Origin of the sequence: Nocardia paucivorans NBRC 100373 (assembly GCF_000308675.1) — a bacterium.
In the GTDB taxonomy this organism is placed as follows: Bacteria; Actinomycetota; Actinomycetes; order Mycobacteriales; family Mycobacteriaceae; genus Nocardia; species Nocardia paucivorans.
The window spans coordinates 1-57,671 of the sequence record NZ_BAGE01000057.1; the positions used below are offsets into that span (position 1 = coordinate 1).

Below are 57,671 nucleotides of genomic sequence, written 5' to 3' on the forward strand. Positions count from 1 at the left end.
CCCATCGGCCTCCGCAACCACCATCCGCGCCCCAACAGCCAACGGCGCGAACAACTCCCACACCGACACATCGAACGTCGCCGGCGTCTTGAACAACACCACATCATCGACACCGACACCGAACTCACCCACAACCCAAGCGACCTGATTCACCACCGCCGCCTGCGACACCGCCACACCCTTCGGCCGACCCGTCGAACCCGACGTGAAAATCACATACGCCGTGTTCTCCGGCCGCAACGAAGCAACCCGCTCCACATCGACGATCGGAGCATCCGAATACCCGGACAGATCCACCGTGTCGATCTCGACCACGGCGTGGCCACGGGTATCGAAATCGTCACCGGCCGTGGTCAACACACACACCGGACGGGCGGTATCGAGGATGTAGTCGATGCGCTCGGCCGGGTGATCCGGGTCCAGCGGCACATAGGCGCCACCGGCGGCCAGCACCGCGTACATGCCGACCACCAGGTCGAGAGACCGCCGCATACCCAGGGCCACGGTCGAATCCGGTCCCACACCCACCGTGATCAGGTGACGGGCCAGTCGATGCACCCGCGCCGCGAACTCGACGTAGGACAGACCTGTCCCCTCGAACGTGATCGCGGGTGCGTCCGGGGTGCGCTCGACCTGCGCTTCGAACAGCTCGATCAGGGCCCTGACCTCGGGCACCGCGTGGGCGGTTTCGTTCCACCGCCGCAGCGCCAGCTCGGTTTCGGCGGGGTCCAGCAGGTCGATATCACCAACCGGACGGTTCGGCTCGTCGACGATGGCACGCAGCAGGCGGGTGAACCGCTGCGCGAACTCCGCCATGGTGGACGGATCGAACAGATCGGTGGCGTAGACGAGCTCGGCCGCGATCCCGGAGTTGTCCGGGTTCTCCGACAGCACCAGCTGTAGATCGAACTTGGCGGTCTCGATGGGCAGTTCCACCCCGGCGGCCGTGAGACCGGACAGTTCGAGGCTGCTCTGGCCCTGGTTCTGGAAGGCCAGCATCACCTGGAACAGCGGATGCCGCGCGGTGGAGCGGGCCGGGTTGAGGATTTCCACCAATCGCTCGAACGGCAGATCGGCATGACCGAAAGCGGCGATATCGGTGGCGCGCACCGACTGCAGCAGCTCGGCGAAACCGGTGCCCGCGTCGACCGGCGTCCGCAGCACCAGGGTGTTGACGAACATGCCGATGAGGTCGTCCAGCGCGCGTTCACCGCGACCGGCGACCGGGGTGCCGATGGCGATATCGGTTTCCCCGGACAGCCGCGACAACAGCACCGCGAGCGCGGCGTGCGTGACCATGAACAGTGTCGCGCCGCGAGCACGGGCCAGATCGGCGAGCCGGGCGTGGGTTTCGGCGTCGATCTCGAAGAGATGGGTGGCGCCGTGGCCGGTGGCCACCGCGGGCCGCGGCCGGTCGGCCGGCAGGTCCAGCTGGTCCGGCAACCCGGCCAGGGCCTCGGTCCAGTAGGCGATCTGCGCGGCGATCACCGAATTCGGATCGTCCTCGGAGCCGAGTACCTCACGCTGCCACAGCGCGTAGTCCGCGTACTGCACCTCCAGCGGTCGCCACGCAGGTTCGGCACCGTCGACGCGGGCGGCGTAGGCGGTCATCAGATCCCGGGTGAGCGGGCCCATGGAGAAACCATCGGCCGAGATGTGGTGCACCACCAGCGCCAACACATGCTCGGTGGGGCTGAGTTCGAACAGCCGCGCCCGGAACGGCACCTGAGTGGTCACGTCGAACCCGGTCAACACCAGTTCGGACAGTTCGGCGGGCAGCTCGGCCTCGGTGACCTCCACCGGGGTCAGATCGGGAATGACCCGTGCGGTCGGCACGATCTGCTGGTAGGGGGTGCCGTCGATCTCCGGGTAGTAGGTGCGCAGCGATTCGTGGCGGGCCAGCACATCGGCGACCGCGACCTGCAGGGCCTGCCGGTCCAGGAGACCGGACAGCCGCACCGCGGCGGGAATATTGTCCACCGCGGAGGCCGGGTCGAACCGGTTGAGGAACCACATCCGCTGCTGGGCCAGCGACAGCGGCACCCGCTGCACGACCTCCCCGGACGGCAGCGTCTGCGTCGGACGCTGCTGCGGGACCAGGGCGGCCCGGGTTCCGGCACCGGCCCGGGTTTCGGCGCGGGCGGCCAGCGCGGCCACCGTGGACGCCTCGAACAGTTCCCGCACCGAGAGCTCGGTGTCCAGGGCGACGGACAGTCGGGCGGCGACCTGGGTGGCGCTGAGCGAGTTACCGCCCAGGGCGAAGAAGTCGTCGTCCAGGCCGACCCGCTGCAAACCGAGCACCTCGGCGAAGGTCTGTGCCACGATCTCCTCGACCGGGGTGGTCGGGGCACGGAACACCGCCGCCTCGAACACCGGCGCGGGCAGCGCCTTGCGGTCGAGCTTGCCGGAGGCATTGAGCGGGAACTCGTCCAACTCGATGATGACGGCGGGAACCATATAGCTCGGCAACTGCCGGGACAGGTCCTCGCGCACGGTCTCGGTGTCGAGTACCGCGTCCGGCGCGGCGATCACATAGGCGACGAGCTGGTCGCCGGTGTGCTGATCGTTGCGCACCACCACCACCGATTGGGCGATTTCGTCCAATCCGGTGAGCGCGGCCTCGATCTCGCCGAGTTCGATACGCAGACCGCGCAACTTCACCTGGAAGTCGGTGCGGCCCAGGTATTCCAGTTCCCCGTCGGCAGTCCAGACCACCAGGTCACCGGTACGGTACATGCGCTCACCCGTGCCGAACGGGTTCGCCACGAACCGGTCCGCGCTCAGATCCGGACGCGCCACATAGCCGCGCGCCAATTGGGCGCCCGCCAGATACAGCTCACCCGCGACACCCACCGGAGTCGGACGCAGCCGGGCGTCGAGCACATACACCCGGGTGTTGAACACGGGCGCGCCGATCGGCACCGAGATGGTGTCGGCGTCGACCACCTCGTGATGGGTGACGTCGACAGCGGCCTCGGTGGGACCGTACAGGTTGTGCAGGCTCGCCCCGGTGAGCTCACGCAACCGGTGCGCGGGCTTCGGCGACAGCGCCTCACCGGAGGAGAACACCATACGCAGAGAGGCGCACCGCTGCGCGGCGGGATCCGCCACGAAAACGGCCAGCATGGACGGCACGAAGTGGATGACGGTGATCCGCTCCTCGGCGATCACCGACGCCAGATACGCCGGATCGCGGTGACCGTCCGGTTTGGCGACCACCAGTCGCGCCCCGACCTGCAATGGCCAGAAGAACTCCCACACCGACACGTCGAAGGTGGCGGGTGTCTTCTGCAGTACCGCGTCGGAGCCGGTCAGCCCGTACTGCGACTGCATCCACACCAGGCGGTTCACGATCGCGGCATGCGAGACCGCCACACCCTTCGGGCGGCCGGTGGAACCGGAGGTGAAGATCACGTACGCGGTATTCGACGGACGTAGTGGAGCCCGCCGCTCGGTATCGGCGACCGGGCCGTCGGTCAGTCCGGACAGGTCGAGCAGGTCGATGCGCACCTGGGCGGTGTCGATCTTCAGATCGTCACCGGAGGTGAGCACACAGACCGGGTCCGCGGTTTCCAGGATGTATTCGGTGCGTTCGGCCGGATGATCCGGATCCAGCGGCACATACGCACCACCGGCGACGCTCACCGCGTACATACCGATCACCAGGTCGAGCGAACGCCGCATCCCCAACGCCACATACGACTCGGGTCCGACCCCGCGTTCGATCAGCCAGCGGGCCAACCGGTTCACCCGGCGGGCGAACTCGCCGTAGGACAGAGTTGTCCCCTCGTAGGTGAGTGCGGCCGCGTCCGGGGTGCGCGCGAGCTGCGCGGAGAACAGCGATACCAGGGTGGCGTCGGGGTCGACCGGGTGCACGGTGTCGTTCCACCGCGACACCACCAGTTCCCGTTCGGCGGCCTCCAACAGATCGATATCGCCCACCGACGCCTGCGGTTCGACGGTGATGGCGGTGAGCACCCGCACCAACCGGTCGGCGATCCGCCGCACGGTCGGCTCGTCGAACAGGTCACGCAGATAGCCGGCGCGAATCCGCAGGCGGCTGTCCAGCTGCGCGATGAGGGTCAGCGGATAGTGGGTGGCGTCGGCGGCCTCCAGGCCGGTCACGCTCATACCGTCGATATCGGCGGCCTGCGCCTGCAGGCCCGCCGAATCCACCGGGTAGGACTCGAAGACCACCAGGGTGTCGAACAGGTTCCCGATGCCGGTGGCGGACTGGATATCGGCCAGACCCACATAGTGGTGGTCGAGCAGATCGGCCTGTTCGCCCTGGATGCGGGTGAGCAACTGCCGGGCCGATTCGGCCGGGTCGAACCGCACCCGCACCGGAACGGTGTTGATGAACAGGCCGACCATGGATTCCACCCCGGACAGCTGCGGTGGCCGCCCGGACACCGTGGCGCCGAACACCACATCGTCGCGGTCGGTCATCCGGCCGAGCAGGATCGCCCACGCGACCTGCAGCACCGTATTCGGGGTGACGCCCAGCTCCGCGGCCAGCGCGGTGAGCCGCGCGGTGGCCGATTCGTCCAGGTCGAACAGGTATTCGCCGGACAGGCTGGTGATCTCCCGCGACGAACCCGCGCCGTCCGGACGCGACAGCATCGTCGGTTCGGTCACCCCGCGCAACGCCTCCGACCATGTGGCCAGCGACGCGGCGTGATCCTGTTCGGCCAACCATTCCAGGAAGTACCGGTAGGAGCGGGCGGCGGGCAGTGCGCCGGTATCGGCGTGCGCCGCGTACAGCACCAGCAGGTCCCGCATGAGCAGCGGCATGGACCAACCGTCGAGCAGGATGTGGTGGTTGGATACCACGAATTCCCACCGGTCGGCCGCCACCTGGATCAGGGTGAACCGGATCAGCGGCGGTTCGGTGAGGTCGAAGCGGCGCAGCCGGTCGGCGGTGATCAGGTCCGCTGCGTCACCGGTGGCGGTGCGGTCGTGTTCGGTCCAATCCACCCGGACACCATCGAGCACCACCTGCACCGGGTTGCCGGCGCTGTCGGTGAGGAACGCGGTGCGCAGGTTCTCGTAGCGGTCCACCAGGGCCTGCGCTGCGGCCCGCAACCGGGTGGCATCCACCCGGCCGGTGAGGGTGAGCACCGCCTGCGCGGTGTACACATCGACCGACGCGGCGGCCAACTGCGCGTGGAAGAGCAGACCGGATTGCAGCGCCGACAGCGGCCACATATCCGTCAGCGCCGGGAACCGCCGTTCGAAGGTGTCGATATCGCTTTGCGCGACCCGCACCAATGGGAAGTCCGACGGGGTGTGGCCACCCGCGGACCCGGATTCGGCGTGGCGGGCAACGGCTTCCAGCGCCGCGACCCACAGGTCGGCGAATTCGCGGACCTCGGCGGGCGACAACAGTGTGGACGGGTAGCGGATGGTGGTGGTCAGTGTTTCGCCGACCACGATGGCGTTCAGGTCCAGCGGCGCCATGGCGGGCATGTCCGCGTCGTAGTCGCCACCGAGCGCGCCCAGTTCCGGCGCGGGCATCCAGCCGAAACCGTGCAGTTCCTCCGGAATCTCGCCCGTGGTCACCCGACCCAGGTAGTTGAAGCTCACCTGTCCGGGCAGGTCCTCCGGCAGTTCACCGGCGGCATCGCGGTTCAGGTAACGCAGCAGACCGTAGCCGATGCCCTTGTCGGGCACGGCGAGCAGCTGTTCCTTGACCGCCTTGATCGCGGCGTCGAGTGCGGGGCCGCCGGCGAGAGCGGAATCGATATCGAGACCGGTCAGGTCGAAGCGCACCGGGAAGATCGCGGTGAACCATCCGACCGTCCGCGACAGGTCCGCACCCGCGACGACGTCCTCTTCGCGACCGTGGCCTTCCAACCGGAGCAGCAGCGGATCGTCGACCCTGGCCTCGGGGCGGCGGCGGGCCCGCCAGGTGGCGGTCGCCAGCGCGAGCGCGGTCAGCAGCCCGTCGTTGACGCTGCCGTGGTAGATCGCCGGCACCGTGGTGAGCAGTGATCGGGTGGCCTCCGGGGAGAGTTCCACCTGCATCAGCTCGATCACGGCCACGGTGTCGAGCGCCGGTTCCATCGGTCGTTCGGTGAGCAGCGGGTCGGGGGTGTCGACCACCGAACGCCAATAGTTCAGTTCGGTTACCCGCTCGGGGGTGTGCGCTTCCCGTTCCAACGCGTGCGCCCACGCCCGCATGGAGGTGGCGGGGGCGGCGAGTTCGGGCCGGTGGCCGGCGGTGATCTGCCCCCAGGCGGCGACGAAATCGGGCACCAGAATGCGCCAGGACACACCGTCGACCACCAGGTGGTGCGCCAGCACCACCAGTCGACCGGCCCGGTCACCCCGGTCGGGTTCCAGCCAGACGAAGCGGATCACCACGCCCGTGGTCGGGTCGAGCCGATCCAGGGCGGAATCCACCGCCTTGGTGGCGGTTTCGAACAGCTCCTCGTCGTCGGCGTTCGCGTCGAACACGACATGCTCGATGAGCGCGTCCACGTCGATGCTGCCGGGGGCGGAGGTTTCCACCACCCAGTCGCCATCGACCCGGTACAGCCGGGCGCGCAACATATCGTGCCGGTCGATAACGGCGCCCACCGTGGCGGCGATACCGGCGCGGTCGATACCCACCGGCAGATCCAGCGTCATCAACTGGTTGAACCGGCCGAACGAACCACTGCGCTCGGCCATGAACCGCACCACCGGGGTGAGCGGCATACGACCGACCCCGCCACCGGGGAGTTCGGCCAAGGCGGGCACGGCGCCACCACCGGCCGCACCGGTTTCGGCGACCGCGGCCAGACCGGCGACGGTGCGCTGCTCGAAGACGTGCCGCGGGGAGAAGAACACTCCGCGCGCCTTGGCGCGCGACACCAGCTGGATGGAGACGATGCTGTCACCGCCGAGGGCGAAGAACGAATCGTCCACACCGACCCGTTCCACCCCGAGTACCTCGGCGAACAGTTCGGCGATGGTCTGCTCCAGCGGCGTGCGCGGGGCCCGGAACGCCACATCGGCCGCGAATACCGGCTCCGGCAACGCCTTCCGGTCCAGTTTGCCGGCCGGAGTGAGCGGAATGTGGTCGAGCACCATGATCGACGACGGCACCATGTAGGTGGGTAGCCGCTGTTCGATATGGGCGGTCAGGGCCGGGATATCGATCGAACGGCCCGGTGCGGCGACGACATACGACACCAACGAGACGGCGCCCACGGTGCTGCGGTGTCCGATGGTGACCGCGAAGTCGACGTTCTCGTGCGAGGTCAAAGCGGCGTCGATCTCACCCAGCTCGATGCGGAAACCGCGGACCTTCACCTGGAAGTCGGAACGACCCACGTATTCCAGGCGGTGTTCGGTCTCGCCGTCGGGCAGGATGCGCGCGGCCCAGCGCACCACGTCGCCGGTGCGGTACATCCGCTCGCCCGGCGCGTAGGGGTCGGCGACGAACCGGTCGGCGGTGAGCGCGGGCCGCTCGAGGTAGCCGCGGGTCACCGAGGAACCGGAGATGTACAGCTCACCCGCGACACCTTCCGGTACCGGCTGCAACCGGGAGTCCAGCACCAGGAAGCGAGTCCCGCGGATCGGACCACCTATGGTGAGCGCGTCCCCGGGTCGCAGCCCGGCGCCGATACCGACCACCACGGTGGCCTCGGTCGGACCGTAGACATTGTGGAAGGCGCGCAGCGGACGGTCCGGCCGGGATTCGTCACCGATCGGCACCGCCCATTTGGCGAGCAGTTCCGCCGAGTAGGCCTCACCACCGACGGCGATGGTTCGCAGACTGTCCAGCCCGGTGGGATCCAACGTCGCCAATGCGGCCGGGGTCATGAACAGATAGGTGATCTGTTCCCGGCGGAGCAGCTCGTACAGTTCTTCACCGCCGAAGACACCGGTGGGCACGATGACCAGCGCACCGGCCGGCCCCACCGCCAGCAGCATCTCCATGATCGAGGCGTCGAAGCTCGGCGAGGAGAAGTGCAGGGTCCGGGAATCGGAGTCCATGCCGTATCGCGCGACCTGGTCGGCGCAGAGGTTCACCAGACCCGCGTGCGGAACCACGACGCCCTTGGGCACACCGGTGGAACCGGAGGTGTAGATGACGTAGGCCAGGTTGTGCGGGCGCAGCGGACGGACTCGGTCGGTGTCGGTGACCGCCGCAGCGCTGTGGGCGTCCAGGTCGAGGTCCTCGAGCACCAACCATTCCACCGAATCCGGCAGATCGTCGCGAACGGCGGCGACGGTCAGACCGATCGGGGCCCCCGAATCGGTGAGCATGTGCTCGATCCGGTCGGCCGGATAGGCCGGGTCGATCGGCACGAACGCCGCACCCGACTTGCTGACCGCCCATTCGGCGAAATACGAATCCGCCGAACGCGGAATGGCGACGGCGATCAGGTCCTCGGTGCCCAGCCCCCGCTCGATCAGCAAACGCGCCAACCGGTTCGAGCGTTCGTCCAGCTCACCGTAGGTGAGACGGGTGTCCTGATAGACCACGGCCAGGGCGGATGGATCCCGCGACACCGCGGCGGCGAACAGGTCCGGCAGGGTACGGGCCGGCAGTCCCGGGCCGCCGGCGCGACGCACCAACTCGGCCCGCTCGTCGGCGTCGAGGATATCGATCGCGCCGACCGACACCTGTGGGTCGGTGGCGATGGCCGACAGGATCCGCTGCCAGCGGGTCACGAACGACGCCGCGGTGGATTCGTCGAACAGATCGGTGGCGTAGGTCAGCGCCAACGCCATACCGGCGGGACCGTCGCCGTCGGTCCGGTTCTCCGACAGCGTGAACTGCAGGTCGAACCGGGAGATGTTCTCGTCCAGTTCCAGCGCCGACACGTTCAGACCGGGCAGTTCGAACGCGGTACGTTCGATGTTCTGGAACGACAGCGCCACCTGGAACAGCGGGTTACGCGCCTGCGACCGTTCCGGTGCCAACAGCTCCACCAACCGCTCGAACGGCACATCGGCATGGCCGAACGCCTCCAGATCGGTGTGGCGGACCCGCTCCAGCAGAGCGGTGAACGATTCGCCCGGTTCGATCTCGGTGCGCAACACCAGGGTGTTGACGAACATGCCGACGAGGTCGTCGAGTTCGGCCTCACCACGTCCGGCGATGGGGGTACCGACGGCGATATCGTCGCCGCCGGACAACCGCGCCAACAGCACCGTCAGCGCGCCGTGCAGCACCATGAACAGCGACGCGCCGTGCCGGCGGGCGAGTTCGTCCAGGCTCGCGACGAGTTCGGGGGAAAGCTCGCGGTACAGGGTGGAGCCGCGATGCGAGGCGATCGCCGGCCGCGGCCGGTCGGTCGGCAGGGCCAACTCGTCCGGGATACCGGCCAACGCCCGCTTCCAGTACGCCACCTGGCTCGCCAGCAGCGACTCCGGGTCGTCCTCGGAGCCGAGCACCTCGCGCTGCCAGATCGCGAAATCGGCGTACTGCACCGGCAGCGGCGCCCAGTCGGGGGTGCTGCCCTGGGTGCGAGCGACATAGGCGGTCATCACATCGCGGGCCAACGGACCCATCGAGAAACCATCGGAGGCGATGTGGTGCACGACCACGACCAGCACATGTTCGTCGGGGCGAATCCGGAACAGCCTCGCCCGCAACGGAACGCGTTCGGCCACGTCGAATCCGGTGGAGGCGAATTCGGTGATGACGGTGACGAGCTCGTCCTCGGTCACCGACCGGGGGCTCAGTTCGAGCTCGATCTCCTCGACCGCGACGACCACCTGATGCGGTGTTCCGCCGTGCGAAGGGTAGCGGGTGCGCAGCGGTTCGTGCCGGCGCACCACATCATGGACCGCGAGTTCCAGTGCGGCGGTGTCGAGTTCACCGGACAACCGGATGCCCAACGGCAGGTTGTAGGCCGCCGAAGAGGTGTCGTACTGGTTCAGGAACCACATGCGCTGCTGCGCGTACGACAGCGGCACCAGTGCGTCACCGGATCGGTCGTGCGGCGCCAACCGGGGCCGGGCCGCGCCCTCGGTGTGCGATTCGAGTCGGGCCGCCAGGGTCTCCACCGTGGTCGCCTCGAACAGCGCCCGCACCCCGACGGTGGTGCCGAGAGCGGCGCCGATCCGGGACACCACCCGGGTGGCGATCAGCGAGTTGCCGCCGAGATCGAAGAAATCGTCGTCCAGGCCGACCTGTTCCACGCCGAGCACCTCGGCGAAGACGGAGGCCACCGTCTCCTGCACCGGGGTCTGCGGCGCCCGGAACTCCCGGGACCGTGCGGTGGGGGCGGGCAGGGCGCGACGGTCCAGTTTCCCGTTGACGGTCAACGGAATCCATTCCAGCCGCACGATCGCCGAGGGCACCATGTACGACGGCAGCTGCTCGGCGGCGCCGTCGCGCACCGCATCCAGATCGGGCGTGGCGTCGGCATCGGCCACCACGTAGGCGACGATGCGCTGGTCGCCCGGCTGATCCTCGCGCACGATCACCGCGGCCTGCGCGATACCCGGCTGCGCCAGGACGGCGGCCTCGATCTCACCGAGCTCGATACGGAAACCGCGCACCTTCACCTGGTCGTCGGCGCGGCCCAGGTATTCCAGTTCGCCGAAGCGGTTCCAGCGCGCCAGGTCGCCGGAGCGATACAGCCGGGAACCGGCGGCATCGGAGTCGGCGAGCGGGTTGGCGACGAACCGCGCCGCGGTGAGGTCCGGCCGGCCCAGGTAGCCACGGGACAGCTGCCCACCGGCGATGTAGAGCTCACCGGCGACACCCACCGGCACCGGACGCAACCGGTTGTCGAGCACATACACCCGCAGGCCGGCGATGGCACGGCCGACCACACTGCCGGACGCGCTCGCGATGGTGGCGGCGTCCAGCGCCCGATAGGACACGTGCACCGTGGTCTCGGTGATGCCGTACATATTGACCAGCAGCGGTGACGCGGTCTCCCGGTCGCCCGCGGCCAGGGTCCGCCCGGCGGTGCCGTCACCGTGTCGGGCGATCCAGTCGCTCAGTCGGCGCAGTTCCAGCGCCTCACCGCCGAAGATCACATAGCGCAACGCCAACGGCGCGGTCGCCGTCGCGGTGCGGTCGGCCTCGGCCAGCTGGTAGAACGCCGACGGCGTCTGGTTGAGCACGGTCACCCGCTCGGTGCGCAACAGTTCCAGGAACTGTTCCGGGGAGCGGGAGGTGTAGTAGTCGACCACCACCAGGGTGCCACCGTAGAGCAGCGGACCCCACAGCTCCCAGACCGAGAAGTCGAAGGCGTAGGAGTGGAACAGCGTCCACACATCGTCGGGGCCGAAACCGTATTCGCGGTCGGTGTTGGCGAACAGGCGCACCACGTTCCGGTGCGCCACCGCCACACCCTTGGGGCGGCCGGTGGAGCCGGAGGTGTAGATGACATAGGCGATATTGTCCGGGCGCAGCGGCGCGCGCCGATCCGCGTCGGTGATCGGGGCGTCGTCGGCGTCCTCCACATCGCCCGCCTCCACGGCGAATCCGTCCACCACCACGCGCGGCAGTTCGGTGGGCAGGTCCACCTGCACCGTGGAGTCGACGATCACGCTCGCCGGACGCGAGTCGGCGAGCACATAGGCGATACGTTCCGGCGGATAGGTCGGGTCCACCGGGACGTAACCGGCACCGGACTTGATCACCGCGAGCAGCGCCACCACCAGGTCCAGCGACCGCGGCAGCAGCACGGCGACCAGGGTTTCCGGCCCGGCGCCCACATCGATCAGGCGGCGGGCCAGCACATTGGCCCGCCGATCCAGTTCGGCGTAGGTGAGGACGTCACCGCCGTAGCGGGCCGCCGGCCGGTGCGCGTTTTCGGCCACGGCGGCGTCGAACAGGGCGGCCAGGGTCACGGTGGCGGGGTCGTCGACGGGCACACCATCGGCGGTGAAAACACCCACACCCGCATCGGCGCCGGAACCGGTCCACCGCTGCGCGACGTCCAGTCGCTCCACCTCGCCCAACAGGTCGATATCGCCGACGGCGATTCCCGGCTCGTCGACGATCGTGCGCAGAATGCGCAGCAGTCGATCGGCGAAGGCGGCCACCGTCTCCGAATCGAACAGATCGGTGGCGTAACTCCACGACAGCGCCAACTCGCCTGCCGCACCACCGTTGCCGGCGCTCTCGGTTTCGGCAACGGTGAGTTGGATGTCGAATTTCGCCAGGCCCGGGTCGAATTCGACCACATCCAGTTCGAGGCCGGGCAGGGCGACCGTACCGGCCTCGGCGGCCGAGGCGGCCTCGAAGGTCAGCGCTATCTGGAACAGCGGATGGTGTGCCTGGGAACGGACCGGACTGATGATGTCGACCAACCGCTCGAACGGCACATCCGCGTGCGCGAAGGCGGCCAGGTCGGTCCGCCGCGCCTGCTCCAGCAGCTCGGTGAACGACATGCCCGGCTCGACCTCGGTGCGCAGCACCAAGGTGTTGACGAACATACCGACCAGGTCGTCGAGGGCCTGGTCACCGCGACCGGCGATCGGGGTGCCGATGGCGATATCGGTGCTGTTGGAAAGCCGCGCCGCCCAGGTCGCCAAGGCGGCGTGCACCACCATGAACAGGGTGGTGCCGTGGGTCCGAGCCAGGTCCTCCAGTCCGGCCCGCAGCCCCGCGTCCACCGTGAAGACATGGGTGGCACCGGCGTTCGAGGCCACCTCGGGGCGGGGACGGTCGGCGGGCAGTTCGATCTGATCGGGCAGATCGCGCAACCGTTCGGTCCAGTAGGCCACCTGACGGGCCGCGAGCGAATCCGGGTCGGACTCGTCACCGAGCACCTCCCGCTGCCACAGCGTGTAGTCGGCGTACTGCACCGGCAGCGGAACCCAACCGGGCACCTCGCCCCGGCTGCGCTCGGCGTAGGCGAGGACGAGATCGCGCAGCAACGGACGCAACGAGAAACCGTCACCGCTGATGTGGTGCACGACCAACAGGGCGATATGGGTGCGCTCGTCGACGCGCAGCAGATGCGCGCGCAGCGGCGGAGCGACGGTGACGTCGAAGTGCGCGCTCGCCAGTTCGACGATGCGGGCGGTCACCTCGTCGGCGCGCACCGGTTCGGGCGACAGTTCCGCGCGAACCTGGCCGATGGGCAGCACCCGCTGGTAGCCGACACCGTCCACCTCGGGGTACACGGTGCGCAACACCTCGTGGCGGGCGAGCACATCGTCGAGGGCGGCGTTCAGGGCCGCGATATCCAACTCGCCGGTCAACCGGACGGCCACCGGGATGTTGTTGACCGCGGTGCGGTTGTCGAACCGGTTGAGGAACCACATCCGCTGCTGGGCGAGCGACAGCGGCACCAGTTCTCCGCGTTCCCGCGGCGCCAACCGGGGCCGACCACCTTGTCCGGCGGTGGTTTCCAGGCGGACCGCGAGCGCGGCGACGGTCGGCGCCTCGAACAGGGTCCGCACCGGGACCTCGGTGTCGAAGGCGACGCCGAGTCGGGCCGCCACCTGGGTGGCGACCAGCGAGTTACCGCCGAGGGCGAAGAAGTCGTCGTCCAAACCGACCCGCTCCACCCCGAGCACATCGGCGTAGACGCCGGCCACGATCTCCTCGACCGGGGTGGTCGGGGCACGGAAGGCGGCGGCGGTGAACACCGGGTCGGGCAGCGCCTTGCGGTCGAGTTTGCCGGAGGCGTTGAGCGGGAAGGCATCCAGCACCACATAGGCGGTGGGAACCATGTAGGCGGGCAGCTGCTCACCCAGTTCCCGCTGAACGGTCTCCACGTCCACCACGCGGTCGGGGTCGGCGATCAGGTAGGCCACCAGCTGGTCGCCGGTGCGCTCGTCGGTGCGCACCAGCACCACGGCCTGCGCGACGCTGTCGAGAGTGGTGAGGGCGGCCTCGATCTCGCCGAGCTCGATACGCAGACCGCGCAACTTCACCTGGAAGTCGGTGCGGCCCAGGTATTCCAGTTCCCCGTCGGCGTTCCAGACCACCAGGTCACCGGTGCGGTACATCCGCTCGCCATTGCCGAACGGCGTGGCGACGAACCGTTCGGTGGTGAGGTCGGGGCGGCCCACATAACCGTGGGCCAGTTGAGCGCCCGCCAGATACAGCTCACCCGGCACACCCACCGGCACCGGCCGCAGCCGGGAGTCGAGCACGTAGACGCGGGTGTTGAACACGGGCGCGCCGATCGGCACCGACGCGGTGTCGGCGTCGGTCACCTCGTGGAAGGTGACGTCGACGGCTGCCTCGGTGGGGCCGTACAGGTTGTGCAGCCGGGCCCCGGTCAGTTCCCGCATCCGCTGCGCGGTCGCGGCGGGCAGCGCCTCACCGGAGGCGAAGACATTGCGCAGGCTCGAGCACAGCGGTCCGGCGATACCGGCGTCGGAGTCGGCGAGCCCGGTCAGCGCGCTCACGAACACCGACAGCATGGACGGCACGAAGTGCACCGTGGTGACCTGTTCGGCGGCGATCAACCGGGCCAGGTACACCGGGTCGCGGTGACCATCCGGTTTGGCGACCACCAGTCGGGCACCGACCTGCAACGGCCAGAAGAACTCCCACACCGATACGTCGAAGGTGGCGGGCGTCTTCTGCAACACCACATCGTCGGCGGCGAGACCGTATTCGGCGTGCATCCACACCAGGCGGTTCACGATCGCGGCGTGCGAGATGGCCACGCCCTTCGGGCGGCCGGTGGAACCGGAGGTGAAGATCACGTATGCGGTGTTGTCCGGACGCAGCGGTCGGATCCGATCGGCGTCGGTCAGCGGCGCGTCGGAGAACTCGGACAGGTCGAGTTCATCGATACGCAGTTGCCGCGCGCGGGTGGTGTCCAGGTCGGCGCCGGAGGTGAGCACACAGACCGGGTCGGCGGTCTCCAGGATGTAGTCGATGCGCTCGGCCGGGTGATCCGGATCCAGCGGCACGTACGCACCACCGGCGGCGTGTACCGCGTACATGCCGACCACGAGGTCGATCGAGCGCCGCATACCCAGCGCCACATACGATTCCGGGCCCACCCCGTCCCGGATCAGCCGGCGGGCCAGTCGGTGTACCCGGGCGGCGAACTCGGCATAGGACAGACTTGTCCCCTCGAAGGTGACCGCGGTCGCGTCCGGGGTGCGCACGACCTGCGCCTCGAACAGCGATACCAGGGTGGCGGCGGCGTCGGTGACCGGGGAGGGCAGCGCGGCGTCGAGCGGGAACTCGGTGGCGTTCCAGCGGTCCAGAATCCGCAGCCGCTCGGTCTGCTCCAGCAGTTCGATATCGCCCACCGCGGTATTCGGGGCCGCCGCGACGGTGTGCAGCACACGCAGGAACCGGTTGGCGAAACCGCGGGCGAAGTCGGCGTCGAAAAGGTCGGTGGCGTAGACCAGTTCGGCATCCATCTCCGAGGTGTCGGAGTTCTCGCTCAGGGTGAGCTGGAGATCGAACTTGGCCGTCGGCGGGTCGACCCGCAGTTCCGACACGGTCAGCCCGGGTAGTTCGAGCATGCTCGTGCCCAGGTTCTGGAAGGTCAGCATCACCTGGAACAGCGGATGCCGGCCCTGCGAACGGGGCGGGTTGAGCACCTCCACGAGCCGTTCGAACGGCACCCCGGCGTGCGCGAAGGCCGCCAGGTCGTGTTCACGCACCTGGGCGAGCAGCTGCGTGAACTCGGCACCGGGTTCCACCCGGGAACGCAACACCAGGGTGTTGACGACCATACCCACCAGGTCGTCGAGGGCGGCCTCACCGCGTCCGGCCACCGGGATGCCGATGGCGATATCGTCGGTACCGCTCAAGCGGGCCAGCAGGGCCGCGAAAGCGCTGTGCACCACCATGAACAGGGTGGAGCCCTGGGCGCGGGCCACTTCGTTCAGGGCGTCGACGAGATGGCCGGGCACCGGGAAGCGGTGGGTTCCGGCCGTGTACGACGCCACGGCGGGCCGCGGTCGCGGCGAGAGCCGAAGCTCCTCCGGCAGACCGGCCAGCGTGGTGCGCCAGTAGTCGAGCTCACGGGAGATCAGCGAACGCGGATCGTCCTCGGAGCCGAGGGTTTCGCGCTGCCACAGCGCATAGTCCACGTATTGGATGGCGGGCGGGGCCCAGTCCGGCAGCTCACCCGCGGTGCGGGCGAGGTAGGCGGTCATCAGATCGCGGACCAGCGGCCGCATCGAGAAACCGTCGGCGGCGATATGGTGCGCCACCACCACCAGCACGTGGTCATCGATCTCGCGGCGGAAGACCCGCATCCGCACCGGAGGTTCGACGGTGACGTCGAAACCGCGATCGATGAATTCCACCACGGCCGCGAGTAATTCGTCCGGATCCGGTTCGTCGACCACCTCGATGGTCGGGACCGCCTGGGTTGACGGCAGCACCCGCTGATAGCCGATACCGTCGTGCGACGGGTAAACGGTGCGCAGCGATTCGTGCCGTGCGACCACATCGGCGACCGCACCGCGCAACGCGGTGAGGTCGAGCGCACCGGTGAGCTGGACGGCGACGGGGATGTTGTTGGCCGCGGATTCGGGATCGAACCGGTTGAGGAACCACATCCGCTGCTGAGCCAACGACAGCGGCGGACGTTCGGGACGGGTGCGGGCCGCGGTGAGCGCCGGACGCCCCCCGGTGCCCACATGGGAACCCACCCGGGCGGCGAGCCCGGCGACGGTCGGCGCCTCGAACAGCGTTCGCACACCGATCTGTGTGTCGAGCGCGGCGCTCAGTCGCGCGGTGACCTGGGTGGCGATCAGCGAGTTACCACCCAGGGCGAAGAAGTCGTCGTCCGCGCCGACCCGCTCCACCCCGAGCAGTTCGGCGAAGATACCGGCCACCATCTCCTCGATCGGGCCGGCCGGAGCTCGGAACTCGCGGGTGGTCAGTTCGGGTTCGGGCAGGGCCTTGCGATCCAGCTTGCCCGCGGGGGTCAGCGGAATCTCGTCCAACACCGTGATCGATGTCGGCACCATGTACGTGGGCAGCCGTTCGGCGGCGTACCCGGACAGGGCCGTGGTGTCGACGGTATGTCCCGGCACCGGTCGCACGTACGCGACCAGCATTGTGGAGCCGGTGTGCAGTTCGCGGCCGAGGGTGACCGCGAAGTCGACATCCGGATGCGAGGTCAAGGTGGCGTCGATCTCGCCCAGTTCGATGCGGAAACCGCGGATCTTCACCTGGAAGTCGTTGCGGCCCACGTATTCCACGGCCGGCTCGCCGAAGCCGTCGCGGCGCCAACGCACCACGTCACCGGTGCGGTACAGCCGCTCACCCGGACCGCCGTACGGGTCGGCCACGAATCGGGCGGCGGTGAGCTCGGGCCGGGCGTGATAGCCGCGGGCCAGCTGGATACCGCCGACATACAGTTCGCCGGCGACGCCTTCGGGCACCGGGTGCAACCGGTTGTCCAGGACCAATGTCCGCATACCGCGAATCGGGCCGCCGATGACGACCGGATCGCCCGGCGCGAGCCGCGCGCTGATATTGGTCGCGACAGTGGCCTCGGTGGGACCGTAGGCATTGTGGAAGCTGCGGCGCGCCGAATTACCCGGCGCCACCGACCATTTGGCGACCAGGTCGGCCGAGACGGCCTCACCACCGGCGATGATCACCCGCATCCCGGCCAGCGACGCCGGCTCCAGCGACGCCAATACCGATGGGGTGATCAGGCCGACCGTCACCCGCTCGCGTTCGATCAGCTCGCTCAGCTCGTCACCGCCGTAGGTGCCGGGCGGGACCACCACCAGGGCACCGGCCGACCCGACGGCCAGCAGCAATTCCAGGATCGAGGCGTCGAAGGAGGGGGACGCGAAGGCCAATGCCCGAGCCGAGGCGTCCAGGTCGTAGCGTTCCACCTGGACGCCGGCGAAGTTCGCCAGACCCAGGTGGGTGACCACCACGCCCTTGGGCAGACCGGTCGAACCGGAGGTGTAGATCACGTACGCGGTGTTCGACGGACGCAACGGAGCCCGTCGCTCGGCGTCGGTGACCGGCTCCGACGAGCGGGATTCGATCTCGGCGGCGACCGCCGGATCGTCGAGCACCAACCAGTCGCCGGCGGCGACCGGCGGCAACGTGTCGGCCTCGGCGGCGACGGTGATACCCAGTCGGGCGCCCGAGTCGGAGATCATGTGCACGATTCGGTCGGCCGGGTAGGCCGGGTCGACCGGCAGGAACGCCGCACCCGATTTGGCCACCGCCCAGACCGCCAGCACCGATTCGATCGACCGTGGTACCGCTACGGCCACAATGGTTTCCGGTCCGGCGCCACGGTCGATCAATACCCGCGCCAGGCGGGCGGCGGCGGCGTCGAGTTCGGCGTAGGTCAGCGCACGTCCCTGGAAGACGACCGCCTGCCCGTCGGGGTTGGCCGCCACGGCGGCCGACATCAATTCCGTCAGGGTCTGCGGTTCCACCGCCGGACCGCCACTGCGGCCGAGCAGATCGACGCGCTCGGATTCGGACAGGATGGCCAGTTCCCCGACCGGCCGATCCGGGCCCTCGACGATCTCCTCGAGCAGCCGAATGAACCGTTCGGCGAATACCTGGACCGTGCTGTCGTCGAACAGGTCTCGGGCGAAGGAGAATTCGCCGAGCATCCCGTTGTCGCTGTCGCCGCCCGCCTCGCGCAGGGTCAGCGAGAGGTCGAATTTCGCCAGGTCGACCTCGAAATCGACCGGGGCGACCCGCAGTCCGGGCAGTTCGAAGGTGTTGTCCGGCAGGTTCTCGAACGACAGCGCCACCTGGAACAGCGGATGCCGCGCCTGGGAACGCGCTGGGTTGAGCACCTCGACGAGCCGTTCGAACGGCACATCGGCGTGCGCGAACGCCTGTAGGTCGGTATTGCGCGCCTGCGCCAGCAGTTCGGTGAAGGTCATGGCACCGTCGACCTGGGTGCGCAACACCAGGGTGTTGACGAACATACCGATCAGGTCGTCGAGCGCGGCCTCACCGCGACCCGCCACCGGGGTACCGATGGCGATATCGGACATACCGGTCAGTCGGGCGAGAAGCACGGCCAACGCGCTGTGCAGCACCATGAACGGCGAGGCGTTGTGGCGATGGCCCAGTTCGGCCAGCCGACGCTGGATCCCGGGGGCGATGACGAACGAGTGCACACCACCGCGGTAGGACGCCACGGCCGGGCGCGGCCGGTCCGAGGGCAGGGTGATCTCGTCGGGCAGATCGGCCAGTTCCCGCTTCCAGTACCGGATCTGACCGGAGATCAGCGAATTCGGGTCGTCCTCGGAACCGAGCACCTCGCGCTGCCACAGCGCGTAATCGGCGTACTGCACCGGCAGCTCGGACCACGCGGGCGGCTCCCAGGTGGTGCGGGCCGCGTAGGCGACCATCACATCGCGCGCCAACGGGCCCATCGACCAACCGTCGGCGGAGATGTGGTGCACCACCATGCCGAGCACGTACTCGGTTTCGCTGATCTCGAAGAGCCGGGCATGCAGCGGCACCTCGGTGGTGACGTCGAAGGCCATGGTCGCCAGCTCGATCAGATGATCGATGAGGGTGTCCTCGGTGACCCGGAACGGGGTCAGGTCGGGCACGATCTGGGCGGCGTCCAGGATCACCTGCACCGGTGCGCTACCGGTCTCCGGGAAGACGGTGCGCAGGGATTCGTGCCGGTCGATCACGTCGATGACGGCGACCTGCAGGGCCGCCACATCGAGATCGCCGGACAGCCGGATGGCGACCGGGATGTTGTTGACGGCCGATTCGGTGTCGTAGCGGTTGAGGAACCACATCCGCTGCTGCGCCAGCGACAGCGGGATCTCCGCCGGCCGGGTCCGCGCCACCAAGGCCTGGCGCGCGCCGTCACCGGCATGCGACTCCACCCGCGCGGCCAGCGCCGCGACCGTGGACGCCTCGAACAGCATGCGCACCGGCACCCGGGTGTCGAGCGCGGTACCGAGCCGGGACGCCACCTGGGTGGCGATCAGCGAGTTACCGCCGAGCTCGAAGAAGTCGTCGTCCGCGCCCACCCGGGCCACGCCGAGCACCTCGGCGAAGATCCCGGCCACGATCTCCTCGATCGGGGTGGAGGGGGCGCGGAATTCGCGCACCTCGAACACCGGGGCGGGCAGGGCCTTGCGGTCCAATTTGCCCGAGAGGTTGAGCGGGAACGCGTCGAGCACCATGATCGCCGACGGCACCATATAGGCCGGCAGCAACTGTTGCAGCGAGTCCCGCACATCGTCGATATCGACCTCTGTGTCGGCGCCGACCACATAGGCGACGAGCCGACCGCCCGCGACGGTGTCGGCGACGATCACCGCCGCCTGGGCGACCTGCGGGTGCTCCAGCAGCGCGGCCTCGATCTCACCCAGCTCGATCCGCTGGCCGCGCACCTTGACCTGGAAGTCGGTGCGGCCCAGGTACACCAGTTCCCCGTCATGGGTCCAGCGCACCAGGTCGCCGGTGCGGTACAGCCGCTCGCCCGGCGCGCCGAACGGGTCGGCGACGAAACGTTCCGCGGTCAGGTCGGGGCGACCGTGGTAACCGCGGGCGAGCTGCGCCCCACCGAGGTAGAGCTCGCCGGGAACTCCGGCCGGGACCGGCCGCAGATCCTTGTCCAGGACGTATGCCCGGGTATTCCACACCGGGCGACCGATCGGCACCGTCGCGGCGGGAACCTCGTCGGCATACCAGGAGGTCGCGTTGACCGTGAACTCGGTGGGGCCGTACAGGTTGTGCACGGCCGCGGTGGAGAACTTGCGGACCGCGGCGACCGTGGCCGCCGGCAGCGCCTCACCACCGACGGACAACGAACGCAGCGAAGAACATTCGGCCGGGGAGGCGGCGGTGAGGAAGACCGACAGCAGCGACGGCACGAACGAGGTCGCGGTGACCCGGCGCTTGCCGATGATCTCCGACTGGTACATCGCGTCGCGGTGACCGTCGGGCACCGCGATGATCATCCGCGCGCCCACGGCCAGGGTGCTGAACAGCTCCCACAGCGAGGCGTCGAAGGTGAACGGCGTCTTGTGCAGGACCACGTCGTCGGCGGTGAGACCGATGGTCTCGATCTGCCAGCGCAGCTGGTTCGCCAGCGCGGCATGGCTCACCGCGACACCCTTGGGCCGCCCCGTCGACCCGGAGGTGTAGAGCACGTAGGCGATGTGCTCAGGACGCAGCGGGGTGGTGCGTTCGCTCGGGGCGATCGGCGCGGGGTCCACCTCGGCCAGGTCGAGCGTATCGATGTGCACGACCGGGCAGGTATCGGTCTCGAGCTGGTCGTGGGTGGTGGTCAACAGCACCCGGGCCCCGGAGCCGGCGAGCACGTATTCACTGCGTTCGGCCGGATGATCGGGGTCGATCGGCACATAACCGGCGCCCGCGGCCAATGCCGCGTAGACGCCGACCACCATATCGACCGAACGGCGGATGCCCACCGCGACAAGGGTTTCCGGCCCGATACCACGGTCGATGAGGACCCGGGCCAGGCGGTGCACGCGGGCGGCGAACTCGGCATAGGTCAACTCGACGGTAGGACCGAACTCACCCGGATGCGTATCGCCGTCGAACACCACGGCGATCTCGTCCGGTCGCGCTCGCACCTGCTCTTCGAACAGATCCAGGACGGTACCGGCGGGCACCGCGTGCTCGGTGCGGTTCCAGCGGTCGAGGACGGCGGTGCGCTCCTCGGCGGCGAGGAGATCGATATCCCGGACCTTGGTCTCCGGGGCGGCCGCCACGGTGTCGAGCAGTCGGCGGTACCGCTCGACGAACCCCTCGATCGTCGCGGGGTCGAACAGATCGGTGGCGAAGGAGACGGCGGCGTCCATACCGGCCGGTTCGCCTTTGCCGCCGCGTTTCTCGGTGATCGTCCAACCGAGGTCGAACTTGGCGATATCGACCTCGAGCTCTTCCACCCGCAGTGACAGCCCGGGCATCTCCAGGGTCGCGTGCGCCATCTCCTGGAACGACAGCATCACCTGGAACAGCGGATGCCGCGCCTGCGAACGCGCCGGGTTCAGCACCTCCACCAGCCGCTCGAACGGCACATCCGCGTGTGCGAACGCCGCCAGGTCGCGTTCCCGGGTGTCGGCCAGCAGCTCGGTGAACGACCGACCGCCCTCCACCTCGGAGCGCAGCACCAAGGTGTTGACGAACATACCGATCAGGTCGTCGAGCGCGGCCTCACCACGACCCGCCACCGGGGTGCCGATGGCGATATCGGTGGTGCCCGACAGCCGGGCCAACAGCACCGACAGCGAGGCGTGCAACACCATGAACAGAGTGACGCCATTACGTCGGGCCAACGCCTCGAGCCGGGCGTGCATATCGGCGTCGATCTCGAACGAGACCCGGCTGCCGTGGAAGCTCTGCACCGGCGGACGCGGCCGGTCGGTGGGCAGATCCAGCTGGTCGGGCAGTCCCGCCAACTGCTGTCGCCAGTAGGCGATCTGGCGCGCGGCAATGGAATCGGGGTCCGATTCCGCACCGAGCACGGTGCGCTGCCAGACGCTGAAGTCCTGGTACTGCACCGATAGCGGCGGCAGCTGTGGTTCGGACCCGGCCGCCCGCGCCAGATACGCGGCGGCGACATCGCGCGACAACGGTCCGAAGGAGAAACCGTCGGCGGCGATGTGGTGCAGCACGAAGGCGACCGCGTATTCGGCGGTGCCGTTGGACCGGCCGCCGGTCACCTCGTAGATCCGGCCGCGGAACGGCAGTTCGCGGGTGACATCGAAACCGGTGGCGGCGAATTCGGCCAGGGCCGCGGGTAGTTCGGCCGCGTCGATCGCCTCGACCGGGATATCGATATCGACCTGGTCCATGGGCAGCACCAGCTGGTAGCCGCCGTCACCGGATTCGGGGTAGATGGTCCGCAACGACTGCTGCCGCTGAACTACATCGCGGAAGGCGGCGTGCAGCGCGGCCAGATCCACCTGGCCGTGCATCCGGATCACGAACGGCAGGTTGTAGGTGGGGGCCGTCGGATCGAACTGGTTGATGAACCACATCCGCTGCTGTGCCAGCGACAACGGAACCCGATCGGGCAACTGCTGCGCGACCAGCGGCTGCCGCGACTCGTCGGCGGGGGTGCTCTCGGCGCGTGCGGCGATACCGGCCACGGTGGGGCTTTCGAACAGCGTCCGCACCCCGAGCCGGGTACCGAAGGCGTCGCTGATCCGCGCCACCACCTGGGTGGCGACCAGTGAGTTACCGCCCAGCTCGAAGAAGTTGTCGTCGACGCCGATCCGGTCCCGGTGCAGGACGTCGGCGAAGATACCGGCCACGATCTGCTCGGCCGGGGTCTGCGGGGCCCGGAAGGACGCCTCGTCGGCGGTGAACACCGGTTCGGGCAGCGCCTTGCGGTCCAGTTTGCCGCTGGTGTTCAAGGGGAAGGCGTCCAACACCATGATGGACGCGGGCACCATGTAGGCCGGTAGTTTCTCGCCCACGAACCGGGTCAGTTCGGCGGGGTCCACGCTGTGCCCGGGACCCGGCACCACATAGGCCACCAACTGCTGACCGGTGGCGGTGTCGACCACCAGCACCGCGGCCTGGCTCACCGCGGGATGCGCCAGCAGATCGGTTTCGATCTCGCCCAGCTCGATGCGCTGACCACGGAACTTCACCTGGAAGTCGGTGCGACCGATGTATTCCAGGACCCCCTCGGGGGTCCAACGCACCAGGTCACCGGTGCGGTACATCCGCTGCCCGGTGGCGAATGGACTGGCCACGAACCGGTCGGCGGTCAGATCCGGGCGGCCGTGATAGCCGCGCGCCAATTGCCGACCTGCCAGGTACAGCTCACCCGGCGCGCCGATCGCGGCCGGACGCAGCCGCGAATCCAGCACGTAGACCTCGACATTCCATTCCGGAACACCGATCGGAACCGTGGTGGTGTCGGCGGCGGTGACCTCCCACGAGGTCACCGAGACCGCCGCCTCGGTGGGGCCGTAGAGGTTGTGCAGGCCTGCGCCGGAGAGGGCGCGGAAACCGGCGGCGGTCTCCGGCGGCAGTGCCTCACCGATCACGAACACCGCGCGCAGCGATTCGCACTGCTGCGCGGTGGCCTGCGAAACGAAAACCGTCAGCATGGACGGGACGAAGTCGGTGACGGTCACCCGATGGCGGGCGATGGTCTCCGCGACATAGATCGGGTCACGGTGCCCGTCCGGGGTGGCGACGACGAGTTTCGCGCCCACCAGGAGCGGCAGGAAGTAGCCCCACAGCGAGACGTCGAAGGTGGTCGCCGTCTTCTGCAGGTATACATCGTCGGCGGTGAACCGATACTGGTCCAGCATCCACAGCTGCTGGTTGACGATGGCGTGCTCGGAGACGGCGACGCCCTTGGGGCGACCGGTGGAACCCGAGGTGTAGATGACGTAGGCGGTGTTGTCCGGCCGCAGCGGCGCGATCCGGTCGGCATCGGTGACCGGCGCATCGGAGTAGGCGGTGGTGTCGAGGGTGTCGATCTGCACCCGGCGCACCGATTCCGGCAGCTCCAGATCATCGGTCGAGGTGGTGAGCACGCAGACCGGCGCCGCGCTGTCGAGGATGTAGGCGGTGCGCTCGGCGGGATGGTCCGGGTCGATCGGCACATAGGCACCGCCGGCCCGGAGCACGGCGTGCATACCGACGACCAGGTCCAGGGAGCGGCGCATACCCAACGCGACTCGCGATTCCGGGCCCACCCCGTCGGCGATCAGATAGCGGGCCAGTCGGTTCACCCGGGCGCCGAACTCGGCATAGGTGAGTGCCTCGCCCTCGAACTCGACGGCGATCCGGTCCGGGGTGCGCGCGATCTGCGCGTCCAGCAGGGCGGGCAGGTGGGTGACCGGCACGTCCCGCGCCGCGTCGTTCCACTCCACCAGCGACGCGGTGCGCTCGGCCTCGGTGGTGATGTCGAGGTTCCACACCGGGTCCTCGGGGGCGGCGGTCAGGAACCGCTCGAAGAACTCCAGGAACCGCGTGTGGTGCCGTTGGGTCTCGGCCTCGGTGTAGAGGTTGGGGTTGGTCTCGAAGTCGATATGCGACCGGGTGCCACCCATCGACTGATAGAAGTTGACGCCCAGATCCTCGATGCTGCCGGTGCTCAGCACGTGCATCGTGCCGACCAGGTCGTCGAGGGCCACCGTGTCGTGGAACAACATGATGTTGACCCACGGACCGTAGAACTGCCGGGTGACCACGCCGTCGCCCGCGGCGTCGCGGCGGATGTCCTCATGCCGGTAGCGCTGATGGCGCAGCGCGCCCGTGACCTCGACCTGCACCTGTCGCAGCAGGTCGGCGGTGGTGGTGTCGGTGCCGACGTGCAGGCGCAGCGGCACGATGTTCGACGACACACCGGCCGAGCGGCGCATGGCCGCCGTGGTGCGCGCGGTCACCGGCAGGCTCAGGATGACGTCTTCGGCGCCGTTCCACTGGGCCAGGTAGCCGGCGAAGGCCGCGAGCAGCAGTCCGGCCGGCGTCGACTCGTGCCGGGCCGCGGCCTCGTCCACCAGCCGGCTCTGCGAGTCCGACAGGGCCGCGCTGGCCACCCGGTTGAGAGCGGCGGGCGGCGCCGAACGGCCGGTCAGGCTGGTGCCTTCCTCCATGCCGACGACCCGCTCGGCCCAGTACTCCCGGTCGGTCTGGAAGCGTTTGCTCTCGCGGTAGGCGATTTCCTGCTCGTAGAGCGTGCGCAGGTCGGTCGCCTTGGCGGGGGGCGGTTCGACACCCCGCGCGATCGCGGTGTACCACTCGGCGAGCCGGGACATATAGGTCATCGCGCCGAAGCCATCGAGCACGATGTGGTGCGACCGCAGGTACCAGTACCAGTGGTCGTCGGCCAACTGCAGACCGGCCAACCGGAACAACCGGTCCTTGGTCATATCGAGCGGCCGGCCGTACTCGGCCCGCATCCACTCGTGGGCGGCGGCCTCCGGGTCCTCCTCGCCGCGCAGGTCTACGTAGTAGATCCGGTCGTTGTCGGGGATGGTGTGGTCGATGTACTGCATCGGCTCGCCATCGCGCTCGACGATGCGGACGAACCCCGAACCGAACTCGCGGGTGGCAGCGATACTGGCCTCGCGCAGGATCTCCAGATCGAAGTGACCGTGCAGGTCGACGTACTGGGCGATGTTGATCGGAACCTGCGGATCGACATGCTGCGCGTACCAGATACCGAGCTGCGCGGGAGACAGGGGGAACAATTCCGTGTCGACGGCCTTCGCACCACCGTCTGCACCGTTCCCACCGTTAGCCGGCCGGTCCAACCATTACCTCGCTTCCGGAAAGCCTTGGCGACTTCCCCGACGACACCCGGACACGACGCGCACCCATATCGGCGTGGCGTCGTTACGCTCCGGGTTCAGTTCTCGATCAATCAGACAAAGTGTTGTTCATCGGCAATATCCATTTGCCTGCCCGACCCCGTTACATCGGTGGTCCCGCCTCGTCCCATGCCTCGCCGACGCGCGAGGTACCGACGCATCCGGGGAGTTCGCTGCAGGCCACCGGATCAATCTACCGTCGCCTCCGCAGGCCACCAACAAACGTCCATAGCGGTTGAGCATTATCACAGGACAAGTGGGGTATGAGAGAGATGGCCGATTACGGACCGGTCGGTCGCGCAGGGGAAGCGCGATGACGTACCCACCCCGGACCCCGGAGCCGAGGGTCGGATAGATCACACCTCGAGCGACCCGCGCTCGCGCCGCGGATCGTAGAGGTGCGACTGCGCGCAGTCGGCCCCCGGCGCGAGCGCCCACCCGACCAGGATCACCGCCGCCCGGCGCAGCCCCGCGGCCTCGACCCGGTCGGCGATATCGGCGAAAGTGCCGCGCAGCACCGCTTGATCGGGTTGGCTCGCCCGGTACACGACAGCGACCGGACAGTCCGGGCCGTAGTGTCCGGCCAGTTCCGCGGCCAGCTCTCGGGTGCGGGTTATCGCCAGGTGCAGAACCAGGGTGGCGCGGGTTCGGGCGAATTCCGCCAGGGTCTCGGAGTCCGGCATGGCGGTCGACCGCGCCCATGTCCGGGTGAGCACCACCGACTGCACGACCTCGGGAACGGTCAACTCGGCGCCGAGCAGGGCGGCCGCCGCGGCATAGGCCGGGACGCCGGGGGTGACGTCCCAGGGGATGCCGTGGGCGTCCAGTCGCCGGGTCTGCTCGGTGAGCGCCGAGTACAGCGAGGGGTCACCCGAGCACAACCGCGCCACATCCCGTCCCGCCGCATGTGCGCGCACCAGCTGTTCGGTGATCTGATCCAGGTCCAGTCGCTGGGTGTCGATCAGCTCCGCGTCGGGCGCGCAGTGCGCCAGCACCGCGGGATCCAGATAGGTCCCCGGATACAGACATACCGGACACTCGCGCAACAGCTCGACCGCGCGCACGGTCAACAGATCGGCGGCGCCCGGGCCGGCCCCTATGAAGTGCACGGTCATGCCCGGAGTGTATGCCCGCCCCGCGACCCCACGGGGGCATCCCCACCGACCGATCCTCGACACGCCCTCCGGGACGGGCGGCGTCAGACGGCGCTGAAGAAGGCGGTCACCTTCGTCGGCCGCACACGCACCACCAGTTCTCCGGGCACCCCATTGCGCCGACCGAACTCCTCGGCGCGGTCGGCGCCCATATACCGCCCGCCGATCGCGGTGGCGGTGCGCAGCAGTTCGTCCGGGTCCTCGGACAGGGTCGCGGTGCCCTGGATCAGAACCGCCGCATACGGTGGCTCCTCCAAATCGACCGACAGCGCGATCCGTCCGTCCCGCATCAGCGCCTTGCCCTTCCCGGTCGATTTGCCGGTGTTGAACACCAACTCGTCCCCCTCGAGGATGAACCACACGGGTGCGACCACCGGACGCCCGTCGCTCGCCACGAAGGCCACCTTGGCCGTTCGCGTGCCGTGCGTCAGGAACTCGCGCACCCGGGGGTCGGAGAGAGAAGCCATAACGACAGCCTAGAGGCGGTGCCGCCGGAAGCCGCCGGGACGCGGCCGAAGTTCCGGCCGACGCGCGAGGAATTGATCATGTCGCCGTTCAGGCGGGCGAAGCGGTCGGACATGGAGTCGATCACCGTCGGCCGCAAGGACATGCCCGAAAGCCCGCATATGCGCGTCGACACCCGGCCGGGAAGCGCGGTCAGGAGCGGCGAGCGGGACGTCGGCGTGGACGCCACCTTGATCTTCCGTTACTTCGGCTCGAAGAAAGGGCTCTTCGACGAGGCCGTCGCCGATATCCCACACGACCTGACGGACGGACCGGCACAGGAATTGGTCGCCCGCATGGTGCGCTCGGTGATCTTCACCGATTGGACCCCCTATGGCGGGGAACATCTCCTGGTCGCGATATTGCGCTCCTCGGCCCACACCGATGCCCGCGAGCGCATGCATCGCGAGGTCTGCGACACCTACGTGCGAGCACTGGAAGACCTGGCGGAGGGCACGGATGCGCCACTGCGGGCAGAGCTGCCGAGCGCCTGGATGGTGGGCCTGGGCATCATGCGTTCGGTCGTGCAGAGCCCCGCCCTGTCGGAGGCCACGGCGCAAGACCTCGCCCCCTATGTCCAGGCTGTGGCTTCCGACCTGCTCGGACGCCCCATGTCGGGCATATCGGGCGAGTGAACCGGACAGCACCTACCGAGTCCACCGACCGGGAGGTTCCCCGATTCGCGAGGAAAAACCGCGCCCGCGGTCCGATACTCACTGTGGCGGTCGGCTCGATGGCCGTCGGTTGTTCGATGAGGGAGTAAGCGGATGAGCGTGCGGGACGAACCGCTCCGGACCGAGAAGGAAGCCGAGCGGGCCCCGAACGGGTTGCGGCGAGTGGTCGCGGCATCCATGGCGGGCACCGTGGTGGAGTGGTACGAGTTCTTTCTCTACGGCACCGCCGCGACCCTGGTGTTCGGCAAGATCTTCTTCCCGGACGACACCAGCGAGCTCGACGCCATCCTGGGCGCCTTCCTCACCTATGCGGTCGGTTTCGCCGCCCGCCCATTGGGCGGGGTGGTGTTCGGGCACTTCGGGGACAAGTACGGACGCAAGAAGCTGCTCCAGTTCAGCCTGCTACTGGTGGGCAGCGCCACCTTCCTCATGGGGTGTCTGCCCACCTACAACCAGGTCGGTTACGCAGCCCCGGTGCTGTTGGTGCTCCTGCGCTTCCTACAGGGATTCGCGGTGGGCGGGGAGTGGGGCGGCGCGGTGCTGCTGGTGGCCGAGCACAGCCCGATCCGCAGCCGGGGATTTTGGGCGAGCTGGCCGCAGGCAGGGGTACCGGGCGGCAATCTGCTCGCCACGGTGGTGTTGCTGGTCCTGACCGCGACCCTGACCGAGGACGCGTTCCTGTCCTGGGGCTGGCGGGTGGCGTTCTGGCTGTCCGCGGTGGTGGTGTTGATCGGCTACTACGTGCGCACCAAGGTCACCGACGCGCCGATCTTCGTCACCGCGCAACAGCAGGCCGAGGAAGTGCGGGCCGCATCGTTCAGCGTGCTCGAGGTGATCCGGAGCTATCCGCGCGGCGTACTCACCGCCATGGGGCTGCGCTTCGGCGAGAACATCATGTACTACCTGGTGGTCACCTTCAGCATCACCTATCTGAAGGTGCAGCTCGATATGGACACCTCCGCCATCCTGCGCTGGCTGCTGGTGGCGCACGCGGTGCATTTCGTGGCGATTCCACTGGTGGGGAGCCTCTCCGACCGGATCGGGCGGAGACCGGTGTATCTGGTGGGCACGCTCGCGACCGCCGGCTGGGGCTTCTACGCCTTCCCCATGATGGACACCGGTAGCAGCGCGGTGATCCTGGCCGCGATTACCATCGGTCTGATCTGCCATGCGCTCATGTACGCGCCGCAACCGGCCATCATGGCGGAGATGTTCCCCACCCGGATGCGGTATTCGGGTGTGTCGGTGGGCTACCAGGTGACCTCGATCGTGGCCGGGTCACTGGCCCCCATCATCGCGGTGAAGCTGCTCGATGTCTTCGCTTCCGCGGTGCCGATCGCCTGGTATCTGGCGGCGGCCTCGGCCGTCACGGCGCTCGCGATCCGGTTCGCCCGGGAAACCCGCGGTTTCGACCTGGTCGATATCGACCGGCACGATGCCGTGCTCCGGAAACGGGCGGCCGAGTCGTCACCGACCTGAGACGCGAACGCGCGGCGGATCATGCGACGGCCCACAGCGCGGCCGCGCCGACCGTCTCCACCACCAGATAGAAGCTCAGCGGATAGAACGGGGTCGCGGAGTCGAATATCCGCGAGATCACCCGCCCCACCGCCATCCCGGCCAACGCCGCACCCACCGCCACCACCGCACCGGTGTGGGGACCGCCGGTGGCCGTGGCCGCCCACCACAAGGTCACGGCCATGGCCGAACCGAAGCCGCCGTAGACGGCGCGAATCTCGGATCGACTCTCCGGTGTGGCGACCCGCAACCGGAACGGAGCCACGAGCCGCGCCGGTGCGACCAGAGCGTAGACGCCCATGCCGACGAACAGCAGACCGATCACGATCAGCACCGCGGCCCTCAACATGGCGTGCTCCTCCTAGCATGACGCAGCGGAGCCGGACCATATGCATTCGATCTCGTCGTCACCCCGTCATCATCGAATACCGCTCGGCGCGCCACTTCCGAAAACCTGCGGTGTCCGGACACCGGGAACGTTCGGTATCAGCGCCGCGGTGAGTGGGACGACCGCGTCTGCGACGACATCAGTGCCAGTAGCGCCATTTCGCGCAGGATGGGGCGGGTGTCCTCCGGGATCGACCGGGCGCTGTACGGGGTGGAGTTGAGCAGACCGAATACGGCGTGGACCTGCACTCGGGCGGTGCTCTCGGCGAGCCCGGGGCGCAGATCGCGCAACACCGAGACCCACAACTCCACGTAGCGGCGCTGGGTGCGGCGGATTTCCCGGCGGGCCGCGAGGGGCACGTTCTCGAGGTCGCGGTCCTGGATGCTGATGAGTTCCGGCTCACCGAGGGCGAAGTCGAGGTGGAAATCGACCAGCCCGGTCAGCGCTTCTTCCGGCGTGGCGGCCCGCGAAACCACCGCCACACCGCCGTCGAGCAACCGCCGGCTCACCCCGACCAGCAGTTCCACCAGCAGCGCTTCCTTGTTCGGGAAATGCCGGTATACCGCCGGCCCGCTGATACCGACGGCGGCGCCCAGATCGTCGAGCCGCATACCGAGGAAACCGCGTTCGGCGATCAGCCGGGCGCCGGCGACGAGCAACTGCTGTCGCCGCTGGGCCTTCTGCTGCTCGCGGCGGGTGGGCGGCGCGGCCTCGGTATCGGTCACCGGAACTCTCCTTCCACCGACCCTGGACATCTCGGTTAACCAAGATTAACCTCAATTCCAGTTATCAGCGACTAACTGGATGGCAGGACGCGATGGTGACGATCTCCGGATCCCGTACGGTCGATACCGTGGCCCCCGCGCCGAACGGTTCCACCGCCAACCGGGCCGCGCATGCGGCGCTGGTGGCCGACCTGCGCGAACGGCTCGCCCGAACCGCCCGCGGTGGACCGGAGAAGGCCCGGCAACGCCACCTCGCCCGCGGCAAACTACTGCCCCGGCAACGCGTGGACCAGCTACTCGACCCCGGCAGCCCGTTCCTGGAACTGTCCCCGTTGGCCGCCGGCGGGATGTACGACGACGAATGCCCCGGCGCGGGCATCATCACCGGTATCGGGCGGGTTTCCGGCCGCGAGTGCGTCATCGTGGCCAACGACGCCACCGTCAAGGGCGGCACCTACTACCCCGTCACGGTCAAGAAGCATCTGCGCGCCCAGGAAGTGGCGCTGCACAACCGACTGCCGTGCGTGTACCTGGTGGACTCCGGCGGCGCCTTCCTGCCCCGGCAGGACGAGGTGTTCCCCGACCGAGAGCATTTCGGCCGCATCTTCTACAACCAGGCCACCATGAGCGCCCAGGGCATCGCGCAGATCGCGGCAGTCATGGGGTCGTGCACCGCGGGCGGTGCCTACGTCCCGGCCATGAGCGACGAAGCGGTGATCGTGCGCGATCAGGGCACCATCTTCCTCGGCGGCCCGCCGCTGGTGAAGGCGGCGACCGGCGAGGTGGTGACCGCCGAGGAACTGGGCGGCGGCCTACTGCACTCCCGCACCTCCGGGGTCACCGACCATCTGGCCGAGGACGACCGGGACGCACTGCGGATCGTGCGCCGGATCGTGTCCACCCTCGGTCCGCGACCGTCCGCCCCATGGGAGGTATTACCCCCGCGCGAACCGGCCGCCCCCACCGAGGAGCTCTACGATGTGGTGCCGGTGGATCTGCGCACCCCCTATGACGTTCGCGAGGTCATCACCCGCATCGTGGACGGCGGTCCGCCGGGCGAACCCGGTTTCCACGAGTTCAAGGCCGAATACGGCACCACCCTGGTCACCGGATTCGCCCGTATCCACGGCCACCCGGTGGGCATCGTGGCCAACAACGGTGTGTTGTTCGGCGAATCCGCCCTGAAGGGCGCACATTTCGTCGAACTGTGCGACAAACGGCAGATCCCGCTGCTGTTCCTGCAGAACATCACCGGATTCATGGTGGGCCGCGACTACGAGGCCTCGGGTATCGCCAAACACGGTGCCAAGATGGTCACCGCGGTGGCGTGCGCGCGGGTGCCGAAACTGACCGTGGTGATCGGCGGCTCCTACGGCGCGGGCAACTATTCGATGTGTGGACGGGCATACTCGCCGCGTTTTCTGTGGATGTGGCCGAATGCCCGTATCTCGGTGATGGGCGGCGAGCAGGCGGCCTCGGTACTGGCCACGGTGCGCGGTGATCAACTCGACAGCTCCGGTCGGCCGTGGAGCGATGCCGATCGGGAGGCGTTCAAGGAACCCATCCGACAGCAATACGAGCACCAGGGCAACCCCTACTATTCGACGGCCCGGATCTGGGACGACGGCGTGATCGATCCCGCCGATACGCGAATGGTGTTGGGGCTGGCCTTGTCGGTGTGCGCACAGGCTCCCTTGGAACCGGTCTCCTACGGCGTCTTCCGGATGTGATGGCGATGATGATGCACAGTGGCGATCCCCTGCCGTTCGATACCGTGCTGGTGGCCAATCGGGGTGAGATAGCGGTGCGGGTCATCCGCACTCTGCGCACCATGGGCCTGCGGTCGGTGGCGGTGTACAGCGATGCCGACGCGGGCGCCCGGCATGTGCGCGAAGCCGATACGGCCGTGCGCCTCGGACCGGCCCCGGCCCGGGAAAGCTATCTGGATATCGCCAAGGTGGTGGCCGCCGCCCGTCGCACCGGCGCCCAGGCGGTGCACCCCGGATACGGGTTCCTCTCCGAGAACGCCGCTTTCGCCGCGGCGCTGGCCGAGGCGGAAATCGTTTTTCTCGGCCCACCCGTCCGGGCGATCGAGGTGATGGGCGACAAGATCACCGCCAAGACCACCGTCGCGGCATCCGGTGTCCCGGTGGTTCCGGGAATCGCCGAACCAGGTCTCACCGACGCGGCCCTGATCGAGGCGGCCGCCGAGATCGGCTACCCCATTCTGGTGAAACCGTCGGCCGGCGGCGGTGGCAAGGGAATGCGCCTGGTCACCGACCCCGCGCAACTACCCGACGCGCTGGTCGGCGCCCGACGGGAGGCGGCCGCCGCCTTCGGCGACGACACCCTGTTCTTGGAGCGTTTCGTCACCCGACCCCGCCATATCGAGGTGCAGATCCTCGCCGACACCCACGGCACCGTCCTGCACTTGGGCGAACGCGAATGCAGTCTGCAACGCCGGCATCAGAAGGTGATCGAAGAAGCGCCCTCGGCACTACTGGATCCCGCGACCCGGGAACGGATCGGCGCGGCCGCCTGCGCCACCGCCCACAGCGTCGACTATGTGGGAGCCGGCACCGTGGAGTTCATCGTCTCCGCCGACCGTCCCGACGAGTTCTTCTTCATGGAGATGAACACTCGACTACAGGTGGAGCACCCGGTCACCGAACTGGTCACCGGGGTGGATCTGGTGGAGTGCCAGATCCGCATCGCCGCCGGCCAACGAATCGGGGCGACGCAGGACGATATCCAACTCACCGGCCATGCCGTGGAGGCCCGCGTCTACGCCGAGGACCCCGGCCGCGGTTTCCTACCAACCGGCGGCACCGTGCTCGACCTGGCCGAACCCACCGGCCCGGCCGTCCGGGTGGACTCCGGTATCGAGGTGGGCAGCGTGGTCGGCAGCGACTACGACCCCATGGTGGCGAAGATCATCGCCCACGGACCCAATCGCCGCACCGCCCTGGCGAATCTGGATCGTGCGCTGGCCGACACCATCCTGCTCGGCGTCCCCACCAATATCGATTTCCTGCGTTTCCTGTTGGCCGATCCGGATGTGGTCGCCGGCCGGCTCGACACGGCGCTGCTGGACACCCGGGCCGCCGATTTCCGGCCCGCGCCGGTCCCCGACGACGCCTTCGCCGCGGCGGCCGTATATCACTGGCTGCGCCGTTGGCCCGACGCACCGTCCGACCCGTGGACCGTGCCGTCGGGATGGCGACTCGGCGAACCCGCACCGATCCCCATTCGCCTCGCCGGCGGAGATCGGGTGGAACACGTGTACCTGCGCGGCATCCCAGAAGCTGCCGAACTGTGGCTCGGTGAGGGCGAACCCGTATCGGTCGCGGCCGAAACCGGTCGGCCGGGCATCCTCACCATGACTCTCGCCGGTATCCGACACGACTACCGCGTCGTCGAACACGACGACGCCCTGTGGCTGTCCGGCCCGTCCGGGATCTCGGTACTGCGGGAACTCGCCGAGGAGCCGGTGCGCGGCGGCGGCCCCACCACCCAGGACGCCGAAATCCGCAGCCCCATGCCGGGATCGGTTATCTCGGTCGGCGCCGTATCCGGCAGCACCGTCACCGCCGGCACCCCGATCCTCGTGGTGGAGGCGATGAAGATGGAACACTCCCTCACCGCTCCCCTGACGGGCACCGTCGAGATCCTGGTCGCCCCCGGCGCCCAGGTCCGACTCGACGAGGTGCTGGCCCGGATACACCCGGCCCCATCGGGTCACGAGACCGCGACGAGCGGTTCCGAACCATCTGCGCAACCGTCCGAAAACAACGGTGCGACAACACCTTCCACAAGCCCCACCGACCCGTCCCCATCATCGGGACCGACCGCCCCGAGCGAGGTCCCGCGCTCCTCGCAACACCCCGACAGCGCATCCCCGACCAGGAAGTGAGCATTACGGTGACCGATTTCCTGTCCACCGGCACCCTGCCCGACCACTATCGCGATCTGGCGCTGACCGTCCGGGAATTCGCCGATAAGGTCGTGGCCCCCGTCGCGGCGAAACACGATGCCGAGCACAGTTTCCCCTATGAAGTGGTCGCGGGCATGGCCGAAATGGGGTTGTTCGGGCTGCCTTTCCCCGAGGAGTACGGCGGTATGGGCGGTGACTATTTCGCCCTGTGCCTGGCCCTGGAGGAACTCGGCAAGGTGGACCAGAGTGTGGCCATCACCCTGGAGGCCGGGGTTTCATTGGGCGCCATGCCGATCTACCGGTTCGGCACCGACGCCCAGAAGGAGGAATGGCTGCCGCGGCTGGCCACCGGACGCAATCTGGCCGCCTTCGGCCTCACCGAACCGGGCGCGGGCAGCGACGCCGGCGGCACCCGCACCACCGCCGTCACCGACGGCGACCATTGGGTGATCAACGGCAGCAAACAGTTCATCACCAACTCCGGCACCGATATCACCGCCCTGGTGACGGTGACCGCGGTGACCGGACAGCGGGACGGCAAGAAGGAGATCTCCACCATCCTGGTGCCCACCGACACCCCCGGTTTCACCGCAGAACCCGCCTACGACAAGGTCGGTTGGAACGCCTCCGACACCCATCCGCTCACCTTCACCGACGTGCGGGTGCCCCGGGAGAACCTGCTCGGCGAACGCGGCCGCGGCTACGCCAACTTCCTGCGCATCCTGGACGAGGGCCGTATCGCCATCGCCGCGCTGGCCACAGGCGCGGCGCAGGGATGTGTCGACGAAAGTGTCCGCTATGCGGGCGAGCGCGAGGCATTCGGCAAGGCGATCGGCAGCAACCAATCCATTGCCTTCAAGATCGCCCGGATGGAGGCCCGCGCCCACACCGCCCGCACCGCCTACTACGACGCCGCCGCGCTCATGCTGGCCGGGAAACCGTTCAAGAAACAGGCGGCGATCGCCAAACTGGTGGCGAGCGAGGCCGCCATGGACAATGCCCGCGACGCCACCCAGATCTTCGGCGGCTACGGCTTCATGAACGAATACCCGGTGGCCAGGCACTATCGGGACAGCAAAATCCTCGAAATCGGCGAGGGAACCACGGAAGTGCAGTTGATGCTGATCGGACGGGAGCTGGGGCTGTGAGCACGAACGAGAAGGACGCGGGTTTCTCCGCGGACGCGGAATTCGACACCACCGGTATGCGCCGGGTGGTGCAGACCGGTAAGTGGTTCGAGGAACTGGAAACCGGCGTGGTGTACGAGCACCGACCGGGCCGCACCATGACAGAGGCCGACAATGTGCTGTTCAGCACGCTGTCGATGAACCCACAGGGACTGCACGTCGACCGGGCCTACAGCGAGGCCCGGGAACCGTTCAACGATCGCCTGATGAACTCGCTGTTCACCCTCGGGGTGCTGGTGGGTCTGTCGGTGGCGCACCTGACCCAGGGCACCACGGTCGCCAACCTCGGCTTCGAACAGGTGAAGTTCCCCGCCCCGATGTTCCACGGCGACACCCTCTACGCCGAAACCGTGGTACTGGCCAAACGCGAGTCCAAGAGCCGCCCCGGCACCGGCATCGTCACCTTCCGCCACACCGGCCGCAACCAGCACGGCACCGTGGTCGCCGTCGCCATCCGCAATGCCATGGTCCGACTGCGTCCCACCGGGAACGAGTCATGACCGACGACTGGGTCTCCCCCGGTCCGGCCTGGCTGTTCTGCCCGGCCGACCGCCCCGAACGGTACGCCAAGGCCGCCACGGCGGCCGATGTGGTGATCCTCGACCTGGAAGACGGTGTCGCCGCGGCCGATAAACCCGCCGCCCGCGAGGCCCTGATCGCGACCCCGCTCGACCCGGCCACCACCGTGGTGCGGATCAACCCGGTCGGCACCCCCGACCACGAACTCGATCTGGCGACACTGCGGAACACCGACTACCGGCTGCTCATGCTGCCGAAAACCGAAACGGCCGAACAGGTGCGTTCCCTCACCGGCTACCGGGTGGTCGCCCTGGTCGAAACCCCGGCCGGCGCGTTGGCCTTCGAACGGATCGCGCACGTGGACAACACCGTCGCGGTCATGGCCGGCGCGGAAGACCTGGTCGCCGCGCTCGGCGGCACATCGAGTCGGAAACCCGACGGCGGCTACCGCGATATCGCCCGACAACTGCGCACCACCGGTCTGTTGGCCGCCAAGGCCCACGGCCGCCTCGCCCTGGACATGGTGTTCCTGGACATCCGCGATCTCGACGGGTTGCGCGCCGAAACCGAGGACGCGGTCGCGGTCGGTTTCGATGCCAAGGTCGCCATCCACCCCGCCCAGATCCCGGTTATCCGCGCCGCCTACGCCCCCACCCCGGAGGAGATCGCCTGGGCCCGCGGGGTATTGGCCGAGGCCCCGAACCATCGGGGCGTCTTCGCCTACGAGGGCCGAATGGTCGACGCTCCCCTGCTGCGTCACGCCGAACACATCGTCCGCCGAGCCGCCGGCTCCGCCGAAAGGAACGACCACACGCCGAACACCTGACCCACCACGACGAGGACAAGACCCCACGAACCCGCCTCTCGACGGTCGGCACACCCGGCCCGCGCCGACGGAAACGGTGCGATCGAATACCGAGCGACAAACCCAGGAGACCACAGTGGAACCACAGTGGGTGCCCACCGAGCAGGACATCACCGAAGCGCGAATCACCGATTTCGCGCGTTTCGTGGAGAAGCGAACAGGTGAGTCCCTACCGGACTATCGGTCCCTGTGGCAATGGTCGACAACCGATCTTCCCGCCTTCTGGCGCGCGGTCTGGGACTATTTCGAACTCGGCGATATCGCGGGCGAAGTGCTCACCGGCACGGAAATGCCCGGTGCCCAATGGTTTCCCGGCACCCGAGTGAATTATGTGGAGCAGGTGGCGCGACGCCAACGCACCGACCGCCCCGCCATCGTGCAGGCCACCGAGGGCAGCGACGAGATCCGCGAACTCTCCTGGCAGGAGCTGCTCGACCGTACCGCCGCCCTCGCCCACACCCTGCGCGAACTCGGGGTGAAACCCGGCGACCGGGTGGTCGGCTACCTGCCGAATATCCCGGAATCGGTGATCGCCTTCCTCGCCACCGCCGCGATCGGCGCTATCTGGAGCGCCTGCGGCCAGGACTATTCGGCCAAGGCGGCCCTGGATCGACTCGGCCAACTCGAGCCGGTCGTGCTGATCACCGCCGACGGCTACCGTTACGGTGGACGAACCCACGACAAGAGCGACGATATCGCCGCCCTGCGCACCGGACTGGATACACTGCGCGCCACCGTCGTGGTACCTCGCCTGTCCGGTCGAAACACCGTCCCCGATTCCTCGACCTGGTCGGACGTCACCGAATCCACCGAAACACCCGCGCTCGACATCGAACCGGTGGATTTCTCCCACCCCCTGTGGATCGTCTTCTCCTCCGGCACCACCGGCCTCCCCAAGGGCATCGTGCACGGCCACGGCGGTATCGTCCTGGAACATCTGAAAGCCATTGCCCTGCAATCGGATATCGGCCCCGACGACACCTTCTTCTGGTACACCAGCCCCAGCTGGATGATGTGGAACTTCCAGGTGGCCGGCCTGCTGGTGGGCGCCACCATCGTCTGCTACGACGGCAGCCCCGCTCATCCGACCCCCGACGCCCTGTGGCGGCTTGCCGCCCGAGTGCGCGCGACGGTCCTGGGCACCAGCCCCGGTTATGTGTTGGGCTGTATGAAGGCAGGCGCCGTACCGGGAACCGAACACGACCTGTCGGCGCTGAAACTCATCGGCATCACCGGATCGTCCCTCCCCCCGACCTCGGCGCTGTGGCTGCGCGACACGGTGGGCGCACATATCCCGGTCGCCTCCATCAGCGGCGGCACGGATGTGGTGTCCGCGTTCGTCGGCGGCGTGCGCACCGTCCCGGTCTGGCCGGGTGAACTGTCCGCCCCGTACCTCGGGGTGGCGCTGGACGCCTACGACGAGCAGGGCCGCCCGGTGCGCGGCGAGGTCGGAGAATTGGTGGTCACCGCACCCATGCCCTCGATGCCGGTGGGTTTCTGGCGTGACCCCGACGGAAAGCGCTACCACGACGCCTATTTCGACACCTACCCCGGCGTCTGGCGACACGGCGACTGGATCACCATCACCGAACGCGGCAGTGTGGTGGTGCACGGCCGCTCCGATTCCACCCTCAACCGGCACGGCGTCCGGATGGGCAGCGCGGATATCTATCAGGCGGTCGAACAGCTCCCGGAAATCGCCGAAGCGCTGGTGATCGGCTCCGAACAACCCGACGGCGGCTACTGGATGCCGCTGTTCGTCGTCCTGGCTCCCGGTGCGGAACTCACCGACGAGCTGCGCACGCGAATCGCCGAGGTCATCCGCGCCGAGGTCTCGCCCCGGCATGTTCCGGACGAAATCCTGGTGGCCCCCGGTATCCCGCACACTCGCACCGGGAAAAAGCTCGAGGTCCCGATCAAACGCCTGTTCCAGGGTGCCGACCCGGCCCGGGTGGTCGAACGCAGCGCCGTGGACGACCCCGATCTGCTCGACTGGTACACCCGCATCCGCCCACCCGGACAGCGGTAGCCCTCACACAGGCCCGTGACAGCCACTCCATGGCCTATCCGGCTGTCGGTCACCGGTGAGGCAGGCCGGATGGTCACCTACATGTGCGACGCTCCCCGTCTGCCCCATTCGACTTGAACGCAAGTCGAAACCTTGGTATCGAGACAGCTTCTCGACGGTGGGTTCTTATCGGCGGTCGGAAACGGTGCCTGGCATGGGTCACCCAGGGGTTTGGCTCCTCATCGATCGCCCAGAGCACCTGCCTGATGTCCGGTGGTGGGATTCAAGACGAAATCCCCCTCCCGCCTGATGGACCGGACCCGGATCTCTGTGATGTCCCTGCCCCACCGGGTTTCACTCGACCACACCACCGCATGGATTTCCCGGATCGGTGGCAGGTCCGCGCCGCTCAGGTCCGTACCGGTCAGGTCCGCGCCGCTGAGATCCGCACCGGTCAGGTCCGCGCCGGTCAAATTCGCGTGGCGCAGATTCGCGCGACCCAGTTTCGCGCCGGTCAGATCCGCACCGGACAGGTCCGCGCCGGGTAGGTCCGTGCCGGGTAGTTGTGTATGCGTATAGGACAGAATCGCGCTGGTCAGGTCCGCGCGGTGCAGGTTCACATCGGTCAGGCTCGTGCCGAACAGTTTCGCGCCGGTCAGGTCCGCGCCGGTCAGATCCGCACGATGCAGTTTCGCGCCGGTCAGATCCGTACCGGACAGGTCTGCATCGGTCAGATCCGCATCGGTCAGATCCACGCCGCTCAGATCCGCACGATGCAGGTTCGCATCGGTCAGGCTCGTACCGAACAGTTTCGCGCCGAACAGGTTCGCACCGGACAGATCCGCGCCGCTCAGGTCCGCACCGAACAGGTTCGCGCCGCTCAGGTTCGCACCGGACAGATCCGCGCCGCTCAGGTCCGCGCCGGACAAGTTCGTACCGGACAGGTTCGCGCGGTTCCCGATCCCACGGACCGGGACGAACGAATACTCCTTACTTTGAGCAGATGCGGCAGGAGACATCGCAGCATGCTCTGTAGGACGCCGTGGTCGGAAGGTGGGCCAAGCCCCGGCGAGCAGCGACAACAACCGGCGCCGGTATGACAATTCAGCCACCGTCGTCTCCCGGGTTCGGCGCCAAGGGTGCTGCTTCGGCGTAGGAGGCGAGCTTTTTCAGCAAGGCGGACTCCACGACCCCGGCGCCGAATATGGCAGCGTGGTGTCGATGATCTCGCCGCAGGCAGTCGCCCGTGTCGTCGGGCCCGCGATACCTGGGTCGACCATCACCCAACTCGAGTACACACCCCCGCCAGGGCCGCCGTTGCTTTTGAGCCAGGACCACTCCTCGACCCGGGTGCTCACCTCCGGATAGGTGACACCGCAGTGCGCCGCCGCACCGGCGATCCCCCACAGGGCGTACTGCCACATACCTCACACGATATGTGTCACAGCGTGCTTCAGCAGCGCTTCGGTGCAGACATGCTTACCTACGACCGGGCAAGTCGACACAATGCTGCTATTGACCGTCGGTCCGGAACTCGCCGAAATCGACTGGCCCCACGCACCGGGGCACCGCCGTTCATCGTCCGGCTCACCGGTCGCAACGGCCGGCTGTGGAGGCTTTTGTCGCGTCTTAGTGGGAACCGGGGCCTCGGAAACCGGCTGCGCGCGGGTGCGCCGTGGCGAGATCCGCCGGAAGTATTCGGGCAGTGACAGACGGTGTGGAAACGACACCGCCGATATGCCGCTATCGGAGAACAATGGCCTGTACCGGCCGCACGGAACACTGTATTCCCAGGGGCTCCGCGCGTTCGTCGACGGACTGCCCACACAAGCAACCTCGGCAATGTCTCGTGGCACTGGATGACCACAGGCATCGAGCCGGGCCCGGCCGGTTGGTTCCCGGCTCGGCCCGTTTTCCGAGGTGACGGCAGCACGATATCCCGGTACGTGAGGTTGACCTGACCCCGGACCGAACCAGCGGGGTCAGGTCACCTGAACCGTCCTGGGTCGGATGGAGACCTGGTTTAGGCCACCTCCGCTTCGGAGGCGACGGTCTCACGGTAGCGCGTTCTCGTACTCGACCGGCGGGCAGTAGCCGATTGCCGAGTGCAACCGTTCGGTGTTGTACCAATGCACCCATGCGGCGGTTTCGCGTTCGACCTCGGCTCGTCCGGTCCAGGATCGCTGGCGGTCGATGAGTTCGCTCTTGTACAACCCGATCGTCGATTCCATCAACGCATTGTCCAGGGCATCGCCAACTGAGCCGATCGAGCCGGCCAGGCCGGAGTCGCGTAGCGCCTCGGTGAAGGCGAACGAGGTGTATTGGCTTCCCGCATCGCTGTGATGAATCAAACCTGTTGCAGTAAAGGAGAAGTCGGTCCTTCTTCGGGTGAACAGGGCCTGCTCGAGAGCGCTGGTCACCAGCGGTGTCGTCTTGCTCGTCATCACCCGCCAACCCAGGATCCCGCTGACCCCTGACCAGACTCCGTGAGTCCGCGGTGGGCATGTGACTACCGGCCCGCCGTGGCGGCGAGCGCGGCGTTGCGCCGGCACCGCGTTGCTTGACGTGGACCCCACAGCCGGCAGGTGGGTTGTCCTGAGTCATGCCCCCATCGTATTCTTTGACTGACTGATCAGGTAATGATTGGAGAATGGTGCCGAGACGAGCTGATCCGGAGCGGATCGCGCAGAAGCGGGAGCAGATCGCCGTGGAGGCTGGCCGTCTGTTCGCCGCTCAGGGCTATGACCGCACGAGCGTCGCGGAGGTCGCCAAAGCGGTCGGCACGAGTCCGGCCAGTGTCTTCTACTACTTCGAGGACAAGGCTTCCTTGTTCCGGGCGGTGTTCGAGCGTGACCTGCCTGCCGCCGAGGCGTTGATCGCCCGTCATGTCGAAGCGCCCGACCCGGTGACGGCGATCTTGGACGTACTCGACGCCCTGGCCCGAGACGCCGCCGACCCGTCGGCCTCGGGCATGCTGATCGAGCTGCTACGCCGCGCTGGCGATGACCCCGAGCTGCTCGCCGTGGTGGGGCGCACCGCAAACGTCCTACGTGAGGGCCTGGCCGCGCTGATCTCTCGCGGGATCACCGAGGGAGCCATCGACCCGGACCTGGACGCCACCGAGACGGCGGCCTGGTTGCAGGCCATCGTCGATGCGACCTATCTCAACGCCCGTCCAGGGCACTCCCCACATATCGAGTTGCACCGCACCGTGCTGGGTTACCTCAACCCTCCGCAAGGCCGCCAGGAGGAACCTAATGGCTGAGAACACCGTCAACGTATCGATCCCACGGCGATGGATCGTCGGCATGCACGCGGCAGGCGCACTGCTCGGCTTCGGCGCCGCCTTCGTCATCGGACCGCTCGTGACCTGGCTGCTCGGGCTCGCCGGTGACGCACCCGGTCCGCTGCGCTTGGCTGCGGGCCTGCCCCTGGTCTGGGCGATCCCGGTACTCACTCTGGCTGGGCTCGGTGTCGGGTTCTGGTTCGCCAAAGAGTGGCAGAAGGAGAACGGCACCATCACAACCACTCCCGAGGGAGTGACGGTGCACCGTGCCGGGAGCAACCGCTACGTCGCTCGTGAACGCATCGGCGGTGTGTTCACCGACGGTCGCGACCTTATCGTCACCGACAGCGCCACGAACGAGCTGCTGCGCGTCAATACCGACAAGGTGCTCGTCGACAGGCTGCGCGACGCCTTCGAACGCTTCGACTACCCCTGGCAAGGAACACGAGACCCCCACGACCACGCCTTCGCCACCTGGGTCGACGGCAGCGGGCTGCTGGATGCCCGCACGCACGACCTCCTGCGAGCCCGGCAACGTGCGCTGGCCGACAAGCGTCCCGGCGCCGCCGAGGACGCCCGAGACGAACTCCGCAACCTCGGCATCGCCGTACGCGACCGCCACGGCGCTCAGCAGTACCGGGTCATCGGGCGCGGCGAGTAGTAGCCAGTCGACAGAGGAGAATTCGAACGCATGCATCCGGCAACCCGCTCACGGACTGTCGTGTAAGAGCCCCGAGATCCCTATGCGAGGCCTGAATGAGTGCCAGTACGGACTGAACCGTCCTGGGTCGGATGGAGACCTGGTTTAGGCCACCTCCGCTTCGGAGGCGACGGTCTCACGGTAGCGCGTTCTCGTACTCGACCGGCGGGCAGTAGCCGATTGCCGAGTGCAACCGTTCGGTGTTGTACCAATGCACCCATGCGGCGGTTTCGCGTTCGACCTCGGCTCGTCCGGTCCAGGATCGCTGGCGGTCGATGAGTTCGCTCTTGTACAACCCGATCGTCGATTCCATCAACGCATTGTCCAGGGCATCGCCAACTGAGCCGATCGAGCCGGCCAGGCCGGAGTCGCGTAGCGCCTCGGTGAAGGCGAACGAGGTGTATTGACTTCCCGCATCGCTGTGATGAATCAAACCTGTTGCAGTAAAGGAGAAGTCGGTCCTTCTTCGGGTGAACAGGGCCTGCTCGAGAGCGCTGGTCACCAGCGGTGTCGTCTTGCTCGTCATCACCCGCCAACCCAGGATCCGTCGCGAGTACACATCGACCAGAAACGCTGTGTAGACGAATCCCGACAGCGTCCAGCAGTAGGTGAAATCCGCCACCCACCACTGGTCCGGACGCGACGGCAGCGACCACTGCCGATCCACTAAATCAGGATGGCGCGGCGCGCGATCATCACGCTGGGTTGTGCTTGTGCGGTGCTTGCCGCGCACGACTCCGGTGATGCCGCAGATCTCCATGAGCCGGCCTACCTGATCGCGGCCCATCACCCGGCCCTCACGGCGCATCGTGTGCCACAGTTTACGAACGCCGTACACGCCGCGATTACGCTGAAACGCCTGGTAGACGGTATGAGCGTCGTACGCCTCGGCCATTTGTGTTGCCGAGACCGGACCCGCGTGTTTGCGGGCGTAGTAGGTGGATGGGGCGATCTGCACGCCGTGCTCGGTCAGCACTCGGCAGATCGGGGCGACCCCAAACCGGCCCTTGTGAGCGTCGATGTAGTCGACGATCACCGCAGTCGGCGGTCGACCTCCGCCGCTGCGAAAAACGCCGACGCGGTCTTCAAAATCTCGTTTGCCCTGCGTAATTCGGCGTTCTCCTTGGAAGCGCAGCCAGTTCGGCGTCCTGTTCGCTCACCGTCGTCGTTCCCCGTGTGGTGACAATCGGCTTATCCTTCTCGATCCAGTTGCGCAACGTTGCCTGGTTGATGTCGAGCAGCGCGCCTACATGCTCGCGGGCGGCGAGTTTCGCGCCGCCGTGCTCGGCGAGGTGGTCGTGATACATCCTCACAGCCCGCTCGCGGGTCTCTGGATCGAACTTCCTTGGTGCAGCCATACCGGCATTCTCCTGGTGAGATCACGGTCTCCACCAGACCCAGGACGGTTCACACCTGCCCTACCGATAGGGCAGACCACGGGTCACCTATGCATGCAGCAGCCCCGAAGGTCATACCTGAGCTACGTGTCGACCGCCCCGATAGTCGGCGCCAGGCAGTCTATGCAGCTGCGGCCGAGGTAACACAGCTGTTGGGATGGTCGGCCTATGATCTTGGCCGGCAGGCCGTCGCCGCACGGTACTTTACGCTGGGCCTCCGGCTTGCAGACGAAGCTTCCGATCGACCGCTGGGCGCGCGACTCCTGGCCAATCTATCCCATCAATACAATGCGCTCGGTGACTTTCGTCAGGCACTGACCACTGCGCGCGCCGCTCGAGTGGCCCTCCGAGGATGCGGCGCGCCCAGGGTCGAAACGATGTGTGTAATGATGGAGGCCAGAGCGCTGGCCGGCTTGCGCGACGGTCGGGGAACAGTTCAGGCCATCAATCAAGCCGAGCGACTGTTCGGTTGTTCTTCGCCCGAAGAACCGTCCTGGATTTCCTATTACGATGCCGCTGAGCTATCGGGTGATATCGCACATGCCTTCCGTGATCTCGGCGAGGAAAAGCGGGCTCGGGAATTTGCACGAGCTGCACTGACGACCACAACGCCCCGAAGGACGCGTGTATTCATCAAACTCCTCGACGCCCATGCGGCGCTGCAGCATGGGGAGATGGAGGAAGCGGCGCATTTGGCCACAGGAGCGCTTCGTATCGGCAAAGGATTGAAATCGAAGCGCTACTTGCACTATCTGCGAACGTTTGCCCGTAGTCTTCCGGAGCCTGGGCATCCGACCATGGCCGAGTTCACCCATACCCTCATCAGGCAGCACCCCGATTTTTCCCTCAACCCGGACAAAGGCACTGCAAAACTAGAACCCGCTCCAGCTCTCGGTAAGTCCGTGACGTAAGGTCCGCATACGCTTGCGGTACTCACGTGCAATCGTGTCCGAATAACCGATGTTCTGCGCAAGCCAAGTAACCATTCGCAATTGTACAACCGAACAGACGGTGGGAAACCCCTCCCAATCGGTCAGGTCATAGCCATACGCTGCGACGAACCGTTCATACGCACCCTTGGGAAGCATCCCCATCGCCGCCTCGGTGGCGGTCTTCGCAAGATCCCACTCATGGTGCGCCGCATTGACGGCCTCGAAGTCGATCAATGTTCCGGTTCCGTCCGAAGAGACGATGACGTTCTTGATGTGGGCGTCACCGTGGTTGACCCCAAGTGGTAGGACGTACGGTAACCGCTCGAGCGCCGGTTCGAGCTTGTCCTGGATTTCGGCCAAGAACCTCTTGTCCTGCTCAGGTATGGGAGCCTGTTCGATCCGGTGTCTCACGCGATCCAGCGGATCGAACTGCGGGATTTCGATCCCCTCGGGAAGAGGCAGCTGGTGCAGCCTACGAAGAAGCTCTCCAATGATTGATGCTTCCTGTCCTGTGGCGACGCGACCGGGCACGAAATGCCAGAACGTAACAGGATGCCCTTCGACAAGGAGCGGCTGTTCTTCTCCGATGTCGAACACTCGTGCCGCAGGCACTCCATGCTCGGCCAGCCATCCCGCCACAGCTACTTCTTTGACCGCATCCGCGCGGTAACTCGCATCCCGCGCCACTCGAACGACGCTTCCCGCCTCCGGGAGGTAGTACAAGATATTCTGCCCGAGGCGGAGGAACTCGAGGGCGTCCCCCGACATTCCCGCACGCCGGCAAGCCGCCCGAGCGACCGCATCCATGGTTCCGGGAACGAAGACCTGCGAGCGACCGAACACACCCCCAGGTTAATAGCCTCCACCACTACGTCGAGTTCGGTTCGTCCGAAGCGGGTTGCCAAGGGTTGCCAACTTCCGCAGCGTGGAGCGCACCGGTTCCATCGACTCATGCGCCCCACTATCCGCCCACATGGCATATCGACGTATCTTCAGCACCCATACAACTCATCCGGATCGTCAGGAGCTCCCGCTGTTCCTGTAGGAGTTTCAAATAATCGGATATTTGTTGTCGCACCGATGTCAAGAGATACCGGCTGCGTTGACAACGATCAGGTTTCAGCAACCTTGGGTCGACATTTCAACGAGCTATACGGTGAGGGCCGTCTTGCCCGGGAATGCTCACTTCAAGGCCTGCACCGAGAAGACACGGATTCTTATCAGGTGATGCGGCCGCGTGCCGAATACCGAGGCATTCGAGGGCGGATAAAAGACGACATCTCTATCAAAATCACGACCTCATGACTGCCACCACATCATGGGGTGTCCACATGCCTATGAGAATGGATCCGACCCAAGCCAATATCGCCCGGGTGTATGACCTCAGCCTCGGGGGAAAAGACCATTACGCCGTCGACCAAACCGCCTACGAGCAGATCCTCGAAGTAGCACCCCACCAAGGAGAGGTAGCGCGGATGAACCGGCGGTGGTTGCACCGCATCATCCGTTTCCTGGCCGGCCCCGCCGGTATCGACCAGTTCCTCGACATCGGTGCCGGGTTGCCCACCATCGGCAATACCCACGACATCGTCCACCAACAGAACCCGGAGGCGCGGGTGGTGTACGTCGACAACGACCCCCTGTGCGCCCTGCACGGACAGGTGCTGTTCAAAGGCCACGACCATGTCCGCTTCGTGCACGCCGACCTGTGCGACGAAGACACCCTGCTGACCAACCCACAGATCACGCGGCTGATCGAACCGGACCGCCCCCTCGGGCTTCTGGCGGTAGGACTGCTGCACCACCTTCCCGACGACCGGGACCCGGCCGCGGTGATGCGGGCCCATATCGACCTGCTGCCCGCCGGCTCGTACGTGGCGATCAGCCACTTCTGGGACCCCGGCGCGCAGGACCTGTCGCTGCACGAGTTGGCCAGAGCGGTGGAGGACCGCTTCCTACGGCGAGGCCTGGGCTCGGGCCGGTATCGCAGCCGGACCGAGATCGCCTCCTTCTTCGCCGGTCTGCCGTTGGTGGATCCCGGTCTGGTCGAGCTCGACGACTGGTGGCCGGAAGGTCCACCACCTCGGCCTCGGTATCCCGAGCAGCGGTTGATGCTCGGAGGCCTGGCCTATAAACGCCCGGCCTGGAACCGGGTTGCGGCCGGAGGGGGCACTGTCGAACCGACTCCGACGGCATCGTCGGCTCGACCGGCCCTGTCACTTGTGGATGGGATGTGGCCGGTTGGAAAAACACCGTGCTCTGGTCGCCGGCCTGTTGCGAAGAGCCGATAGCCGCCAACCGGCGGCCCGTGCGTTTTCGGGTGCGCATCGAGGGGATGCGCGCCGTCGATGTCGATCGTGATCGATTTGGAGAGCAATGATGCCGCTGTCGGCGGAAACGGGGCCGTGCCCGATTGTTCACGGCGAACACCACCATCCGGGGGAGTCGGTTCCGGGGTCTCCGATCTCCTCCGACGGCAGCGGCGGTGTGCCGCTGCGTACGGAAGAGTTCCACACGGATCCGCACGGCTTCTACCAGCAGGTACGGGAGCAGTTCGGGCCATTGGCCCCGGTCGTGTTGGCCGGCGGGGTACCGGCCACATTGGTGACGGGATACAGCAAAGCGCTGGCGATCCTGCACGACGAGTTCCACTCCGCCGACCCACGGCCGTGGCAGAAGGATGCGCCGATCGGGTGCCCGGTGCGTCCGGTGTTGGAGTGGCGGCCGACCGCGGCCCGCAGCGCCGGCGCCGATCACGACCGGTACCGGCGGGTGATCGTCGAGGTCGTCGACGGCGTGAACCTGCACGCCGTCCGGGCTCGGGTGGAACACACCGCGGTCGGGCTGATCAACCTGTTCTGCCAACGCGGGCAGGTCGACCTGCGCTCCGAATACGCTGTGCCGCTTGTCTATACGGCACTGGGCCGCATCCTCGGAGTGCCCGACGAGATGAACGACCAGCTCTACCGGGCGGTGATCGAGCACATTGCGGCAACCGACGCCCACGCCGCGAAACACGGATACGACCTGACCGTCGCGATGCTGGCCGAGACGGTGAGCCGGAAGAAGACCACACCGGCCGACGATGTGACGACACGGCTGATCCACCATCCGGCCGCCTTGACCGACGACGAGATCGCACATCAGCTCGCGACGCTGTATTTCTGCGGAGCCGAGCCCACTGTCTCGTTGTTGTTGAACACGCTGCGACTGCTCATCGACCACCGTCTCACCGGTGATGTCCTCGGCGGTGCGCTCGGGGCCCGTGACGCGCTCGAGGAGACCTTGTTCCTCGACCCGCCGGTGGCGAACGGATGCCTGCGGTATCCGGCCGCGACCAGGCTCGACGGAATATGGCTTCCCGCACATCAACCGGTGGTCATCGCTATCGCGGCGACCAACGCCGATCCGGCCCTGCACACCACCGAACGTGTCGGTAACCGTGCGCATCTGGCGTGGGGTGCGGGCAAACATCAATGCCCGGCGAGCGCTCTCGCACTGCTGATCGCCGGCAGCGCACTCGACCAACTCCTCGACGCGCTACCGGTGATGCAACCGGCCGTCCCCGTCGAACAGCTGTCCTGGTTTCCGACTCCGTTCCTTCGCGCGCTGACCGCGCTGCCCGTGACGTTCACCCCCGCACCACCGCTGCACCATTTGTGAGGACCTCATGCTGCACATCAGCGGCCCACCGCGCATCTCCACCGCCGGCTCGTATCCCTCGATCGAAGACCTCGGGCCGCGCTACCGCATGTACGACCAGGAGTTCGCCCAGGACCCGCACGCCGTCTACCGGCGAATGCGGGCAAGCGGCAGGACGCTGATACCGGTGCTTCTGGCCGAGGACGTGCCGGCGACCCTGGTGATCGGTTACGACACCGCGAAACGAATCCTCAACGACGACGACCGATTTCCGGCCGATCCACGCATGTGGCAGCGGACGCTACCGGACCGGCACCCGTTGCGGCCGATGATGGAATACCGGCCCAACCCGCTGCGCACCAGCGGGGATGTGCACGGCCGATACCGTAAAGCGCTCACGGCCGGGTTGTCGGTGATCGACCTGCACTATGTGCGCGCCGCCACGGCCCGCACGGCGATCCGGCTGATCAACGGCTTCTGCCGAGACGGCAGCGCAGACCTGATCGGCCAATACATCACCCCGTTGACCATCGCCGTCCTGACCACCGACATCATGGGTTGCCCACCGGAGCTCGTCGACGATGTCCGGGCGGCGACCACCGCGATGTTCGACACCGTCGACACCGTCGAGGTGGAGACCATGCTGGGTAGCGCGCTGGGCGCGCTCATGGCCTCGAAACACCACTGCCCCGCCCACACCGATGTCACGGCCAACCTCGTGCACACCGCCGCCGACCTGACGCACGAGGAGAAACTGCACCAACTGGTGACCCTGTTGACGGCGGGTATCGAGGTGCCGCGCAATCACGCCGCCAACACCTTGCTGCTGATGCTCACCGACCCCCGCTACCGGCACAACGAGGCGGGTTTCGCCCCACCGGTCACCGATGCGATGGTCGAAATCCTGACCACCGATCCACCGATGGCGAACTACTGCATCAGCTACCCCCGCGCCAGAACCCTCATCGACGGAGTGTGGCTGCCCGCGAACCAACCCGTGGTGATCAGCATGGCCGCCGCCAACAACGATCCCGCGCTCCGCCGCGACACCGACCTCGACTGGAACTACAGCGGCGGCAACGGCTGGCACCTGGGTTACGGAACCGGCCGTCACCGCTGCCCGACCATGGCCCGCCAGGCCTCGGAATTGATTGTGGCCGAAGCCATCGGCCAACTCCTCGACGCGCTCCCCGATATGCGACCGGCCGTCCCACGCGAACAACTCGTCTGGCGGCCCGGGCCGTTCCATCGCGCGCTCACCGCGCTACCGGTCGTATTCGGACCGACCGCTCCTCTGCCGATCCCGTAATCACCTTCTTCCCGATCCGAACGATCCGCTCGCTCGAACGTCACCGAAACGAGTTACCTGCCATGACAACCACCACCGCACAGATCACCCCCATCGGATACCGAGGGGACGACCCGACCGTCGCCGCCCTGCGCGAATCGATCTACGGGCCGCATCCGGCCCTGCACCGGAAGGCCATGGAGATCGTCCTGCGGCTCGGTGATATCGCCGAAGACGACCTGACCTACGGACAGGAAGCGGGTATCGCCCCGGCGTTGCTGCGGGCAATGCTCGCCGTGGTCGGTCTCCCCGCCCACGAGATCGCCGCCGATGTTCATCTGCGGGGCGCGCTCTGCGACAGCGCCGCGATTGCCGCACCGCACCTGTTCACGGTGATGACCGGTCATTTCGATCTGGCCATCGGCGCGATTCACGCGCACGGCACCGGCGCACCGTATCAACAGCGGTGCCTGGACGAGTTGGACAGCGGCGCGGCCGTCGGCGTCTTCGCATTGACCGAACTCGGCGGCACCAACGGTGCCGACCAGCAGACCACAGCGACCTGGGACGCCTAGAAGGGTGGGTTCCGACTGACCAACCCGACGGTGGGATCGGCGAAATTCATGCCGAATGTCGCCGATCCCACGGTGCCGAAAATCGTCGTGTTCACCGCGCGGCTGATCGTCGCCGGCCGCGACGAGGGGGTGATGCTGTTCCTGACCCGCCTGCGCACCCTCGAGGGTTTTGCCGATGGAATCGAGGTGGGCGAGTTGCCCGGCAAGCTCGGCGCGGCCATGGACCACGGCTGGATCCTCGGCCGCGATGCGTTCCTCCCTCGGGATGCTCTGCTGGCCGGCGACTGGGCCACGATCACAAACGACGGCGAGTTCGTGTGCGAGATACCGGTGCGGCAACGATTCCACCATGCCATCACACCGCTGGTCGCCGGTCGCTTGGACCTGGCCACCGGCACCATCGCCACCGCCCGCGCGGCAGTGGCCGGGCTGGTCAACTACGCCGCTCAGCGGCCCCACGGCGACAGCGACGCCCTCCAACGCGACCTCATCACCGCCGCCGCACACACCTATGTGGGCAGTGTGCTGGGTCGCATGGTCCGAGATATGAGCACCGACCTCGACCGGCAGCAGCGTCTGCCGTTGTGGCTGACGGTGGTCAAACCCCTGATCACCACCATCGCGCAGGACACGTTGCGCACTTGCCGCGACCGCGCGGGCGCTCAAGGGCATCTGCGCTGCAACTATCTACCGGACTGGAATGCCAATATCGCCGGCGCCAAAACCGCCGAAGGCGAAACCCAAGTGCTCGAGAAGACAGCGGGCCGGACACACCACGCCCTCGGCGCACTGATACTGCCCGGCACCTCGGACACATCGCCCTGGTGGCTCGACATGATCATCGCCCGAGAGGACATCCTCGCCGACGATCTCTACACCGTCACCGGCATCGACGAGTACGAACCCGAAGGCACTGCCTTGGGTATCGACTCCACCCGGGTCGACCTCGCCCGCACCGCCGGTATCCGCCTCGCGGTCACCGCCGCCCTGATCACCGCGGCAGCGACCGCCGACCCGAAGGCCGCCACGGTGGCCACCGTTGCCGCCGCGGTCGTGGCGCTGACCTACCTCGACCGGCATGGAACCTGGTACACCGCCCACGGTTTGCAGTCGCCCGAGCAGGCAAGGACGGTACACACCGAACTACGACGCCACCGCCTCGTCCTGGCCGAGAACCTGCCCACCCTGGCCGCGGCATTCGACATCCCCGAGCTGCCGGGAGCACCCATATTCGCCCCGGACCACCTGAAGGCATGGAGCCACCGTGCCGGGTGGAACGCGAACAACTCCTTCCCCCAGCGATGAACTGCCATCCGCCCCACCACCCATACGGTCGACCCAACCCCGACCTATGGCACTCCCGCCACAACGACTGCACCCGCGAAACCGACTTCGAATCCTTGGCAGAAGCGATGTTCGTGCGCACCGCCCACAGCGGCCACGGCCCGAAATGCCTGCAATCCCTGAGCGCGGTCTCCTATCTCGGCGGTTTCGCCGACGACTACGAATAGCCGACCTAACCGATCGACCACCAGGAAGAAGAGATGTCATCAGGCTGGACCTCATTCCTTAGTGGGCCCGCCGTATCGTCCTTCGAGGCGAGGGGCATGCGCCCATACCGCCGACACCACGGAGACGTCGCAGTGACAGAATTGTCACATCTGGAAGGCCACGGCGAAACCGGGGCCCGGCGCCGCCGGAAAACGGATCGGACGGCCCAGCGCGAGCTGGGATGCGGCGTACCGACACCGGTGTGGCATTGCGGGCGGTCGCCCCCCGGGGGTGCTCAACCCGAGAACGAGGCCGCACTCCTCAGTGCGTGGGCCGATGCGGAAGTGGCGAACACCACCCGCGCCTACACCGAGGGATGGCACCGGTTTCAACGATGGTGCGACGAGTCCGGGTATTCGTCGCTTCCCGCGACCGCCCGCGTCGTCGCCGCTACATCGACACGATGGCCGACGAGTTCGATGACGACGGTGAATACCGCTACACCTCAAGACCTTGGAGACGTGGGGCACCGCGATCGACCACCACCACAAGACCGCCGGACACGCCACACCCGCCGCGACGCCGCGCTCATCGTCCTCGGATACGCGACCGCGCTACGACGGGAAAACCTCGTGCGCCTGCAGTTTCGGGATTTCACCGTGATCAACCGTGGCACCGATCAGGAGCGGGTCCGGATCATGATCCGCGGTATGAAGAATCTGCAGGGTCAGATCGCCTACGTCCACCTGCGTCGTTGGGACAACGCCCGCTACTGCCCGTGGTGCGTGCTGGTGGACGATCGTCGCCGCCCACGACCGCGCAGCGCCGCGGCCGGAACCTTCTCGAAGCCGGGGACATCGCCGTCTACGAGCACGCGGTCGACCTGGATCTCGACCGGCACCGTTGCGATCTCTCTCCCCGGACCCGAAAGTCCCTTATCTTCCCGGAAGTTCCCTGGTCATGCACACCCTTGTTCCGGTCACTGGTGCGTACGGGCATCCCCTGCGAACGGACACCGCTCACTTCCCGCAGCTTCGACCGCATCCCAAAACAACGTGCCCGCGACTCCGGTGCCGATCAGCTGCAGGTCGGGAGGCTCAGCCCCACTCGCTGCGCGCCGGGTTCATCACCGACGCCTTCGCCGCAGGCGCGCGCCCATGCGGCAAACCCATCAGACGTTGATAACGGTGCCGGCCGCCCTCGACGCCAAGAGCACCGCCGCCACCGACACCTCCCGCGCACTCCTGGACACCGCACTGTTCACCGACACGGACCCGTGAACGCGAAACCCCCACCGGCGCTACACCATGGCGCCGACTGCCCCACCCGCATCAAGGACATGTACGGACATCGCGATCCCCACCCACCTCGACATCGGAGACCCCGGCACCGGGCTGTCCCGACTCGGGAAAGATCGCTGCATCACCTGCGTCTTCCGCCGTGGCAACCCCGTCTGCTCCCCGCGGGCACCGGACGAATGCTCGGTCCACAGGATCCGGGACCGTTGGCCGACATCCTGAGATCCCTTGCCCACCGGCTGCCGCACACGAGCTGATACATCAGGTCGATAGCGGGAAGAAGGACAGGCCGATGAGGTACTGCGCCGGTAATCCTCGACACCCGACATCGTCGGTACCGCCATCCAACTCGGCCAGGCCATCGCCGACCAGATCGGCAACTCGGCCACGCATGGTCGGCTCGGGCACGTACTTGTACTACGTGGTCCGCGAAACCTCCAGCAGCCGTGCGATCGAGAACACCGACTCGTCGGGCCGGGTGTGAGCAGCGCGCGGGCCTGCCGGCGCGGCGAAGACGAGGCCCTGGCCTACATTTCCCGGCCCACAGCACCGGCATCGACTCTTTCGGCGCGATCGAAGTCGACATCGAGAGCGAACTCGCCCAGCCGGGGCCGACCGGATACCAACCGTTGCAGGTACTCGGCACCCTCTTGACTGGTATTCAAGAAGCCCTTACCGTAACCGTAACCCTCTTCTTGAACGACACCCAAGAAGAGCGGTGGCGAAACGGGAGGACGACAGTCATGGAAATCAGCGGACCTGCCGATCGGCGCGAGACGGCAGCGGTGCGGCGTGAGGTCTCGTTCCCCTCCGGCCAGGACGAGTGCGCGGCATGGCTGTACACCACACCCGAGCCGAACGGCCCGCATCCGATGGTGATCATGGGGCACGGACTCGGCGCGGTGCGGGAGATGCGCCTGGACGCCTACGCGGAACGGTTCGCCGCCGCGGGGTGGTCGGTACTGGTGTTCGACTACCGCCACCTCGGGGCCAGCGGCGGAGCGCCGCGGCAGCTCCTCGATATCGGCAGGCAACGCGCCGATTGGCATGCCGCCCTGGCCTTCGCGCGCACCCTTCCGGAAGTCGATGTCGACCGGATCGCGTTGTGGGGCAGCTCGTTCGGCGGCGGACATGTTCTTCAGGTCGCCTCCGAAGACCCCCATATCGCGGCGGTCGTGGCCCAGTGCCCCTTCACCGACGGGCCGGCATCGTTGCGCTCGCGTATCCGGACCGGCCCGCTGAGCGTGATAGCGCTGACAATGGCCGGCATCCTCGACACGGTCGGTTCCTGGTTCGGCGCGAAGCCGATCCTGTTGCCGATGGCGGGAACGTCCTGGATGCCTGCGTTCGTCGCCTCACCCGACGCCCTCGCCGGCGCCTCCGCACTCCTGCCTGCGGGCACCCGGCTCTCGCGGCGCACCAGCGCATTGTTGAAACGGCTGCCCTCGGTGCGGACTCAGGTGTCGAAGAACATCGAGCTGACCGAGACCGACGACGAGGAAGAACCTACGACCGGTGTCGGCCGCGACAGCGTATGGGGTGTCCTGCGTGGCCCGAACGGTGAATTCGATGCCGCCAACGCCCTGGCCGCACGACTGGCGCTACGCCTTCCGCTCGATCGACCCGGTCGCGCACTGGCTCGCTTCAACACTCCGACGCTGCTGTGTGTCTGCGACCACGACGCGGCCGCGCCCGCGAAGACCACGAAGCGTTGGGCGCAGGGCCTGGCACACGTGCACGTCCAGAACTACCCGTGCGACCACTTCGACATCTACGTGGGCGGGCACTTCGAACACACCGTGCGTGACCAAATCCACTTCCTGGCAACACAATTCGACAACATGCCGTAGGTCGCCCCGGCCTCGTGGACGTGCGCGGATCAGGCACTCAGTCGGCGGCTGCGGCAAGTCCGCGAGCACTGTTGAGCAATGTCTCGATCACCGCGCGCCGCTGGACCCGATCCGTCGGATGCGTCAGCAGGCCTTCGACAACGAAAACGCCGATCGCGACCAGCGGATCGGTTTCGTCAGCGGGCACACCGAGCTCGATCAACTCCGCTCGGAACAACCCCTCGGCCAGCGCGTGGAACTGCTCGTGCCATTCATGGATGGCTGCGGACTTCTCGGCGCGCGTGTGCACCGTGCCGACCAATCGCCCCAGTTGCTCCAATTCCTCGACCAGCCACAGCAGCCGATCGGCCAGCCCCGAGCCCAGCATTTCGCTGTAGGAGGCCATCGAGTCGGCCAGGACCGCATCCAGGACCGCGATCAATACCGCGTCCTTGTCCTGGAAGTACCAGTACAGCGTGTTCGACACCACTCCGGCGTCGCGGGCGATCCGCGACATCGACGCCGCCTCGTATCCCTCCTCGATGAACAACCGCCGGGCGGCCCCCACGATCTCTGCGCGCTTCTCTTCCCGATCCTGCAGACGTCTGTTACGAGGCATTTCCAGTCCTGACCTAGTTCCAGCCCCAATGCTATCTTGATCAGCCCCCAAGAACGGCCCCGGCAGACGAACGGTCGAGCAAGCGGTCCGATCGGCGCCACCTAACACCACGAGAACACCGCCACTTACCGCTGCGAGTCACAGACCTGGGCGTTTCTGTACCCGACCCGCTTCAGGCCAGGTGTTCGAGAAGCCATCGCTCGATGAGCACTCCGGTGCGTTGCGTCCTGGATGGACAGCACAGACGCGAGCTCTTGCGCGGCAGCGACCCAAGTGGCGGTTGCCTCGGCGCTTCATTCGCTCCTTGCACTGGCTTGCGCTCCTTGCACTGGCTTGATGTGATTCCAATGCGGCTCCCGCACTGGCTTGATGCGATTTCGCTGCGGTTCCTGGGGCGAATCCGGTGCGAGGTTGCGTATTACTTGGTTGCGCAGCGTCTTCGAACCTAACCGATCAACCACCAGGAAGAAGAGATGTCATCAGGCGGGACCTCATTCCTCCTCGATGAGCGTCATATCGGACACCAGGGCGCACGCCGCGTCGGCGAAGTATTGCTCGTCCACGTCAGGGGTGAGTCCGAGGACGATGCCTTGACCGAGACCGACGAACAGCGCCCTGAGCGCGGTGACCAAACGCTGCGCCTGGCGCGCGGTCACGACACCTGTGCCGTGTGTTCGTCCGGTGAACAGCGTGACCAGATGATCCTCCTGGGCCCGAATGGAAGCGGCGAGTCGCGACCGTAGGTCCGGGTCGTGCACACCCATGTCCAGCAAGGTGATCTGAAGCGACAGCACGGACAGCGCGTCCGGGGCGTCGTAGCCGCGCCGATAGTGCCGGGCGAAGGCGTCGACCGCTTCGAGGAGGTTCAGTTCGGCGGGAACCGCCTGCTCGATCTGTTCGTAGTGTGGTCGCAGATAGTCGGTGATCATGGCGACCACCAGGCCGTTCTTACTACCGAACAAC

29 protein-coding genes, 2 pseudogenes and 1 other annotated feature (1 of these 32 running past the window's edge) are annotated in these 57,671 nt (G+C 67.3%); of the genes and pseudogenes, 18 read left to right on the forward strand and 13 right to left on the reverse strand.

Annotated elements, in window-relative coordinates; all coding sequences use genetic code 11:
* From ON32_RS20675 to ON32_RS20685, 3 genes are all read right to left on the reverse strand, one after another.
* The coding region (locus ON32_RS20675; RefSeq protein WP_040792652.1) for a non-ribosomal peptide synthetase at nucleotides 1-26,118 on the reverse strand (26,118 nt) is incomplete at its 3' end.
* A gap of 413 nt (nucleotides 26,119-26,531) precedes the next feature.
* Entirely contained in the window at nucleotides 26,532-27,290 is a 759-nt protein-coding gene (gene cobM, locus ON32_RS20680) for a precorrin-4 C(11)-methyltransferase (protein ID WP_040792653.1), read from the reverse strand.
* Nucleotides 27,291-27,373: 83 nt separating this feature from the next.
* Nucleotides 27,374-27,796, reverse strand: a complete 423-nt coding sequence (locus tag ON32_RS20685; protein WP_040792654.1) for a PPOX class F420-dependent oxidoreductase — start codon at nucleotides 27,794-27,796, stop codon at nucleotides 27,374-27,376.
* An 18-nt stretch (nucleotides 27,797-27,814) separates the two neighbouring features.
* On the opposite strand from ON32_RS20685, the gene ON32_RS20690 reads away from it, so the two are divergent.
* Nucleotides 27,815-28,468 (forward strand): TetR/AcrR family transcriptional regulator, encoded by a 654-nt coding sequence (locus ON32_RS20690; RefSeq protein WP_051133515.1) that lies wholly within the window; start codon nucleotides 27,815-27,817, stop codon nucleotides 28,466-28,468.
* A gap of 132 nt (nucleotides 28,469-28,600) precedes the next feature.
* Complete coding sequence (locus ON32_RS20695; RefSeq protein WP_051133516.1) at nucleotides 28,601-29,986, forward strand: MFS transporter; 1,386 nt, start codon at nucleotides 28,601-28,603, stop codon at nucleotides 29,984-29,986.
* A 19-nt stretch (nucleotides 29,987-30,005) separates the two neighbouring features.
* On the opposite strand, the gene ON32_RS20700 is transcribed toward ON32_RS20695, so the two are convergent.
* Together ON32_RS20700 and ON32_RS20705 are read right to left on the reverse strand one after the other, a co-directional pair.
* Complete coding sequence (locus ON32_RS20700; RefSeq protein ID WP_040792655.1) at nucleotides 30,006-30,374, reverse strand: DUF4345 domain-containing protein; 369 nt, start codon at nucleotides 30,372-30,374, stop codon at nucleotides 30,006-30,008.
* A gap of 137 nt (nucleotides 30,375-30,511) precedes the next feature.
* Nucleotides 30,512-31,168 (reverse strand): SACE_7040 family transcriptional regulator, encoded by a 657-nt coding sequence (locus tag ON32_RS20705; protein ID WP_051133517.1) that lies wholly within the window; start codon nucleotides 31,166-31,168, stop codon nucleotides 30,512-30,514.
* Between the two features lie 98 nt (nucleotides 31,169-31,266).
* On the opposite strand from ON32_RS20705, the gene ON32_RS20710 reads away from it, so the two are divergent.
* The 6 genes from ON32_RS20710 to ON32_RS20735 all read left to right on the forward strand — a co-directional run bounded on the left by ON32_RS20710 (nucleotide 31,267) and on the right by ON32_RS20735 (nucleotide 39,672).
* Entirely contained in the window at nucleotides 31,267-32,868 is a 1,602-nt protein-coding gene (locus ON32_RS20710; protein ID WP_040792772.1) for a carboxyl transferase domain-containing protein, read from the forward strand.
* 8 nt (nucleotides 32,869-32,876) lie between these two features.
* Nucleotides 32,877-35,051, forward strand: a complete 2,175-nt coding sequence (locus ON32_RS20715; protein ID WP_083874700.1) for an acetyl-CoA carboxylase biotin carboxylase subunit — start codon at nucleotides 32,877-32,879, stop codon at nucleotides 35,049-35,051.
* Between the two features lie 8 nt (nucleotides 35,052-35,059).
* A complete protein-coding gene (locus tag ON32_RS20720) occupies nucleotides 35,060-36,220 on the forward strand; it encodes an acyl-CoA dehydrogenase family protein (protein WP_040792656.1) in 1,161 nt (386 codons plus the stop codon).
* Nucleotides 36,221-36,276: 56 nt separating this feature from the next.
* Complete coding sequence (locus ON32_RS20725; protein WP_040792774.1) at nucleotides 36,277-36,759, forward strand: MaoC family dehydratase; 483 nt, start codon at nucleotides 36,277-36,279, stop codon at nucleotides 36,757-36,759.
* The gene (locus ON32_RS20730) at nucleotides 36,756-37,604 is read left to right on the forward strand and encodes an HpcH/HpaI aldolase/citrate lyase family protein (protein WP_051133518.1); all 849 of its coding nucleotides are present in this window, start codon (nucleotides 36,756-36,758) and stop codon (nucleotides 37,602-37,604) included. Before ON32_RS20725 ends, ON32_RS20730 begins: the two co-directional genes overlap by 4 nt.
* A gap of 115 nt (nucleotides 37,605-37,719) precedes the next feature.
* Entirely contained in the window at nucleotides 37,720-39,672 is a 1,953-nt protein-coding gene (locus ON32_RS20735) for an acetoacetate--CoA ligase (protein WP_040792657.1), read from the forward strand.
* Between the two features lie 218 nt (nucleotides 39,673-39,890).
* Here ON32_RS20735 and ON32_RS29675 read toward each other — a convergent pair whose 3' ends face one another.
* The 3 genes and pseudogenes from ON32_RS29675 to ON32_RS20750 all read right to left on the reverse strand — a co-directional run.
* A complete protein-coding gene (locus ON32_RS29675) occupies nucleotides 39,891-40,580 on the reverse strand; it encodes a pentapeptide repeat-containing protein (RefSeq protein ID WP_051133519.1) in 690 nt (229 codons plus the stop codon).
* Nucleotides 40,581-40,820: 240 nt separating this feature from the next.
* Nucleotides 40,821-41,075: a hypothetical protein gene (locus ON32_RS20745; protein WP_040792658.1), complete on the reverse strand. Its 255-nt coding sequence runs from the start codon at nucleotides 41,073-41,075 to the stop codon at nucleotides 40,821-40,823.
* Between the two features lie 630 nt (nucleotides 41,076-41,705).
* Nucleotides 41,706-42,113, reverse strand: a pseudogene (locus ON32_RS20750) (transposase); the annotation flags it as partial.
* A gap of 188 nt (nucleotides 42,114-42,301) precedes the next feature.
* Here ON32_RS20750 and ON32_RS20755 point away from each other — a divergent pair.
* Both ON32_RS20755 and ON32_RS20760 read left to right on the forward strand, forming a co-directional pair.
* Nucleotides 42,302-42,916: a TetR/AcrR family transcriptional regulator gene (locus ON32_RS20755; RefSeq protein ID WP_006901568.1), complete on the forward strand. Its 615-nt coding sequence runs from the start codon at nucleotides 42,302-42,304 to the stop codon at nucleotides 42,914-42,916.
* Nucleotides 42,909-43,598 carry a YqeB family protein gene (locus tag ON32_RS20760; protein WP_006901567.1) on the forward strand — a complete coding sequence of 230 codons (690 nt, stop codon included), beginning with the start codon at nucleotides 42,909-42,911 and terminating at the stop codon, nucleotides 43,596-43,598. Before ON32_RS20755 ends, ON32_RS20760 begins: the two co-directional genes overlap by 8 nt.
* A gap of 144 nt (nucleotides 43,599-43,742) precedes the next feature.
* Here the strand turns inward: ON32_RS20760 and ON32_RS20765 are convergent.
* A pseudogene (locus tag ON32_RS20765) lies at nucleotides 43,743-44,995 on the reverse strand (IS3 family transposase).
* Nucleotides 44,581-44,712: a sequence feature (AL1L pseudoknot), on the reverse strand. Its footprint overlaps the pseudogene before it by 132 nt.
* 89 nt (nucleotides 44,996-45,084) lie before the next feature.
* On the opposite strand from ON32_RS20765, the gene ON32_RS29040 reads away from it, so the two are divergent.
* Nucleotides 45,085-45,945, forward strand: a complete 861-nt coding sequence (locus tag ON32_RS29040; RefSeq protein WP_157224269.1) for an NsdA family TPR-like regulatory protein — start codon at nucleotides 45,085-45,087, stop codon at nucleotides 45,943-45,945.
* On the opposite strand, the gene ON32_RS20775 is transcribed toward ON32_RS29040, so the two are convergent.
* Nucleotides 45,907-46,809, reverse strand: a complete 903-nt coding sequence (locus ON32_RS20775) for a phosphotransferase enzyme family protein (RefSeq protein ID WP_040792659.1) — start codon at nucleotides 46,807-46,809, stop codon at nucleotides 45,907-45,909. The two genes, ON32_RS29040 and ON32_RS20775, sit on opposite strands and share 39 nt — an antisense overlap.
* A 500-nt stretch (nucleotides 46,810-47,309) precedes the next feature.
* Here ON32_RS20775 and ON32_RS20780 point away from each other — a divergent pair, with 500 nt between their 5' ends.
* From ON32_RS20780 to ON32_RS30575, 6 genes are all read left to right on the forward strand, one after another.
* Entirely contained in the window at nucleotides 47,310-48,257 is a 948-nt protein-coding gene (locus tag ON32_RS20780) for an SAM-dependent methyltransferase (RefSeq protein WP_245551197.1), read from the forward strand.
* Between the two features lie 196 nt (nucleotides 48,258-48,453).
* Nucleotides 48,454-49,629: a cytochrome P450 family protein gene (locus ON32_RS20785; protein ID WP_245551198.1), complete on the forward strand. Its 1,176-nt coding sequence runs from the start codon at nucleotides 48,454-48,456 to the stop codon at nucleotides 49,627-49,629.
* A 7-nt stretch (nucleotides 49,630-49,636) separates the two neighbouring features.
* A complete protein-coding gene (locus ON32_RS20790; protein ID WP_051133521.1) occupies nucleotides 49,637-50,917 on the forward strand; it encodes a cytochrome P450 family protein in 1,281 nt (426 codons plus the stop codon).
* Between the two features lie 62 nt (nucleotides 50,918-50,979).
* Nucleotides 50,980-51,471 (forward strand): hypothetical protein, encoded by a 492-nt coding sequence (locus ON32_RS20795; protein ID WP_040792660.1) that lies wholly within the window; start codon nucleotides 50,980-50,982, stop codon nucleotides 51,469-51,471.
* Between the two features lie 48 nt (nucleotides 51,472-51,519).
* Complete coding sequence (locus tag ON32_RS20800; RefSeq protein WP_157224270.1) at nucleotides 51,520-52,776, forward strand: acyl-CoA dehydrogenase family protein; 1,257 nt, start codon at nucleotides 51,520-51,522, stop codon at nucleotides 52,774-52,776.
* Between the two features lie 1,343 nt (nucleotides 52,777-54,119).
* A complete protein-coding gene (locus tag ON32_RS30575) occupies nucleotides 54,120-54,242 on the forward strand; it encodes a hypothetical protein (protein ID WP_281032244.1) in 123 nt (40 codons plus the stop codon).
* A 279-nt stretch (nucleotides 54,243-54,521) separates the two neighbouring features.
* Here ON32_RS30575 and ON32_RS29045 read toward each other — a convergent pair whose 3' ends face one another.
* Nucleotides 54,522-54,668: a hypothetical protein gene (locus ON32_RS29045; RefSeq protein ID WP_157224271.1), complete on the reverse strand. Its 147-nt coding sequence runs from the start codon at nucleotides 54,666-54,668 to the stop codon at nucleotides 54,522-54,524.
* A 335-nt stretch (nucleotides 54,669-55,003) separates the two neighbouring features.
* Here ON32_RS29045 and ON32_RS20815 point away from each other — a divergent pair, with 335 nt between their 5' ends.
* A complete protein-coding gene (locus ON32_RS20815) occupies nucleotides 55,004-56,110 on the forward strand; it encodes an alpha/beta hydrolase (protein WP_051133522.1) in 1,107 nt (368 codons plus the stop codon).
* Between the two features lie 37 nt (nucleotides 56,111-56,147).
* Here the strand turns inward: ON32_RS20815 and ON32_RS20820 are convergent, their stop codons facing one another.
* Both ON32_RS20820 and ON32_RS20825 read right to left on the reverse strand, forming a co-directional pair.
* Nucleotides 56,148-56,708, reverse strand: a complete 561-nt coding sequence (locus tag ON32_RS20820) for a TetR/AcrR family transcriptional regulator (RefSeq protein ID WP_040792664.1) — start codon at nucleotides 56,706-56,708, stop codon at nucleotides 56,148-56,150.
* Nucleotides 56,709-57,199: 491 nt separating this feature from the next.
* Nucleotides 57,200-57,671, reverse strand: partial view of a TetR/AcrR family transcriptional regulator gene (locus ON32_RS20825; protein WP_217998086.1) — the 3' portion only. It continues 146 nt past the right edge of the window; 472 of the gene's 618 nt are visible here — the last part of the coding sequence; its start codon lies beyond the right edge, outside the window — the gene reads right to left on this strand; it ends in the stop codon at nucleotides 57,200-57,202.

Bases quoted from the DNA above. Each gene is read 5' to 3' on its own strand.
- cobM (WP_040792653.1), bottom strand. From the start codon at position 27,290: ATGACCGTGCACTTCATAGGGGCCGGCCCGGGCGCCGCCGATCTGTTG.
- ON32_RS20685 (WP_040792654.1), bottom strand. From the start codon at position 27,796: ATGGCTTCTCTCTCCGACCCCCGGGTGCGCGAGTTCCTGACGCACGGC.
- ON32_RS20695 (WP_051133516.1), top strand. From the start codon at position 28,601: ATGAGCGTGCGGGACGAACCGCTCCGGACCGAGAAGGAAGCCGAGCGG.
- ON32_RS20700 (WP_040792655.1), bottom strand. From the start codon at position 30,374: ATGTTGAGGGCCGCGGTGCTGATCGTGATCGGTCTGCTGTTCGTCGGC.
- ON32_RS20705 (WP_051133517.1), bottom strand. From the start codon at position 31,168: ATGTCCAGGGTCGGTGGAAGGAGAGTTCCGGTGACCGATACCGAGGCC.
- ON32_RS20715 (WP_083874700.1), top strand. From the start codon at position 32,877: ATGATGCACAGTGGCGATCCCCTGCCGTTCGATACCGTGCTGGTGGCC.
- ON32_RS20725 (WP_040792774.1), top strand. From the start codon at position 36,277: ATGCGCCGGGTGGTGCAGACCGGTAAGTGGTTCGAGGAACTGGAAACC.
- ON32_RS20730 (WP_051133518.1), top strand. From the start codon at position 36,756: ATGACCGACGACTGGGTCTCCCCCGGTCCGGCCTGGCTGTTCTGCCCG.
- ON32_RS20745 (WP_040792658.1), bottom strand. From the start codon at position 41,075: ATGTGGCAGTACGCCCTGTGGGGGATCGCCGGTGCGGCGGCGCACTGC.
- ON32_RS20755 (WP_006901568.1), top strand. From the start codon at position 42,302: ATGGTGCCGAGACGAGCTGATCCGGAGCGGATCGCGCAGAAGCGGGAG.
- ON32_RS20760 (WP_006901567.1), top strand. From the start codon at position 42,909: ATGGCTGAGAACACCGTCAACGTATCGATCCCACGGCGATGGATCGTC.
- ON32_RS29040 (WP_157224269.1), top strand. From the start codon at position 45,085: ATGCATGCAGCAGCCCCGAAGGTCATACCTGAGCTACGTGTCGACCGC.
- ON32_RS20780 (WP_245551197.1), top strand. From the start codon at position 47,310: ATGGATCCGACCCAAGCCAATATCGCCCGGGTGTATGACCTCAGCCTC.
- ON32_RS20790 (WP_051133521.1), top strand. From the start codon at position 49,637: ATGCTGCACATCAGCGGCCCACCGCGCATCTCCACCGCCGGCTCGTAT.
- ON32_RS20795 (WP_040792660.1), top strand. From the start codon at position 50,980: ATGACAACCACCACCGCACAGATCACCCCCATCGGATACCGAGGGGAC.
- ON32_RS20800 (WP_157224270.1), top strand. From the start codon at position 51,520: ATGCCGAATGTCGCCGATCCCACGGTGCCGAAAATCGTCGTGTTCACC.
- ON32_RS30575 (WP_281032244.1), top strand. From the start codon at position 54,120: ATGCGGCAAACCCATCAGACGTTGATAACGGTGCCGGCCGCCCTCGAC.
- ON32_RS20815 (WP_051133522.1), top strand. From the start codon at position 55,004: ATGGAAATCAGCGGACCTGCCGATCGGCGCGAGACGGCAGCGGTGCGG.
- ON32_RS20820 (WP_040792664.1), bottom strand. From the start codon at position 56,708: ATGCCTCGTAACAGACGTCTGCAGGATCGGGAAGAGAAGCGCGCAGAG.